Source organism: Streptomyces sp. ISL-12, assembly GCF_018614415.1.
In the GTDB taxonomy this organism is placed as follows: domain Bacteria; phylum Actinomycetota; class Actinomycetes; order Streptomycetales; family Streptomycetaceae; genus Streptomyces.
The window spans coordinates 56,870-114,540 of sequence record NZ_JAGGOO010000110.1 but is presented as its reverse complement, the minus strand read 5'-3'; the positions used below and the strand labels follow the sequence as shown (position 1 = coordinate 114,540).

Sequence of the window (57,671 nt, the reverse complement as noted above, 5' to 3'; positions counted from 1 at the left end):
GCTGTACGGGCCTTCGGTCGACGTCCTGCGCTTCCAGGACGACCTGACGTTCGGGCAGGCCAGCTCGAGCGTCAACATCCTGTCGAACGGTCCCGTCGAGGACTTCAACCTCGCGGTCTACAGCGGTGCCAGCGTCCCGGGGCTGCGCGTGTGCCTCGACGCGAACCCGCGGCTGTACGACACGCCGGTGCTCGAAGCCCACCGCGACCGCCTGGCGGTGCTGCTGACGGAACTCTCCGAGGCCGACCCCGACACACCGGTCGGCGCACTGGACTTCCTGCTGCCGGACGAGCGTACGAACCTGCTCGGCGGCTGGTACGGGCCCGAGCGGGCGGTCCCGGAAGCCGACATCTCGGAACTCGTCGAGGCACAGGCCGACCGCGCTCCGCGGGCCGTCGCGGTGCTCCACGACGGCGAGTCACTCGGCTACGCCGACCTCGACGCCCGCGCGAACCGGCTGGCCCGGAGGCTCGTCGAGGCGGGGGCGGGCCCCGAGCGGTTCGTGGCCCTGGCCCTGCCGCGCAGCCCCGACATGCTCGTCACCCTGCTCGCAGTCCTCAAGAGCGGCGCGGCGTACGTACCGCTGGACGTGACCTATCCGGCCGAGCGGATCGCGTACATGCTCGAACTGTCGGACCCCGTGCTGACCATCGCCACCCGCGACACCGAGTCCGTGCTGGGGGCGGCGCCGAAGACCACTCGGCTGCTCCTGGACGATCCCGAGGTGGCGCGGGACCTCGCGGCCCGCCCCGCCGGACGCCTCACCGACGCCGACCGGACCACGCCCCTGCGTCCGGACAACCCGGCCTACGCCATCTTCACCTCGGGCTCCACCGGACGCCCCAAGGGCGTCGTCGTCTCGCGGCGCAGCATGGTGAACTTCATCGGCTGGGCCGTCGAGGCCCTCGGCGCCGACACCCTGGCACACACGCTCGCGGCGACCTCGCTCAGCTTCGACCCATCGACGCTGGAGATCTTCGCGCCGCTGCTGGCCGGCGGCTGCGTCGAACTGCTGTCGGGACCGCTGGCCCTCGGCGGGCGGGTGCTGTCCGGCGGATACGCCGGCTCGGTGCCGTCCGTGATGTCGACCCTGCTGAGCGGGCCCGGTGTCGGCCTCGACGCCAAGACGATCGGCTTCACGGGTGAGGCGCTGACCGAGTCCCTGGTGGCCCGGGTCCGGCAGGCCGTGCCGGGCTGCCGGATCGCGAACCTCTACGGCCCGACCGAGGTCACCGTCTACGCGACCGCGTGGTTCTCCGACGGCGGCGCCGACGGCGGGGAGCCGGGCGCGCCGCCGGTCGGCAGACCCCTGCCGAACACCAGGGTCCACCTTCTCGACGACCGGCTGCGGCCGGTGCCGGTCGGCGCGGTCGGCGAGATCTATGTCGAGGGCGTCGGCCTGGCCCGCGGCTACCTGGGACGCCCGGACCTGACCGCCGACCGCTTCGTCGCCAGCCCTTTCGGCGGCCCCGGCGCCAGGATGTACCGCACCGGCGACCTGGGCCGGTGGACCCGCGACGGTGCGGTGGAACACCTCGGGCGGGCCGACGACCAGGTCAAGGTCAGGGGTCTGAGAGTGGAGCCCGGCGAGGTGCAGACCGTGCTCGGCCGGCTGCCCGGCGTCCGCCACGCGGTCGTCCTGGCCCGCGGCGAATCCGCCGACGTCAAGCAGCTGGTCGCCTACGTGGTCCCCGACGAGGGGGCCACCCCGCAGTGGCCCGAACTCGCGGCCCGCCTCGGCGCCGAACTCCCGCCCTACATGGTCCCCTCGGCGGGCGTCGTCCTCGACCGGCTGCCGCTCAACCCCAACGGCAAGCTAGACCGCCGCGCCCTGCCGGACCCCGGTCCCGCCCCCGAGGCGGCCGGCCGCGGCCCGCGGACCGAGGCCGAGGCGACCTTCTGCGCCATCGCCGCCGACCTGCTGGGCTTGCCGGAGGTCGGCATCGACGACGACTTCTTCGCCCTCGGCGCCAACTCGCTGACCGCGGTCAAGCTGATCAGCCGCGTGCGTTCCGCGCTCGGCATCGACCTCGACCTGCGCGCGCTGTTCGACGCCCAGACGATCGCACGGCTGTTTGACGAGCATGTGGCCGCCGGGCTCGCGGCGGCCGCCGCCGAACCGCCCCGCCCCGCCCTGGTGCCCCGCGCCCGACGAGTCTCCTAGGAGCACAGCATGATCCCGCTCTCGTTCGCGCAGCGCCGGCTGTGGTTCCTGGAACAGATGGGGGAGGGCGGCGTCGCCTACCACCTCCCGCTCCAGGTGCGGCTGAGCGGTGAGCTGGACCGCGCCGCGCTGCGGGCGGCCCTGACCGACCTGGTCGAGCGGCACGAGGCGCTGCGCACGGTCTTCCACGACCACGACGGCGAGCCGGAGCAGGTGATCCTGGAACCGGCGCAGGACATCGGGCTGCCGGTCGTGCCGGCCGGCGCCGGGGAACTGGAACGGCTCCTCGACGAGGCCGCGGCGCGGCCGTTCGACCTCGCGCGGGAGATCCCCCTGCGAGCCACCCTGTTCGCACTCGGCCCCGCCGAGCACGTGCTGCTGCTGGTCGTCCATCACATCGCGGGCGACGGCTGGTCGATGGCCCCCCTGGCCCGCGACATCGCCACCGCCTACACCGCCCGCAGGAACGGATCGGCGCCTGACTGGGAGCCGCTGCCGGTGCAGTACGCCGACTACGCGCTCTGGCAACGGGATCTCCTCAGCGACGAGGACGTCCCGTCGAGCCGCCTGTCCCGGCAGCTCACCCACTGGCGGACCGCGCTGGCCGGCCTGCCGGACCAACTGGCGCTGCCGTTCGACCGTCCGCGCGGTACCCGGTCGGCGCGCGAGGGCGGCTTCGTGCCGTTCGACGTCGACGCGGACACCCACCGCGGTCTCGCCGCGCTGGCCCGCGAGCGCGGGGCCAGCATGTTCATGGTGCTCCACGCGGGCCTCAGCGCTCTGCTGACCCGGCTCGGCGCCGGAGACGACATCCCGATCGGTGTCCCGGTCGCCGGACGCACCGAGGAAGCGCTGGAAGACCTGGTCGGGTTCTTCGTGAACACCCTGGTGGTGCGCGCCGACACCTCCGGCGACCCGGCCTTCGCCGACCTCGTCGGCCGGGTCCGCCGGTTCGCCCTGGGGGCCCTGAGCCACCAGGACGTGCCGTTCGAGCGGCTGGTGGAGGCGATCAACCCGCGGCGTTCGACGTCCCGTCACCCGCTGTTCCAGGTGCTGCTGGCCGTGCAGAACAACACGGCGGTGACGCCGAAGCTGCCGGGCCTGGCGGTCACGGCCGAGCAGCGGCAGCTCCCGGTGGCACGCTTCGATCTGGCGGTGCACATCCATGAGCGGTTCACCGACGCGGGCGAGCCCGCCGGACTGCGCTGCCGTCTGGACTTCCGGTCGGACCTGTTCGACCGTGCCACGGCCGAGGCGATCGCGACCCGGTTCACCCGGCTGCTCACCACGTTCGCGCTCCGCCCGGACCTGGCCCTCTCCAGGGCCGAGCTGACCGACGCCGCCGAACGCGACCTGGTGCTGCGCCAGTGGAACGGCGCCCCGCGCGACGTCCCCTTCGAAGGCGTCGTCGACCGCTTCCGCGCCCAGGCGGCGGCCACCCCCGACGCCGCGGCGGTGATCTGCGGCCCCGAGACGCTGACATACGCCCGACTGGACGCCCGGACCGACCGGCTCGCCGCGCTCCTGGCGGAGCGGGGTGCCGGACCGGAGCGGCTCGTGGCGGTGATGCTGCCCAGGACGGCCGACCTGGTCGCGGCACCGCTGGCAGCCCTGAAGTCCGGCGCGGCCTATGTCCCGGTCGACGCCGACTACCCCACCGAGCGCATCGCCTACCTGCTCGACGACTCCCGCCCGGCCGTCGTGGTCACCGTCGCCTCCCTCGCCGGCCGGCTGCCGCGGTCCTGCCCGCCGGTGCTGCTGCTCGACGACCCCGGCACCGCCCGCCGGCTCGCCGCCGACGAGCCGACGCCACCGCCCGCGTCGCCGCGACCGCAGCAGCTGGCCTACGTCATCTACACCTCGGGGTCGACCGGACGCCCCAAGGGCGTCGGCGTCCCGCACGCGGCGCTGGCCGCCTACGCCTCCTGGGCCGGCGCTGCCTACCCGGCCGCGGGCAGACCCAGCGCGACCGGCAGCACCCTGCTGCACGCGTCGATCTCCTTCGACGCCACCGTCACATCGATCTACCCGCCGCTGGTGGGCGGCGGCAGCGTCCGCGTCGGGGTGCTCGACCTCGCCGGGACCCAGCCCCAGGTAGTTCCCTCCCCACCGCGCTTCCTGAAGGCGACCCCCAGCCATCTGCCGATCCTCGACGAACTCCCGGCCGGCTTCTCGCCCTCGGACACCCTCATGCTCGGCGGCGAGGCGCTGTACGGCGAGGCCGTCAGCGCGTGGCGCTCGGCCCACCCCGAGGTGGAGCTGATCAACGCCTACGGTCCCACCGAGGTCACGGTCAACTGCGCGGAACACCGGATCCCCGCGGGCACCGAGCTCCCCGGCGGCCCCGTCCCGATCGGCCGGCCGTACTGGAACACCGGCATCTACGTCCTCGACGCATGGCTGCGCCCGGCACCCGTCGGCGTCCCCGGCGAGATGTACGTGTCGGGCCCCCTCCTCGCCCGCGGCTACCTGGGACGCGCCGGGCTGACCTCGGAGCGCTTCGTCGCCGACCCGTTCGGCCCGCCCGGAGAGCGGATGTACCGGACAGGAGACGTGGCGTACTGGCGGCCGGACGGGCAGCTCCAGTACGTCGGACGTGCCGACGCCCAGGTGAAGCTGCGCGGGTTCCGGATCGAACTCGGCGAGATCCAGGCGGTCCTGGCCGGCCAGCCCGGGGTACTGGCGGCCGTCGCGGTGCTGCGCGACGACCTGCCGGGCGGACCCGGCATCGTCGGGTACGTCGTGCCCGCGGCCGGCGCGGCACCGGACCCCGCCGGCATCCGGCGCGGGGCGGCCGAGGTGCTGCCCGAGTACATGGTCCCCACGGCCGTGGTGAGCCTGGACGCGATCCCGCTGACCTTCAGCGGGAAGCTGGACCGCGCGGCACTGCCGGCACCGGACCTGGCCGGCGGGCGCACCGGACGTGCCCCCCGCACGCCGCAGGAGGAGATCCTGTGCGCGGTCTTCGCGGAGCTGCTCGGCCTCGAACGGGTCGGCGCCGACGACGACTTCTTCCGCCTCGGCGGGCACTCCCTGCTGGCCACCCGCCTGGTCGGCCGGGTCCGCGTGGCCTTCGGCGTCGAGCTGCCGATCCGTGCCGTCTTCGAGACGGCCACGCCCGAGGGACTGGCCGCGCGGCTGGCCGGCGCCGGCCGCGCACGCACGGCCCTGCGCCGCGCCCAGGACCGTCCCGCGGCCGTCCCGCTGTCCTACGCGCAGCAGCGCATGTGGTTCCTGCAGGAGATGGACCCCGGAGCCTCCGCCTACAACGTCTCCCGGGTGATCCGGGTCCGCGGCGACCTCGACCGTGACGCGCTGACCACCGCGGTCCACGACCTCGTGTCGCGCCACGAGTCGCTGCGCACCCTGTTCGTCGAGGCCGACGGGATCCCGGCGCAGCGGATCGTCGAAGCGGCGGACGCCCGGCCGCTGGTCGAGTTCCTCCCCCTCGGCGAGGAGGCGTCGCGCACCGCTGCGGCCGAGATCGCCGGACGCGGCTTCGACCTGGCCGCCGACCTGCCGATCCGGGTCCACGTCTTCGAAGCCGCTCCGGCCGAGCACCTGCTGCTGCTGGTCATGCACCACATCGCGGGCGACGGCTGGTCGATGCTCCCCCTGTCACGTGACCTCGCGACGGCGTACGCGGCGCGCGTAGACGGACGGGCGCCCGACTGGCGTCCGCTGCCCGTGCAGTACAGCGACTACACACTGTGGCAGCGGGACCTGCTCGGGACGGAGGACGACCCCGACAGCCCCATAGCCCGGCAGACCGAGTTCTGGAAGCGGGCACTGGCCGGTGTGCCGCTGGACCTGGACCTGCCGGCCGACCGCACCCGGCCGGCCGTGCTGGGCTCCACCGCCGGCACGGTCGAGGTACGGGTCCCGGCTCAGCTGCACGGGCGCCTGCTCCACCTCGCCAGGGAACACGGGGTCAGCCTGTTCATGGTCCTCCAGGCCGCCGTCGCCTCCCTGATCACCCGGCTGGGCGGCGGCTGCGACATCCCGCTGGGCACACCGGTCGCCGGGCGCACCGACGCCGCTCTGGACGACCTCATCGGCTTCTTCGTCAACACCCTCGTGCTGCGGACGGACACCTCCGGCGACCCGACCGTCGCCGAACTGCTGGCCCGCGTCCGGGAGACGGACCTGGCCGCCTACGCTAACCAGGACGTGCCCTTCGAGCGGCTGGTGGAGGTGCTCAACCCGGTACGCTCGCTGGCCCGGCACCCGCTCTTCCAGGTCTTCCTGGCCCTGCAGAACAACGCGGCGGCCACGCTCGACTTCCCCGGCCTGGACGCCACGGTCGAGCCGGACGCCACGGTGTCCGCCAAGTTCGACCTCGCGTTCAACCTGCGCGAGCGGTTCGGGGAGGACGGCCGGCCGCTGGGCATCGGGGGAGCGGTCGAGTTCGCCGTCGACCTGTTCGAGACCGGGACCGTCGCGGAGATCGCGGACCGGCTCGTGGCCGTGCTGGAAGCGTTCGCCGCCGACCCGCAGGCCAGGATCGGCGCCCTCGACGTCCTGTCGGACTCCGAACGCGAGTGGCTGGCCGCCCGCGGCGCCTTCCCCGCTCCGCCGCGGCGCACCGTACTGGACCTCATCCGCGACCAGGTGCGGTCCCGGCCGCGGGCCGTCGCCGTCAAGGCGGGGCCGCGCGCCCTGACGTACCAGGAACTCGACGTGCGGTCCGACGCGGTCGCGGAGCGTCTCGCCGCTGCCGGGGCGGGGCCCGAGACCCCGGTCGGGGTGTTCCTGGAACGCTCGCCGGAACTCGTCGTCGCCGTCCTCGGCGTGCTCAAGGCGGGATGCGTCCACGTCCCGCTGCACGAGGCGTATCCGGCGGAGAGGCTCCGGTGGATCCTGGACGACGCGGGCGTCGGCCTGGTGCTGGCCGACGGTACCGGCGACGTCCACGACGTGGCCGGGGACCGGCAGGTCCTGCTCGTCACGCCGTCGGACCCGCCGGCCGGTCCGGCGGCCGTCCCGCCGCCCGGCGTCACGGACCCCGGGCAGCTGGCCTACGTGATGTACACCTCGGGATCGACGGGCACGCCGAAGGGCGTCGCGGTCCCGCACTCCGGGCTGCTCGCCCTCGTCGAGGACCCCGGCTGGCACAGCGGCCGGCACGAGCGGGTGCTGATGCACGCTCCCCACGCGTTCGACATCTCCGACTACGAACTGTGGGTCCCGCTCACCCAGGGCGGCTGTGTGGTCCTCGCACCCGGCGGCAGGCTCGGCACCGACGAACTGGCGCGGCTGATCGAAACCGAGCGGATCACCTCCGTCCACTTCACCGCCGGCCTGTTCCGGGTGGTCGCCGAGGAGGCGCCGGAATGCCTGGCCGGGGTGTCCGAGGTCCTGGCCGGCGGCGACGTGGTCCCGCCGTCCGCCGTCGAGAACCTGCTGCGCGCCTGCCCCGGCGTGGTCTTCCGGCAGCTCTACGGACCGACCGAGACCACCCTGTGCGCCGCGCAGTTCGAGGTCGGCGCGCCGTACACCGCCGGCAGCCGGCTGCCCCTCGGCCACGCACTCGCGGGTGCCCGGATCCATGTGCTCGACGAGCGGCTGAGCCCGGTCCCGCCGGGAGTGGTCGGCGAGATCTACATCGAGGGCACGGGCCTGGCGCGAGGCTACCTGTCCCGCCCCGGCCTGACCGCGGAACGGTTCGTCGCCTCGCCGTACGGCCCCGCCGGCACCCGGATGTACCGCACCGGCGACCTCGGCCGCTGGAACCACGCGCGGCAGCTGGAGTTCGCCGGCCGCGCCGACGACCAGGTCAAGGTGCGCGGCTTCCGGGTCGAACCGGGCGAGGTGGCCGCCGAACTGAGCCGTCACCCGGCGGTCGCCCAGGTCGAGGTGCTGGCCCGCGAGGACCACACCGGGCAGACCCGGCTCGTCGGATACGTGGTGCCGGACTGGGCCGCGCAGGAGGACCGGCTCGAGGAGGGCAAGCGCGCGCAGGTCGCCGAGTGGCGGCAGATCTACGACACGATGTACGGCGCCGCGCCGCAGGCCGCGTTCGGCAAGGACTTCTCCGGCTGGAACAGCAGCTACGACGGCGAGCCGATCCCCCTGGAGCAGATGACGGAGTGGCAGGCCGCCACGGTCGGGCGCATCAGGTCCCTGACGCCCCGGCGGGTGCTGGAGATCGGCGTCGGCAGCGGTCTGATCCTGTCGCAGCTCGCCGCCGGCCGCGAGGCGTACTGGGGCACCGACTTCTCCGCCGAGGCGATCGGGACACTGCGCCGCGAGGTCGCGGCCCGGCCGGAGCTGGCGGACGTGGTGCGGCTGCGGCAGCAGGGCGCCGACGACATGTCCGGCCTGCCCACGGGGTTCTTCGACACGGTGATCGTCAACTCCGTCGTCCAGTACTTCCCGAACGCCGAGTACCTGGAATCGGTGCTGCGCCAGGTGGTGGAACTGCTCGTTCCCGGCGGTGCGGTCTTCCTCGGCGACATCCGCCACCTGGGCCTGCTGAGGCCGTTCCACACCGCCGTGGAGGCCGCGGGCGCGACGGCCGGCGACGCCGCGGCACTGCGGCGTGCCGTCGACCGCCGGGTGGTGCGCGAGAAGGAACTCCTGGTCACTCCCGAGTACTTCCACACCCTCGGCGACGTCTTCCCGGACGTCGGCTGCGTGGACGTCCGCGTCAAGCGCGCGGAGTTCCACAACGAGCTGAGCCGGTACCGCTACGACGTCGTGCTGCACAAGAGGACCGTCACGCCGGTCGACGCCCGCCTGGTGCCATGGACCGAGGCGGGCGGTCTCGAAGGGACCGCCGCCCTGCTGGAGCGCGAACGGCCCACCGCGCTGCGCCTGGTCGGGGTGCCGAACCGCAGGGTCGCCCACGAGGCCGCCGCCGCACGTGTGCTGTGTGCCGGTGACAGCCTCGACGATGTCCGCGCGGCACTCGCGCGGCCGACGGGCGTCGACCCCGCCGAGGTCGAGAGGTTCGCCGCCGGACACGGCTACCGTACGGTCACCACCTGGTCCGCGACGGACGCCGACCACGGCGCGCTCGACCATCTCCTGCTGGACACCGGGACGTTCCCCGACGACATGCCGGTCCCGACCCGGCCGCCCCAGACCCCTTCGAGGACCCGGACCGGCCCGCTGATCAACAGCCCGGTGACGTTCCGCGAGTCCGGCGGACTCGGCCTGCTGCTCCGCGGCCACCTCTCCGGGCGGCTCCCCGACTACATGGTGCCGTCCATGTTCGTGGTCCTGGACGCCCTCCCGGTCACCGCGAACGGCAAGCTCGACCGGGCCGCGCTGCCCACGCCGGACTTCGCCGGCGAGGCCTCGGGCCGGGCTCCGGGCGACGCGTACGAGGAACAGCTGTGCACGCTGTTCGGGCAGGTCCTCGGGCTGCCGCGGGTCGGTGCCGACGACGACTTCTTCGCCCTCGGCGGCCACTCGCTGCTCGCCATCCGCCTGGTCAACTCGGTCCGTTCGGTCTTCGGCGCCGAACTCTCGGTACGGGCTGTCTTCGAGACGCCCCGCGTCAGTGACCTGGCCCGCGTGATCGCGTCCGCGGAGCGGGCCGGCCGGCCGCTGCTGACGGCGGCCGAACGCCCCGCGGTCGTCCCGCTGTCCCCGGCGCAGCGCCGTCTGTGGTTCCTGCACCGCCTCGAAGGACCGACCGGCGTCTACAACATCCCGATGGCGCTGCGCCTGACCGGATCGCTGGACCGGCCCGCTCTCGAGGCCGCGCTCCAGGACGTCGTCGCACGGCACGAGAGCCTGCGCACCGTCTTCCACGACAGCGACGGAGAACCGTGCCAGGTCGTCCTGGACGACGTGGCCGTCGAACTGCCGCCGGCGCGGGCCGCCGGAACCGATCTCGCCCGGGTGCTCGCCGAGGCCGCCGCCGAGGACTTCGACCTCGCACACCAGGTGCCGATCCGGGCCACCCTGTTCGAGACCGGTGCGGACGAGCACGTACTGCTCGTCGTGGTGCACCACATCGCGGCGGACGGCTGGTCGATGGCTCCGCTGGCCCGCGACCTGGTCACCGCGTACACGGCGCGGCTCGCCGGACGCGCCCCGGACTTCACCCCGCTGCCGGTGCAGTACGCCGACTACACCCTCTGGCAGCGGTCGCTGCTGGGCGCCGACGACGACCCGGCCGGCGAGCTCGCCCGGCAGACCGCCTACTGGGCCGAGACGCTGGCCGGGCTGCCCACCGAACTGGCGCTTCCGGCGGACCGCCCCCGGTCGGCGGCCGCCGGCCACGCCGGCGCGGTGACCACGTTCACCGTCCCCCGGGAACTGCACGCCGGACTCAGGGAACTCGCGGGCCGCCACAACGTCAGCCTCTACATGGTGGTCCAGGCCGCACTGGCCGCGGTGCTGACCCGGCTCGGTGCCGGAACCGACATCCCCCTCGGCGGCCCGATCGCCGGGCGCGGCGACGCGGCCCTGAACGACCTGGTCGGCTTCTTCGTCAACACCCTGGTCCACCGCGTCGACACCGGCGGGGACCCGGCCTTCGCCGACCTCCTGGAGCGGGTCCGTCGCAACAGCCTGGCCGCTTACGCGAACCAGGACGTGCCGTTCGAGCGGCTCGTGGAGGTGTTGAACCCGCCGCGGTCGATGGGGCGTCACCCGCTGTTCCAGGTGATGCTCACCCTGCAGAACAACGTCGAGCCGGACCTCGCGCTGCCCGGCCTGGTCGCCGAGGCCCTCGAGGTCCGCCCGGACCGGGCCAAGTTCGACCTCGACATCGAGCTGCGCGAACGGCTGACGCCGGACAGGGCGCCCGACGGGATGCGGGGCAGGGTGGTCTTCCGCACCCATCTGTTCGACCCGGAGAGCGTCGGGCGCCTGACCGGCCGGCTGGTGCGTTTCCTGGCGGCCGTGGCACGGGACCAGCAGGTCCGCATCGGGGCCGTCGACATCCTGGAACCGGGGGAGCGGGAGAGGCTCCTGCACCACGGGAACGCCCTGCCGGCCCCGTCGGCCGGCCCCGCCACCGCTCCCGGCGGGGACCCGGTCGCCCTGTTCGAGGCCCGCGTCGCCGAGCGGCCCGAGGCCGTGGCGGTGGTGTGCCAGGGAGCCGAGTGGAGTTACGCCCGGCTGGACGCCGAGGCGAACCGGCTGGCACGCAGGCTCGTGCGCCTCGGCGCGGGACCGGAGCGGTTCGTGGCGGTCGCCGTGCCTCGCTCCGCGGAGACGATCGCCGTGCTGCTCGCGGTGCTGAAGTCCGGAGCGGCCTACCTGCCCGTCGACCCGGGCTACCCGGCGGCGCGCAACGCGTACGTGCTCGCGGACGTGTCACCGGTCCTGCTCGTGACGACGTCCGACGTCGCCGCACTCCTGCCGGAGGCCCCCGGCGTGACCAGGCTCGTACTGGACGACCCCGAGGAACGCGGCACGGTCGACGCCCTCTCCCCGGACCGCCTCGGCGACGCCGGGCAGCACCCGGACCGAGCCGCCTACGTCATCCACACGTCGGGCTCCACGGGCCGGCCCAAGGGCGTCGTGGTCTCCCGGCGCAGCATGGCCGCCCTGGTCGCCTGGGCGGTGGCCGCCTTCGGGCGCGACGGCCTGGCCCGGGTGCTCGCCGCGACCTCGCTCAGCTTCGACGTCTCGGTCTTCGAGATCTTCGCCCCGCTCGCCGCGGGCGGCAGCGTCGAGGTGGCGCGGGACCTGCTGGCGGTCGCGGACCGGCCGTTCACCGGAAGCCTGGCGAGCGGTGTGCCGTCGGTCGTCTCGGTGCTGCTGCGGCAGGCCGCGGCGGAACCGGTGCCGGCCACGGACGAGCCGGTACTGGCGGTGGACCGAATGGTGCTGGCGGGCGAGGCGCTGACCGAGGAGGTCGTGGAGCAGATCCGGCGCTCCGTCCCGGGCTGCGCCGTGGCGAACATCTACGGCCCCACCGAGGCCACGGTCTACTCGACCGCCTGGTACGCGGACGGCGGCGCCGGCCGGCCGCTGATCGGCCGCCCGCTGACCCACACCCGGGTGTACGTCCTCGACGACCGTCTGCAGCCGGTGCCGGCCGGGGTCCCCGGAGAGCTCTACATCGCCGGCTCCGGCGTGGCCCGCGGCTACCTCGGCCGGCCCGCGCTGAGCGCCGAGCGCTTCGTCGCCGACCCGTTCGGCGAGCCGGGGAGCCGCATGTACCGCACCGCCGATCTGGTGCGGTGGACCACCGACGGGCAGATCGACTACCTGGGGCGCGTGGACGACCAGGTGAAGATCCGCGGGTTCCGCGTCGAACCGGGCGAGGTCGAGACCGCGCTGCGCCGCATGCCGGGCGTGGCCGAGGCGGCCGCCGCGGTGCGTGGCACGGCCGGCGGCGACCAGCGGCTGGTCGGTTACGTGGTCCCCGCCCCGGACGCCTCGGTGGACACCGCGCGGCTGCGCCGCGACCTGGCCTCGGTGCTGCCCGGCCACATGGTGCCGGGCGTGATCGTGACCATGGGGTCGCTGCCGCTTACGTCCAGCGGCAAACTCGACCGCAAGGCGCTGCCCGCACCGGACCCCGGGTCCGGCGAGCGCTCCCGTCGCGAGCCCCGCACCCCACTGGAGGAGCAACTGTGCGCGGTCTTCGCCGAGCTCGCCGGTGCCGGCGCGGTCGGCGTGGACGAGAGCTTCTTCGACATCGGCGGCCACTCGCTGATGGCGGTGAAGCTCACCAACCGGATCAGGGCCCGGTACGGCGTCGACCTGCCGCTGCGGACCGTCTTCGAAGCACCGACCGTCGAGGAACTGGCCGTCCGCATCGGCGAGTCGGACCACACGAGCGTGCCGCTGGCGCCGATGCCGCGCCCGCGGACCGTCCCGCTGTCGTTCGCTCAGCGCCGCCTGTGGTTCCTGAACCGTCTGGAGGGGCCGTCCGCCACCTACAACGTGCCGGTCGCCGTCCGGCTGTCGGGTGCCCTCGACCGTACGGCGCTCGCGGCCGCGGTCCGCGACGTGATCCGGCGGCACGAGAGCCTGCGGACCGTCTTCCCGGAGAGTGAGGGCGAGCCGCGGCAGGTCGTGGCCGAGACCTGGCCGGACCTGGACGTCGTGGACCACGGCGGTGCCGACGACGCCACGCTGGAGCGGGAGTTGACCACCCTCGCCGCCCGCGGCTTCGACCTGGCCCGGGAGATCCCGGTCCGCGTGACCCTGATCGTCCGGGAGCCCGACGAGCACGTGCTGCTGTTCGTGTTCCACCACGTCGCGACGGACGGCGGGTCCACCGAGGTGCTGCTGCGCGATCTGTCGACCGCCTACCGCGCCAGGACGAACGGCGGTGAACCCCCGTTCCCGCCGTTGCCGGTGCAGTACGCCGACTTCGCGATCTGGCAGCGCGACCGCCTCGGCACCGAGACCGACGAGAACAGCCCCCTGACGCGCCAACTGGCGTTCTGGCGCGACGAACTGGCCGGGCTGCCCGCCGAGCTCACGCTCCCGGTGGACCGCCCCCGGCCGGCGGTGCCCAGACACCGGGGCGGCGCGGTCCGCTTCGACGTGGACGCCACGACGCACCGGCGGCTCACGGAGCTGGCGGGCACCTTCGGTGCCAGCACGTTCATGGTGATGAACGCGGCGGTCGCGGCGTTGCTCGTCCGCCTCGGCGCGGGTGCCGACATCCCCCTGGGGACACCGGTCTCCGGGCGGACCGACGAGGCGCTGGACGACCTGGTGGGCTTCTTCGCCGGCACGCTGGTGCTGCGCCTCGACGCGCACGGCGATCCCGGCTTCGGCGAGCTGGTCGAGCGGGCGCGCAAGACGGCGCTGACCGCCTACGCCCACCAGGACGTGCCCTTCGAGACGCTGGTCGAGGCGCTCAACCCCGAGCGGGCCCCGGCCCGTCACCCGCTCTTCCAGGTGATGATCGCGCTGCGCAACGGCTCGGCGGCGCTCCCCGCACTGGCCGGTATCCGGGCCGAGGCCCACGAGGTCGAGGTGCCCGCCGCCAAGTTCGACCTCGAGTTCGATCTGGTCGAGGAGCGCGACGCCACCGGGGCCCGGGGGATGCGCGGTGTGCTCCGGTACAGCAGCGACCTGTTCGACCGCTCCACGGCCGAGGGCATGGCCGAGCGGTTCGTCGGACTGCTGCGGCACGTCGCAGTCCGGCCCGAGGCGCCGATCAGCTCGGCCGACATCCTGCTGCCGGGCGAGGACGCGCTGCTGGAGACCCTGCGGTCCGGGACGGCCGGTCCCCGGCCGGCGGTGTTCCCCGACCTGTTCGAGGCACAGGTGCGGCGCACTCCGCACCGTACCGCGCTGGTCTGCGGCGACGACGAGATCAGCTACACCGAGCTGAACCGGCGTGCGAACCGGCTGGCCCGGTACCTCGTCGCGGCCGGCGCCGGCCCCGAGGGCCTGGTGGCGCTGCGCCTGCCACGGTCCGTGGAGCAGGTCGTGGCGACACTGGCGGTGCTGAAGTCCGGTGCCGCCTTCCTCCCGGTCGATCCGGCATACCCCGCCGAGCGCGTCCGGCTCGTGCTCGACGACGCCCGGCCGGACCTGGTCGTGGACCCGGACCTGCTCGGTGACCCGGAGACGGCCGCCCGGATCGCCCGGGAGTCCGGCACCGACCTGGCCCCCGGCGACCGGCTCGCGGCCCTGGCACCCGGTCACCCGGCCTATGTCATCCACACCTCCGGCTCGACGGGCCGCCCCAACGGCGTCGTCGTGACGCACGCGGGCATCGCCGGGCTCGCCGGGAGCCAGATCGCCAGGTTCGTGGTGGACGAACGCAGCAGGGTCCTGCAGTTCGCGTCACCGAGCTTCGACGCCGCCTTCTCCGAACTGTGCATGGCCCTGCTCGCCGGCGCCGCGCTCGTGGTGGCCCCGCAGGAGGAACTGATGCCGGGCGCCCCGCTGGCACAACTGCTCGCAGCGCGTTCCGTCAGCCATCTGACCCTCCCCCCGGCCGCCCTGCCGCTGATGTCCGACGACAGCCTGGCGGCCCTGACCACCCTGGCCGTCGCGGGCGACGCGCTGCCCCGCGACGCCGTTCGCCGGCTGGCCGGCCGGGTCCGCCTGCTCAACGCGTACGGACCCACCGAGACCACGGTCTGCGCCACCATGAGCGAGCCGCTGGACCCGGACGGGCCTGCCACGATCGGCACGGGCGTCGACGGGGTGGGGCTGCGTGTCCTCGACCCCTCGCTGCGCCCGGTCCCGACCGGTGTTCCGGGGGAGCTGTACGTCAGCGGCCCGGCACTCGCCCGCGGTTACCTGGGCCGGCCGGCCCTGACCGCGTCGCGGTTCGTCGCCGACCCGTACGGCACGGCGGGGACGCGGATGTACCGCACCGGAGACCTCGTACGCCATGACGGCGACGGCCGGCTGCACTTCCTCGGGCGGTCCGACGACCAGGTCAAGGTGCGGGGGTTCCGGGTCGAGCCCGGCCACGTGGAGGCCGAACTGGCCGCGCTGCCCGGCGTCGCCCAGGCGGCCGCCGTCGTCCGGGACGACCGGCTGCTGGCCTACGTGGTGCCCGAGCCCGGCGCCGTTCCCGACCCGTCGGCGCTGAGGCGGCAGCTCGCCTCGACGCTGCCGGCCTATCTCGTGCCCACCGCGATCGTCGTCCTGGAGGCCCTTCCGCTGTCCCCGAACGGCAAACTCGACCGCACGGCCCTGCCGGCGCCCGACCTCGGCACGGCCGGCGGGCGCGAGCCGCGGGACGAGCGGGAGAAGGCGCTGTGCGGGGTGTTCGCCGAGGTGCTGGGGGTGCCGGAGGTCTCGGTCGAGGACGACTTCTTCGAACTCGGCGGCCATTCCCTGCTCGCGGCCAAGCTGCTCAGCCGGCTGCGTTCGGTCCTCGGCGTCGAGGTGGGCCTGCGGCAGCTGTTCGAGGCGCCCACGCCGGCCCGGCTCGCCGCGACGACCGACCAGGTGCGCGGTGCCGGTGGAGACTTCGAGGCGCTGCATCCCCTCCGGTCGGGCGGCGGCCTGCCGCCGCTGTTCTGCGTGCATCCGGCGGGCGGCCTGGCCTGGTCGTTCTCCGGACTCACGGCGCACATCCCGGCCGACCGTCCGGTCCTCGGTCTGCAATCGCGGGCCGTCGCCGACCCTCCGGCCCACGGTCCGGACAGCATCGGTGAGATGGCGGAGGACCACCTCGCCAGGATGCTGGAGGTGTGCCCCGACGGTCCGTACCACCTCGTCGGCTGGTCGGTCGGGGGCCTGATCGCCCATGAGATCGCCGTGCGGCTGGAGCGCCGGGGCAAGCGGGTCGGCCTGCTCGCCGTCCTGGACGCCTACCCGCTTCACGACGTCGGGGAACTGCCGTCGGGATCGCCCGGCCAGGCGGTGCGCAGGGAGATGGCGGGCTCCTCGGACGCCGAGTGGCCGGCCGGCCTCGCGGAGCGCCTGACACGGGCCTACGAACGCAACACCAGGGCGGCCGCGCACTTCACCCCCGGCGTCTTCCACGGAACGCTGCTGCTCTTCCGTGCCACCCGGAAGCCGGAAGGCCACGGCCTGACGGCGCGGCTGTGGCATCCGCACGTGGCGGGAAGCGTCGAGGAGCACCTCGTCCACTGCGGCCACGAGGACATGACCCGGCCCGAGTCCCTGGCCGCCATCGGTCCGGTCCTGGCCGCCCGCCTCGCCGAACTCGGATGAACATCGATGATGAGGAGCGGAAGATGAGCAACGTGAGCAACCCCTTCGAGGACGAGAACGCCCAGTACCTGGCCCTTGTCAACGACGAGAACCAGTACTCGCTGTGGCCGGTGTCGATCGACGTCCCGCAGGGCTGGAGCACGGCGCACGGCCCGGCCGGCCGCCAGGAATGCCTGGAGCACATCGAGAAGAACTGGACCGACATGCGCCCCGCCGGCCTGGTCGCGGCCATGAGGGAGGCGTAGCCGACGGGCCCCAGGGGCCGGTCCCGGAGCCGTCCGGGACCGGCCCCTGACCGTTCCCCCACCGTGGGGCGACCCGGAGACGCTGTAACGGGACGGTGCGGGCCCGTGCGGCACAGCGGTCAGGTCCGTGCCGCACGGGCGGTCAGGTGGCCCGGCCGCCGGGGGTGGCGGGGGCGGCGCCCGGTGAACCCGGTGTACCCGGTGCGCCGGGCGTGGTGATACGGGTGACGGCTTCCAGGGTCAGGGCCCGGTCGTGGGGGTGCTGGGCGAGCGCGCGGTGGAGGGTCAGGCCCTCGATGAGCGCGTCCAGTTGCCGGGCGGTGTCCGGGTCGAAGTGCTTCTCCAGGTGGACGCGGCTGCGGGCCATCCACGTGTGGGTGAGTTCCCGGTAGGCGAGGCGCCGGGCGGCGAGGGTGTACAGCTCCTGGGTGAGGACGAGGTCGCGTTGGCTGCCCTCCGACAGGACGTGGATCAGGTCGGTCACCGCCGCCCTGGCCTGGTCGCGGTCGGCCGGGGCGCCGAGATGGGCGTCGAAGAGTTCGACGATGTGGTCGGTGAAGCGGCGGAACGCCTCACTCAGCAGGCGGTCCATGCCGTCGAAGTGGTAGGTCATCGACCCCAGGGGCACGCCGGCGCGTGCGGCGATCTTCCGGTGGGAGACGCCGGCGACCCCCTCGTCGGCGATGAGGTCGAGGGTCGCGGCGAGGATGCGTTCGCGGCGCTGGGGGTCGGTGTGTCCGGTGGCCATGGCGACAGACTCACAGACTCCGTACCACGCGGGCGGGATTGCCGACGGCGACGACGTCCGCGGGGACGTCCTTGGTGACGACGGCGCCGGCGCCGATGACGGAGTTGTCCCCGATGGTCACGCCGGGCAGTACGATCGCGCCGCCGCCGAGCCACACGTTGTCGCCGATGGTGATCGGCCGGGCGGCCTCCAGCTTGTCGCGGCGGGGCCCCGGCTCCAGCGGGTGGGTCGGGGTGAGCAACTGGACGTTCGGCCCGATCTGGCAGTCCGCGCCGATGGTGACGGCGGCGACGTCCAGGGCGGTGAGGTGGTAGTTGACGAAGGTACGGGCACCGATCGTGATGTTGCTGCCGTAGTCGACGTACAGGGGCGGCCGTACGTGTGCCTCCTCGCCGAGCGCGCCGAGCAGTTCGGCGAGGAGCGGACGGGCCGCGTCGGCGTCCTCGGCGTAGGCGGCCTGGTAGCGGGCGGCCAGGTGTACGGCCCGCTGCTGGCGGCGGGCGATCTCCGGGTCGTCGGCGATGTAGAGGTCGCCCGCCCGCATGCGTTCCAGGTTGGTGCGCGGGTCCCCCGCGAAGTGGTCCGTCGTCGCCATGGGTGCGAGCGTACACCGCGAGAGCGTACGAACGTACCTTCCAGCACGGGCGTACCGGAGTGCGCTCAGCGCTCGCGTGACCGCAGCACCCCGGCGAACAGCACCACGAGGACCCCGGCCAGCGGTACCACCAGCAGGCCCAGCCGCAGGCCGGCGGCGTCGGCGACGAGGCCGACGACGGGAGGGGAGAGCAGGAAGCCCAGGCGCATGAGCCAGGAGACGATCGTCAGCCCCGAGCCGGGTCTGAGGCCGGGCAGCGCGTCGGCCTCGTGCATCGCGGCGGGTACGAGGGTGGCGACGCCGAACCCGGCGGCGGCGAAGCCGGCGATGGTGCCGGGGAGGGTGGGCACCGCCAGGGCCAGGCCCATGCCGGCCGCGGTGATCAGGCCGCCGGCCCGGGCCACGGCGCGCTGCCCGAAGCGGTCGACGAGCCGGTCGCCGATGACGCGGCCGACGAACTGGGCGCCCACCAGGGCGATGTAGCCGGTGGCCGCGAGCGCCGCCGACGAGTGCAGGGAGCCGGAGAGGTAGAGGGCGGCCCAGGAGTTCCCGGCGTCCTCGACGAGGGTGCCGGCGGTGGCGATCAGGACGAGGGCGGTCAGCACGTAGGCGGTACGGCGGGCGGTGCCCGGGTGCCGTGGCTGCCGGTTCTCGGGGCCGTCGGCCTCCGGTCCGGTGTCGGGTCCGGGCAGGCAGTGCCGCAGGGCGAGGCAGGCGACGGCGCCGAAGACGACCGCCGAGACCGTCAGATGCTGTCCGCGCGTCAGGTCCAGGGCGATGGCCCCGGCGGCCATGGCGCCTCCGGTGACCGCGCCGACGGACCAGCTCGCGTGGAAGGAGTTGATGACGGAACGTCCGTAGCGGCGCTGTACGCGCAGGCCGTGCGCGTTCTGCGCGACGTCGGTGACCGCGTCCATCGCCCCCGCCAGGAACAGGGCCGCCGCGAACACCGGCACCGAGCCGGCGGTACCCGCGGCGAGGGCGCCGAGGGCGGTCAGCAGGGTGCAGCCGACGGCGACCCGCGCCGATCCGAACCTGCGCACGAGCGCGCCGGCCGCCGGTCCCGCCACGATGGCGCCGGCCGGGAACGCGGCGACGGCCAGCCCGTAGACGGCGTTGCTCATCCCGAGACCGGCCTTGATCTCCGGGTAGCGCGGCAGCAGGTTGGCGAACACGGCGCCGTTGGTGAGGAACAGCAGGGCGACGGCGATACGGGCCCGCCGCTCCGCCGCGGAGGGCCGGACCGGTGTGTCGACTGTCATGGCCGCGACCCTACCCGTAGAGCGTACGAACGTACACTACGGTGCGCCGGGACCGGGCGGCGGCTGCGGGCGCAGCGCGTCGGAGACCGACTTGACGCCGCCGTGCGCGGTCAGCCCGCCGTCCACCGGGATCTCCGCGCCGGTGATGAACGACGACTCGTCCGACAGCAGGAACACCACCAGCGGCGCCACCTCGTCGACCGTGCCCGTGCGGCCCAGCGGGGTCTCGCGGACGTTGGCCGCGCGGAACGCCGGAGCGGCGGAGGCGGTCATCTCGGTCTCGATGTGACCGGGGTGGACCGTGTTCACCCGGATGCCGCGCGGGCCCAGCTCCAGCGCCGCCGCCTTCGACAGGCCCCGCAGACCCCACTTGCTCGCCGTGTAGGCGACCGGGTAGTGCGCGGTGAGCGCGGCGGAGGAGCCGACGTTGACGATCGAGGAGCCGGGCGGCATCAGCGGGCTCAGCCGCTGGATGCCGAGCAGCGGACCGGTGACGTTGACCGAGTGGACCCGCTCGAAGTCCTCGGCCCGTACGTCACCGACCCGGGCCCGCCAGGTGACGCCCGCGTTGTTCACCAGGCCGTGCACCTGCCCGTACGTCTCCGCCAACTCGGCTGCCAGCAGGGACCACTCACGGTCGCTGCTGACGTCGAGGCGGCGGCAGCCGCCCGCCGGTGACACGTCGGTCGCGATGACCCGGGCGCCCTCCCGGGCGAGGGCCGCCACCTCGGCGGCGCCCTGGCCACGGGCGGCACCCGTGACCACGACGACCTTGCCCTCCAGCCTCCTCACGGCCGCTCCCGGCCACGCCGCCGTCCGGCCGGCAGCGGGACGGGCTCCGGGCCGGGTACGACGGTGTTGGCCAGGGTGCCGAGGCCCTCGACGGTGAGCGTGACGGTGTCGCCTGGCCGCAGCGGCGGCGGGGTCCGCTCGCCCCGCCGTCCCCACAGTTCGGCGAGGCAGCCGCCGTTGCCGCAGGTGCCCGAGCCGAGGACGTCACCCGGGACGACCCGGGTGCCGCGCGAGGCGTAGGCGGTCATCTCCTCGAAGGTCCAGCTCATGTTGGACAGCAGGTCCTCACCGACCTTCTCCCCGTTGACCTCGGCGGTCAGGGCCAGCCGCAGGAAACCGTCGCCGTCCCGGTACGGCTCCAGCTCGTCGGCGGTGACGAGGTACGGGCCGAGGGTGGTGGCGGTGTCCTTGCCCTTGCAGGGGCCGAGGCCCACCTTCATCTCCGCGCCCTGGAGGTCGCGCGCGGACCAGTCGTTGAACACGGTGTAGCCGACGATGTGGTCGCGGGCCTGCTCCGGGGTGAGGTCGGCGCCCTCCCGGCCGATCACCGCGCCCACCTCCAGCTCGAAGTCGAGCACGGCCGAGCCCGGCGGCACCGGAACGGTGTCCTGGTGGCCGTAGACCGCGTGCGGGTTGGTGAAGTAGAACGTCGGCGCCGCGTACCACTGCTCGGGCACCCCGGCGACGCCGTCGACGGAGCGGCGTACGCCCTCGACGTGCTCCTCGAAGGTGACGAAGTCCCGTACGGACGCGGGCCGCAGGGGAGGGAGCAGCCGTACCCCGGAGACCCGGGGGCCGGGCGGCGCGCCGAGCGCGGCGGCACCGGCGGCGAGCAGCCCGGGCAGGCCGCCGGTCTCGGCGAGCAGGCCGGTGAGCGAGGTGACGCCGGGCAGCGGGAAGAGGGTGCCGTCCTCCTCCACGACGGCCACCCGGCGCTCGTGGTGGTGTTCGTAGGCGGCGAAACGCATGGCGCGCCTCTGCTTTCCGGTAGGCGGGGGAGGATCAGACCGGGGGCGCGACGAAGACGCCGCGGTCGGGGTCGTTGAAGGACTCCTTGGCGACCAGTTCGTTCATGGGGTTGGCCGTGCCCCACTGGTCGGTGACCTCGGGCTGGGAGAAGTCGTACACGTGCGGGTGCCAGGTGTCCTCGTCGAGGATCTCCAGCTCGGTGGTGTACTCGACGGTGTTGCCGTGCGGGTCGAGGAAGTACGTGAACGTGTTGTCCCCGGCCATGTGCCGGCCCGGACCCCAGATCTTCCGGAAGCCGGCGCGCATCACCCGTCCCGAGCCGCGCATGTACTCGTCCAGGCCGCGCATCTCGAAGGAGACGTGGTGCAGGGCGGTGTGCGGGCCCTGGGCGATGGCCATCGAGTGGTGCTGGTTGCTGATCCGCATGAAGTGCATGACCTCGCCCATGTGCGGGGAGGACAGCGTGTCCGACAGGGCGAAGCCGAGGTGGCGCTCGTACCACTCGCGGGTGCGGTTCAGGTCGGGGGAGTTGAGGACGACGTGGGAGAGCTTGACCGGGATCGCCTCCTTCTCCTCGATCTTGCGGTGCTGCCGGACCTCGACGTCGGCCAGGACCTCGATGGTGCGGCCGTCGACGTCGAAGAACCGGAAGCCGTAACCGCCGCCGGGGGTGTCCACCGTGCCCGGCCGGGTGATCAGCTGGACGCCGCCCGCGAGGAGCCGTTCGGCGAGCGTGTCCACGTCGGCGGCCGAAGCGGCCCCGTAGGAGACCAGGTCGAGGCGCTTCTCCTCGGCCTTGCGCAGCCGGACGACGTACTGCTCGGGGGAGCCCTCGGCCGCCAGGAAGGAGAGGCCGGAGTCCTCGGCGACCTTGGTCAGACCCCAGACGCCGGCGTAGAAGTCGAGCTGCTTGTCGTAGTCGGGCACCGCGAGGTCGACGTGGCGCAGGTGGGTGAGCAGACGCATGGTGTGTCATCCCTTCCGGAGGAGAGCGGTGGCGTTCCCGCCGCGTACGGCGTCGAAGTCGGCCTCGGACAGCCGCGCGGCGCGCAGTGCGCCGAGGGGGTCCTCGGTGCCCATGTCGAACGGGAAGTCCGAGCCGAGCAGCACCCGGTCGGCCCCGGCGGCCCGCACCAGCTCCCGCAGGACGTGCGGGTCGTGGACGAGGGAGTCGAAGTAGAGCCGTTTCAGGTAGCTGCTGGGCAGGCGGGCGCAGCCGGCGCCCGCGTCGGAGCGGGCCGACCAGGCGTGGTCGGAGCGGCCGATGTGGGTGGGCAGATAGCCGCCGCCGTGCGCGGCGATCAGCGTCAGGTCCGGGTGGCGGTCGAGGACCCCGGAGAAGATCAGGTGGGAGAGGGCGACGGCGTTCTCGACCGGCTGTCCGACGGTGTTGGACAGGTACCACTGGTCGAGGCGTTCGTCGAGGGTGCAGCCGAAGGGGTGCAGGAAGACCAGCGCGCCGGTCTCCTCGGCCCGGGACCAGAAGGGCTCGTAGGCGGGGTCGGACAGCTCCCGGCCGGGGGCGTGGCTGGAGATCTCCACCCCGGCGAGGCCCTGCTCCAGGGCGTGGTCGAGGGCCCGGACCGCGAGCGCCGGATGCTGGAGCGGGGCGAGTCCCAGCCCGCGCAGCCGGCCGGGCGCGGCCGAACAGTGCGCTGCCGTCGCCTCGTTGGCCAGCCGGAACACCTTGCCGGCGAGTTCCTCGTCGGCCCAGTAGTGGTAGTGCGAGGGGGAGGGGCTGACCAGTTGGACGTCGACGCCCTGGGCGTCCATCGCCGCGAGCCGCACGGTCACGTCGGTCAGCCTCGGGAGGCGGTCGCGGACCATCGGGCCGCTGACGGCGAGGGCGGCGGGCCCGTTGCGGCGGGCGTCCAGCGCGCGTGCCTCGGCGAGCCCCGGGGCGCCGTCGACCAGGGCCTCCACCTCGGGCAGCAGGACGTGCGCGTGCACGTCGACGGTGGGCGCCGGCCCGTACGTTTCCGCGGTGTTCACGGCAGCTCCCGGAGCACGGTCATGGTGCGGGCCATCAGGCCCGGGACGTCGGCGTCGCGCACCCCGTCGAGCTGCCACCGCCCGATCTGGACGGACGCCTCGACGACCGCCCGCACCCGGGTGATCCGCCGCTCGTAGTAGGCCTGGAACAGCGCGTCGTCCCAGGTGTCGGCGGCGGTGAGCAGCTGCGCCAGCACCCAGGCGTCCTCCAGGGACATCGCGGCGCCCTGCGCGAGGGTGGGCGGACAGCAGTGCGCGGCGTCACCGGCCAGCACGACCCGGCCGCGGTGCCAGGAGCCCTCCACCAGCATCCGGTCGAACCACGTGTAGTTGACCCCGGCCGGGTCGGTGATGTGCGCGGTGATCTCCGGCCAGTGGCCGCCGTAGTGGCCGGTGAGGCGCCGCATCTCGTCCGCGTACGTGTCCGGCGGGATGGCGGCGCGGTCGCGGTTGTCCTCGACGACGTACGCGTAGATCGTCGTCTCGCTGGTGGGGCAGTAGCCGGCGATGTAGGCCGGGCCGCCGTAGGCGACGTCGGTACGGGTCACGCCCGCCGGACGTGGCACGGCGACCCGCCAGATGGCCATGCCGGTCGGCTCCGGCTTGTCGGTGATGCCGATCGCGGCCCGGGTCGCGGAGCCCATGCCGTCGGCGGCGACCACCAGGTCGTAGCGGTGCTCGGAGCCGTCGCTCAGGCGGACGCGGACGCCGTCGGCGTCCTGGTGCAGGATCTCGGCGGTGGTGCCCAGGCGGACCGACGCGCCACTGGCGCGCACCGCCTCGATGAGGATCTGCTGGAGCCGGGGCCGTTGCATGCCGACGGTGGCGGGCAGGTCGTCGCCGCCGGTGCGCAGGTCGTCCTGGACGTGCAGGACGGTGCCGTCGGGGGTGGTGATGCCCAGCGAACCGAAACCGAAGCCGGACGCCTCCACCTGGTCCCAGACGCCCAGTTCGCGCAGGACGCGCAGGGCGTTGCCCTGGAGGGTGATGCCGGAGCCGCGGGTCGCGTTCCAGTCGTCCCTGGCCTCGACCAGGGACACGGTGACACCGGCGCGGCGCAGCAGGACCGTCACGGCGTTGCCGGCCGCACCGCCGCCGATCACCAGGACCGTGCGGGCTTCGCTCATGGGGGAACTCCTTCGTTGCACCGGCTACTTGACGGCGATCGGGTTGACGGGGGAGCCGACCGCGCCGGTGACGGGCAGGGGAGCGGCGGTGAGCCAGAAGGCGTACTCGCCGTCGGCCGCGCAGTCCTCGGCGAGCGCGTCCGGGTCCCACATCTCCCCGATCAGCAGGCCCATGTTGGGGATGGCGACCTGGTGCAGCGGCTGGAAGGCGTGCTCGAACTCGTTGGGGCGGACCTCGAAACCCCAGGTGTCGGTGGCGATCGCGGCGATCTCGGTGCGGTGCAGCCAGCCGGCCGTGGTGAACGACAGTCCGGGTGCCGGACCGCCCGCGTACTCGCCCCAGCCCGCACGGCGGGCCCGGGTGAGCCGGCCGGTGCGGACGACGACGATGTCCCCGCGGCCGACCCTCACCCCGTGCGCCTCGGCGGTCGCCGTCAGGTGCTCCTCGGTGATCGCGAAGCCGTCGGGCAGCTCCCCGTCCGCCCCGACCACCCGGCCGACGTCCAGCAGCACACCGCGCCCGGCGACGTGCGGGGCCATGTGCTCGATGCCGGTGACGAGGTCGCCGTCCGAGGTGACCGTGCGCGCCGCGTCCCGCCCGTTCCACGCCTTGCCGTGATCGAAGATGTGCCCGAGCCCGTCCCACTGCGTGGAGCACTGCAGCGGCATCGCGATCACGTCGTCGGCGCCGCCGAGGCCGTGCGGGAACCCCTGGTTGCCGAGGGCCGCGTCGGTGCCGGTGTCCAGCATGGTGTGCACCGGGTTGGTGCGCCGCCGCCAGCCCTGCTGCGGGCCGTCCATGTCGAAGCGCTGCGACAGGGAGAAGCTCACGCCCCGCCGGACCAGTGCGGCGCCCTCGCGGCGCTTGGCCTCGTCGAGGAAGTTCAAGGTGCCGAGCACGTCGTCCGCGCCCCAGCGGCCCCAGTTGGAGTACGCCTTCGCCGCCCGGGCGATCGAGCCCTCCGGGTCGGTGCGGTCCGGGGTCACGACGCCTCCTCGGCGACGCACCGGGTGCGCTGGGCGCCGAGCCCGGTGATGGAGGCGTCCATCACGTCGCCGTCGCGCAGCAGCCGGCCCCAGTGCATGCCGTTGCCGGCCGGGGAGCCGGTGAGCACCAGGTCGCCGGGGAGGAGCCGGGCGGTCTGCGAGGCGTAGGAGACCATGCGCGCCAGGCTGAAGAGCATGTCCGCGGTGGACTCGTCCTGCATGGTCTCGCCGTTCAGCTTGAGTACGAGGCGCAGGTCGCCGGGGTCGGTGACCGACTCGGCGGGCACGATCCACGGGCCGAGCGGGGTGAACCCGGGGGCGTTCTTGCTGCGCAGCCAGTCGGTGCCGATCTGCGGCATGTCCCGGCGGAAGACGGTGGCGCGGTCGGTCAGGTCGTTGGCGATCGTGTACCCGGCGACGTGGTCCAGCGCCTCCGCGACGGACACCCGGTGGGCCGGCCGGCCGATGACCGCCGCCAACTCCAGTTCCCAGTCGGGCTGTTCGGCCCAGGCGGGCAGGACGACGTCGTCGTACGGGCCGGTGATCGCGCTCGGCAGGCCGATGAACACGTACGGCAGGTCGCGCGCCGCCCGCCGGTCCATGATCTCGGCGGCCTCCGCACGCCGCTCCGCCTCGGGCCGGTCGTCACCCGGGGCACGGTGCGCGACGTGCAGGTCGATGACGTGCTGCCGGTAGTTCGCCCCGGACTGGAACACCTGGCGCGGCTCGATGGGCGCGTGCACCCGGAACTCGGCCAGCGGCCGCCGGACCTGACCGGCGTCACCGGCCAGCGCCCGCAGCCGCGGCAGCGCGGACTCCCAACTCTCCAGCAGTTCCCGGGTGGTCAGCCGGTCGTCGCCGAGGGCGGCCCGCAGATCGAGCGCCTGGCGATCGGGGGTGACGAGGGCGGGGAAGGCCGGCCCGTCCGGGGCCGACAGCGTGCCGAGGGCGAAGGGACCCGCGAAGAGCGCGGGCGACGGTGCCGAGGGCGACGAGGGTTCAGGTTTCACGGACATGTCCTCCTGATTGCGGTGGCACTAATCTGGACCCGCCGCCCGTGATCAGGGAAATAGATTGTGTGGATAGCGGCCATCCATGTGATCTATTCTCACTGGTCGGAGCCGTGGAGGCAGGGACAGCAAGCGCAAGCGACGGAAACAGCGGAAGCAACGGATGCAAGGGAGCGCCCGGTGAACCTCGCCCGCCTCGACCTCAACCTCGTCGTCGCCCTGCGCGCCCTGCTGGAGGAACGCAACGTCACCCGCGCCGGGCAGCGCGTCGGACTCAGCCAGCCCGCCATGAGCGCGGCCCTGGCCCGGCTGCGCCGCCACTTCTCCGACGACCTGCTCGCCCGCGTCGGCGGCCACTACGAACTCACCGCCCTCGGCCAGGTCCTCCTGGACCGCACCGCCACCGCCTACGACGTGCTGGAACGCCTCTTCGCCAGCCAGGCCGACTTCGACCCGGCCGCGGAGAGGCGCGAGTTCCGGCTGTTCGCCTCCGACTACGCCGTCGCCGTCTTCGGCACCGCGCTGGCCCGCGTCGTGCACGAGGAGGCCCCCGGCATCCGGCTGCGCTTCACCCAGACCCCGTCCGGCGTGACCGACGACACCGCGACCCTGCTCAGCGCCACCGACGGCCTGCTCATGCCGCACGGCGTCATCAGCGGCTTCCCCGCCACCGACCTCTACGACGACCGCTGGGTCTTCCTCGTCTGCGCGGACCACCCGGACGTCGGCGACCGGCTCACCGAGGACGACCTCTCCCGGCTGCCCTGGGTCACCTACCTGCGCACCTACGACGCCCCGGCCGTACGCCAGCTCGGCATGCTCGGCATCGAGCCGCACGCCGAAGTCTCCGTCGACAGCTTCCAGTTGCTGCCCCTGCTGGTGGCCGGCACCCGCCGTATCGCCCTGGTCCAGGCCCGCCTGGCCCGGCTGCTGGCCCCGCTGGCCGCCGTACGGACCGTGGAGCCGCCGTACGAGGCGGTGCCGCTGCGGGAGGCGCTGTGGTGGCACCCGGTGCACACCCACGACGCGGCCCACATCTGGCTGCGCGAGACGGCCGCCCGGGTCGGACGGCTGCTGGCCGACGTGCCCGAGGGGTGATCACGCACCCTCGCCCCGGGCCGATCTTGCTGCGAGGATCGGGCAGATGACGACCCGACAGCCCTGGCCCCTCGACGTCCCCGGCATCGCCTACGGCGGTGACTACAACCCCGAGCAATGGCCCCTGGACATCCAGCTGGAGGACATCGAGCTGATGCGTGAGGCCGGCGTCGGCCTGCTCAGCGTCGGCATCTTCTCCTGGGCCCTGCTCGAACCGCGCGAGGGCGTCCACGACTTCGCCTGGCTCGACCAGGTCCTGGACCGGCTGCACGCGGCCGGTATCCGCGTCGCCCTCGCCACCGCCACGGCCTCACCCCCGCCCTGGCTGACCCGCGCGCACCCGGAGATCCTGCCCCGCACCGCCGAGGGCACCGTGCTGCACCAGGGCGCCCGCCAGTCGTACGCCATCGCCTCGCCCGTCTTCCGCGCGTACGCGCTCCGCATGACCCGCACCATGGCCGAGCGCTACGGCGACCACCCCGCCCTCGCGCTGTGGCACGTGGACAACGAACTGGGCTGCCACGTCCCGCACGACTACTCCGACGCCTCGGCCACCGCGTTCCGCGCCTGGCTGGAGAAGCGTTACGGCACCGTCGACGCCCTCAACGCGGCCTGGGGAACAGCCTTCTGGTCCCAGCGTTACGACACGTTCGACGAGGTCCTGCCGCCGCTGGCCGCGCCGACCTTCGTCAACCCCACCCAGCGGCTCGACTTCGCGCGCTTCTCCTCCGACGAGCACCTGGCCCACTACCGGGCACTGCGCGACGTACTGCGCCAGGTCACCCCGCACGTGCCCACGACCACCAACTTCATGATGAACACCCGCAACAAGTGGGTGGACTACTTCTCCTGGTCGGCCGAGATGGACGTGGTGGCCAACGACCACTACCTGGTCGCCGCGGACCCCGAGGCGCACATCGAACTCGCCCTCTCCGCCGACCTCAGCCGCGGCGTCGCGGGCGGCGCCCCCTGGATCCTCATGGAACACTCCACGTCCGCGGTCAACTGGCAGCCCCGCAACCGGCCGAAGGGCCCCGGCGAGATGTTCCGCAACTCCCTCGCCCATGTGGCGCGCGGCGCCGACGCGGTGATGTTCTTCCAGTGGCGGCAGTCCCTGGCCGGCGCGGAGAAGTACCACTCGGCGATGGTCCCGCACGCCGGCCGGGACACCGACGTGTTCCGCGACACCGTCGAACTCGGCCGGCGCCTGAAGGCCCTGGCCGAGGTGCGCGGCAGCCGGGTGCGCGCCGACGTCGCCCTGGTCTTCGACTATCCGTCCTGGTGGGCCGCCGAACAGGACGGCCGGCCCACCGAGGCCCTCGACTACCAGAGCGAGCTGCTGCGCTGGTACCGGGCGCTGTGGGAGCTGGGCGTGACGGCCGACGTCGTCTCCGCCGACACCGCACTCGACGGCTACCGCGCCGTGATCGCGCCGACCCTCTACAGCGTCACGGACCGCACGGCCGCCCGGATCGCCGACGCGGCCACCGCCGGCGCCTCGGTGCTGCTCACCTTCCTCAGCGGCATCGTCGACGAGCACGACCACGTACGGCCGGGCGGCTACCCGGGCGCGTTCCGGGAGCTGCTGGGCGTGCGCACCGAGGAGTTCTGGCCGCTCCAGGAGGGCGAGACCCACACCCTCGACGACGGCTCCACCGCCGACCTGTGGAGCGAGAAGACCCACCTGACGGGCGCCACCGCCGTGCGCACCTGGGCGGACGGACCGCTCACCGGCCGCCCTGCGGTGACCCGCAGGGCGGTGGGACGGGGCGCCGCGTGGTACGTCGCAGCCCGGCCTGACGAGGACGGCGTGCGCCGGCTGGTCCGCTCCCTGCTGGACGAGGCGGGCGTGGCTCCCGAGCTGCCGGGGCTGCCCGCCGGCGTCGAGGCGGTACGCCGCCACCGGCCGGACGGCACCCGCTTCCTCTTCCTCATCAACCACACCGGACAGGACGTCGAGATACCGGTACGCGGCCGGGACCTGATCCGGGACCGGGAGCTGGCCGGCCACCTCGCCCTGCCGGGAGGTGAGGTCGCCGTCGTGCGGGAGGACTGAGCGTCGCCGTCGTGCGGGAGGACCGAGGGTCACCGTCGGGGCGGCTGCGGCGCGCCTGGGCAGCCGGGCGACATATCCGATATATCACTGTCAGGTGTCCTGTCCTCGCGCCGTCGCCGTTCCCGTCCCCGCGGGCGGGCCCGTATGACCGCGCTGGTCCTGTGCCACTTCGCGCTCGCCCTGTGCGCCGCGCCGCTCGTGCGGTGGTGCGGGGCCCGTGCCTTCCTGGTCCTGGCCCTGCCGCCCGCCGCCGCCACCGTCTGGGCGGCCCTCCGGTGGAGCACGGTGACCGCGGGCGGCGCCGACACCACCGCAGCGACCTGGCTGCCCGACTACCGCGTGGACTGGGCACTGCGCCTGGACGCCCTCGCCGAACTCATGGTGCTGCTCGCCGCCGGCGTCGGCACCCTGGTCCTCGTCTACTGCGCCTCCTACTTCGAGGACCGCGCGCCCCAGCTCGGCCGCTTCGCGGGCAGCCTGCTCGCCTTCGCCGGGGCGATGCTCGGACTGGTCCTCGCCGACGACCTGATCCTGCTCTACGTCTTCTGGGAACTGACGACCGTCTTCTCGTACCTGCTGATCGGCCAGACCAGCGACCACAAGCGCAACCGGCGCAGCGCCCTGCAGGCCCTCACGGTCACCACGCTCGGCGGACTGACCATGCTGGTCGGGTTCCTGCTGCTGGGTCAGCAGGCGGGCACCTTCCGGATCTCCGTGATCCTCGCCGACCCGCCGCCCGCCTCCGGCGCGCTGTCCACGGCCGTCGTGCTGATCCTCGTCGGCGCCCTCGCCAAGTCGGCGGTCTGGCCGTTCAGCCTGTGGCTGCCCAACGCGATGGCCGCGCCCACCCCGGTCAGCGCCTATCTGCACGCCGCCGCGATGGTCAAGGCCGGCGTCTACCTCGTCGCCCGGCTCGCCCCCGCCTTCGCCGAGGTCACGCCCTGGCGCCCGCTGCTGCTGGTCCTCGGCAGCGCCACGATGCTGCTCGGCGGCTGGCGGGCGCTGCGCCTGCACGACCTCAAACTGGTCCTCGCCCACGGCACCGTCAGCCAGCTCGGCTTCCTCACCGTCCTCACCGGCGCGGGCCGCCACGACACCGGCCTCGCCGCCACCGCCATGATCCTCGGCCACGCCCTGTTCAAGGCGCCGCTGTTCCTGGTCACCGGCATCGTCGACCACGCCACCGGCACCCGTGACCTGCGGCGCCTGTCCGGGCTCGGGCGGCGGCTGCCCGGGGTGTGCGCGGTCGCCGTCCTCGCCGGACTGTCCATGGCCGCCGTACCGCCGCTGCTCGGCTTCGCCGCGAAGGAGGCCGCCTTCCAGACCCTGCTGGACGGGGACACCGCCGACCGGTGGGCGCTCGCCGCGATGGTCGCCGGCTCGGCGCTGACCACCGCCTACACCCTGCGCTACCTGTGGGGCGCCTTCGCCCGCAAGCCCGGCCTCCCCGACACCGGCGCCCACGCCGTCGCACCGGCCTTCCTCGCGCCGCCCGCCGTGCTCGCCCTCGCCGGACTGCTCCTCGGCGCCGAAGCGGGGTGGCTGCAAGGGCTGTCCGGTGCGTACGCCGGGCAGTTCCCCGCGCCCGCGCACCCGTACCACCTCGCGCTCTGGCACGGCGCGGGGCTCGCCTTCCTGCTCTCCTGCGCCGCCTGGGCCGGCGGGGTCCTGCTGTTCCTCGCCGCCGCTCCCGTCGTGCGCGTCGGGGAGAAACTCGCCTGGCGCTCCGCCGACCGGAACTTCGGCAGGCTGCTGCTCGCCCTGGAACGGACCGCCCTGCAGTGCACCGGCTTCGTCCAGCGCGGCTCGCTGTCGGTGTACCTGGTGACGACCATGAGCGTGGTGCTGGCCGGGCAGATCGCCGTCCTCGTCGTCGACGCGCCCTGGGACGCGACCCCCGCCCCGCGCCCGTGGGACACCCCGGCGCAGGCCGCGGCCGGGCTCATGACCTGCGCCGTAGCCCTGCTCTGCCTGGGCGTGCGGCGCAGGATGAAGGCGGTCGTGCTCGCCGGGCTGACCGGTTACGGCACCGCGCTGCTCTTCGTCCTCCAGGGCGCCCCCGACCTCGCCCTCACCCAGTTCTGCGTCGAGACCGTCTCCATGATCGTCTTCGTGCTGGTGCTGCGCCGGATGCCCGTGCTGTTCGAGGAGAACTTCGTCCCGCTGCGGCGCCTGCTGCGGATGCCGGTGGCGCTGGCGGGCGGCGCCGCCGTCGCCTTCGTCGTCTGGATCATGGCCGGGCACCGCCGGGGCGGCGACTCCGCCGGGCAGGCCATGGTCGAGGAGGTCGCCCACCACGGCCTCAAGGACGTCGTCGCCACCATCCTGGTGGACCTGCGGGCCTGGGACACCATGGGCGAGTCCGCCGTGCTGGCCGTCGCCGCCGTCGGCGTGACCAGCCTGATCTACCTGCACCGCCGCACCGACGGCGCCGACCAGCCCGTCCTGCCACTGCCCGGCGACCACCCGGAGGCCGCCCTGCGCACCGACGGCAGCGTGGCCTCGGGCGCCCTCGTGGGCCTGCCCAGCGGCGACGAGAGCGCGCCGGAGCGGACCTGGCTCGCGGCCGGCGACACCCTCGCCCCCGAGCGCCGCTCCATCGTCCTCGAAGTGGTCGCCCGCCTCATCTACCACCCCATCCTCGTCCTCTCCGTCTACCTGCTGATGTGCGCGGAGAACCTGCCGGGCGGCGGCTTCGTCGCCGGTCTGGTCGCCGGGGTCGCCTTCATCACCCGCTACCTCGCGGGCGGACGGCACGAACTCGCCGACGCCGCGCCCTTCGCGCCGGGCCTGTTCACCGGCCTCGGCCTGTTCCTGTCCACGGGCGTGGCGCTCGGCGGCCTCGCCGAGGGCACCGTGCTGCACGGCTGGACCTGGCACGGCCGGCTGCCGGTGTGGGGCGACGCCCACCTGTCCACCGCCGTCCTCTTCGACTGCGGCGTCTACCTGCTGGTCCTCGGCGTCGTCCTGGACATCGTGCGCGCCCTCGGCGCCCGCATCGACCGGCACATCGAACGGGCCGCCGCCCAGCGCGCCGCACGGCGAGGGGCGGACCCGGCATGACCGTCAGCCTCTCCCTGCTGGTGACCGCCGCGGTCCTCAGCGCCGTCGGCGGCGTCCTGCTGCTGACCCGGTCGCTGACCCGCATCCTGCTCGGCGCCGTCGTCCTCGGCAACGGCGTCAACCTGCTGGTGCTCGCCTCGACCGGCAGCGCCGGCGAGGCCCCGCTGCTCTACCCGAACGTCATCCGCAACCGCGTCACCGACCCGCTGCCCCAGGCCATCGCCCTCACCGCCATCGTCATCACCCTCGCCACCACCGCGTTCCTGCTCTCCATGGCCTACCGCAGCCACCAGGTCACCGGCTCCGACGAGATCAGCGACGACACCGAGGACCGGCTGGTCGCGCTGCGCGCCGAGTTCCTGGACCGGCGCGGCGAACTGCGGGCGAGCTACCGCCGGGCCCGTGCCGAGCGCGGCACCACCCGTGAGCAGCGCGAACGCTACCGGGCCGCGCGCAGGCGGCTGCGGGAGCGGATGCGGGAGGAGCGCGCCTACCAGGCCCGTGCCAACGACGTCTCCGGGAACCTGTGGAACGACATCCTCGGCGCCGACCCGGAGGACTACCGCGCGGGCGCGGAACAGGGCTCCACCGACGCGGCCGGCCGCCCCGGCCCCGCCCCCGCCCGGGACGCCGGGCCCTCCAACGACCCCGGTGAGACCGGCCACGAGCCCGACGAGGAGTCCGAGGAGTCCGGGGACCCGGCGAAGGGTCCCGACCAGCCCGACGACCCCCAGGGCGCGGGCGAGGAAGGATCGCCGTGAACGCCCTAGTCCCCCTCCCCGTGCTGCTGCCCCTGTTCGTCACCGGCCTGAAGCTGGCCATCGGACCGCGGCTCCAGCGCTTCCAGCGCCTGGTCAGCCTCGCCGTGCTCGGCGTGGTCTTCGTGCTCTCCGTGGCCCTGATGATCGCCGCCGACCGGCAGGGCCCGCTCCACGTCGACCTCGGCGACTTCCCCCCGCCGATCGGCATCACCCTCGTAGCCGACCGGCTGGCCGGCCTGATGCTCACCGTCTCCAGCGCCGTCACCCTGCTCGTCCACCTGTACTCGCTGGGCCAGGGAATGGCCGACCGCGACGACCAGACCCCGTTCGGCGTCTTCCATCCCGCCTACCTGATCCTGGTCGCAGGCGTCTCCTGCACCTTCCTCGCGGGCGACCTCGTCAACCTCTACGTCGGCTTCGAGATCATGCTCGTGGCCAGCTTCGTGCTGCTCACCATCGGCGGCACCGCCACCCGCGTCCGGGCCGGCTCCACGTACGTGATCATCTCTCTCTTCTCCTCACTGCTGTTCCTCGTCGGCATCGCCATGACCTACGCGGTCGCCGGCACCGTCAACTTCGCGCAGCTCGCCGGACGCCTCCAAGAGGTCCCGATCGGGGTCCGCACCTTGCTGGAGGCCATGCTGCTGACCGTCTTCGCCATCAAGGCGGCCGTCTTCCCGCTCGCCGCCTGGCTGCCCGACTCCTACCCGACCGCGCCCGCCCCGGTCACCGCCGTCTTCGCCGGCCTGCTCACCAAGGTCGGCGTCTACTCGATGCTGCGCACCCAGACCCTGCTCTTCCCCGGGCACCGCCTCGGCGACCTGCTGATGCTGGCCGCGCTCGCCTCGATGGCCATCGGCGTCCTCGGCGCGGTAGCCCAGACCGACCTCAAACGCGTCCTGTCCTTCACCCTCATCAGCCACATCGGCTACATGGTCTTCGGCATCGGCCTCGCCGGGCGCGATTCGCTCAGCGGCGCGATCGTCTACGTCGCCCACCACATCACCGTGCAGACCACCCTGTTCCTCGTCGCCGGGCTCGTCGAGCGGCGGGCCGGCAGCACCGAACTCACCCGCCTCGGCGGCCTCGCCAAGTCGGCACCGCTGCTGGCCGTGCTGTTCTTCGTGCCGGCCATGAACCTCGCGGGCATCCCGCCGCTGTCCGGGTTCATCGGCAAGGTCGGCCTGATGCGGGCCGGTGTCGCGGACGGCGGCGGCTGGGCCTGGCTGCTGGTCGCCGGGTCCGCCGCCACCAGCCTGCTCACCCTCTACGTGATGGCCAAGGTGTGGAACCTGGCCTTCTGGCGGGACGCCCCGCCCGGCTTCGCGGAGGAGGGCGTCGTCCTGGAGTCTGCGGAGGACGACGAGGACACGGACGACGACGAGGCGGAGAGGTCCAGGCGGAGACGGGGAAGGGCCAGGGCCAGGGCGGTGGCCGGGGCCGGAACCGGCTCCGGGGCCCGGCGGCACGTCCCCGCCGGGGCCGTGGTGCCCGCGAGCTTCCTGGGGCAGTCCATCACCACCACCAAGCACCTGCCGTGGCCCATGGTCGCCGCCACCTGCGCCGCCGTCACCCTCGGTCTGCTCTACACCGTGCTCGGCGGCCCCCTGACCACCTTCACCGACCACGCCGCCGCCGAACTCCTCGCCCGCACCCCCTACATCGAGGCGGTGCTCGGCCGATGAGCGACCTCTTCCGCCACCGCTCCCCGTACAGCTGGTCCCTGCGCGTCGGCACCGGCCGGCGCGTGCTCGACCTGCCGCTCATCGCCTGGCTCACCGTCATCTGGACGCTGCTGTGGGGCACCCTGTCCTGGGCCAACCTCGTCAACGGCGTCCTCGTCGCGGTCGCCGTCTGCCTCGCCTTCCCGCTGCCCGCCGTCGACCTCGGGCTGCGCCTGCGCCCGCTGGGCATCCTCCGGCTCGGCGCCTTCCTGCTCCACGACATGTTCTCCTCCAGCCTCCGGGTCACCCGCCAGATCTTCGGCGAGGACCCGTACCACGCGGCGGTCGTCGCCGTACCGCTGCGCGGCCGCAGCGACCTGATGCTCACCGCCACCGCCGTCGCCGTCTCCAACGTCCCCGGCGGCTCGATCATCGAGGTGCGGCGCGCGACCGCCACCCTGTTCGTCCACGTCCTGGACGCCGACGACCCCGGCGCGATCGAGAGCGCCAGGCGGCAGGTGTGGCGCGTGGAGGAACTCGTCGCCCGCGCCTTCGGCACCGCCGGGGACATCGCCCTCGTCACCCAACCCGTACCAGCACCGGAAGGGGGCCAGTCGCCGTGAACACCCTGCACGCCGTCGAGGAGGGCATGCTCATCGCCTCGGTCGTGATGATCCTGGTCGCGGGCGCCCTGCTGCTGTTCCGCATCTGGCGGGGACCCTCGATGCTGGACCGGGCGGTCGCCCTGGACGTCGCCGCCGCGCTGATCATCGCCGGCATCGGCGCCAAGGCCGCCCACGACGGCGACGCGTTCTACTTCCCCGTCATGCTGGTCCTGGCCTTCCTCGGCTTCACCGGCTCGGTGGGCATCGCCCGGTTCATCGCCGTACGCGACCGGCCCACCGTCCGGCCGGACGGCACGGAGGACCACCGGTGAACGCCGTACACGCCGCGAACGCCGTGCATCCCTGGGCCGAGGCCGCCGACCTCGTCGGCGCGTTCCTGCTGCTGCTCGGCTGCTTCCAGAGCCTGCTCGGCGTGATCGGCATGCTCCGCTTCCCCGACGTGCTCTCCCGCAGCCACGCCGCGACCAAGCCGCAGACCCTCGGCCTGCTGCTGGTCCTGGCCGGTGTGGCGCTGCGGCTGCGCAACGGCATCGACCTGGGCACCCTGGCGCTGATCGCGTTCTTCCAGTTCCTGACCGGCCCGGTCGCCTCGCACCTGGTGGCCCGCTCCGCCTACCGCACCGGGCAGACCGGCAGCCGGGGCCTGCTCCGCGACGACCTGGACCCCCAGCTCAGTCACGAGGACGGCGACTGACTCACGACCGGCGGCGGTTGCCCTCCATGACCTCCACCAGCCGCCGCAGCGCCCCCAGGACCCACTCCCGGTCCGCCCCGAGCCCCGCCAGCAGCTCCCCCTCGGCGGCCAGTTGCCGGGGAAAGAGGTCGTCCACCGTCCGGGCGCCCTCCTCGGTGATGGTCACCAGCACCGAACGCCGGTCGGCCGGGTTCGGCGTACGCGCGATCAGTCCGCGCTTCTCCAGTTTGGCCAGCGTCTTGCTGACCCCCGCCGGCGACAGGCCCAGGCGTTCGGCGAGCCGGCGGGCGATGACCGGCCGGGTGGCGTGCCGCAGCGGCACCAGGGTGCCGATCTCGGCCGGGGTGAGACCGGCGCCCTCGTAGAGCGGGTCGAGGGTCTGGTCGAGCAGCCCGACCGCGTGCTTGAGCGCGGCCACGACCTCCATCGGCGAGGTGTCGACTCCCGGGAGCCGGGCCGCCCACTGGGCCCGGGTCTCAGCGGGGGAGGGGAACATGGGACCGCCTCTCACTGGGCAGGACGCATTATGTTAACCGGTGAACTATTGGTTACCGTTATGTCCATGGTATCGCCGTCCCCCTCACGAACCACCGCGTCCGCCGTTCCGGATGCCGCCCCCGTCGTGCGCCCCGTCCTGCTGGTCACCGTCCTGGCCGCGCTGACCGCCGTGGCCCCGCTCGCCACCGACATGTACGTGCCGGGCTTCCCCGCCATGGGGGAGGCGCTCGGCACGAGCAGCTCGGCCGTACAGCTGACCATGACGGCGTTCCTCGCCGGCCTGGTCGTCGGGCAGTTGCTGATCGGACCGGTCAGCGACAGCGTCGGCCGCCGCCGGCTGCTCGTCGCGGGCACCGCCGGCTTCGTCGTCTTCTCCGTGCTCTGCGCCGTCGCCCCCGACGTCACCCTGCTGACCGTCGCCCGCTTCCTCCAGGGCGTGGCCGCGGCGGCGGGCATGGTGCTGGCCCGGGCCGTCCTCACCGACCGCTTCCAGGGCGCCGACCTGCCCCGCTACTTCGCGGTCCTCTCCCAGATCATGGGCGTCGCCCCGGTCGCCGCGCCGGTGCTCGGCGGAGCCGTCCTGTCGGTCTCCACCTGGCGCGCGGTCTTCGCCGTCCTCACCGTCATGGGCGTCCTGCTGCTGCTCGCGGTGGTGCGGACCGTCCCCGAGACCCTGCCGCCCGAGCGGCGGCACGGCGGCGGCGTCTCCAGCACCTTCCGCGCCATGGGAGCCCTCCTCGGCGACCGGCCCTTCATGGGGTACGTGCTCGTCCTCGCCTGCGTCTCGGCCGCGCTGTTCTCCTACATCAGCGGTTCGAGCTTCGTCTTCGAGGAGATACACGGCGTCTCCTCGACGCTGTACTCCCTCGTCTTCGCCACCAACGCCATCGGTCTCCTGCTCGCGGGCTTCGTCTTCTCCCGGCTGGCCGGACGGCTGCGGCTGAACACCCTGATCTCCGCGGGCGTCGGCGTCGTGGTGCTCGGTGCGCTGGCGCAGCTGCTGCTGGTCGTCACCGCGGGGGAGACCCTCGCCGGTACCTGGGCGACGCTGTTCGTGACCTGCTTCGGCATGGGCATGGTCTTCCCCGGCACCATGAGCGTCGGCCAGGCGCTGGCCCGGCACGCCCCGGGAGCTGCCTCCGCGCTGCTCGGCGGGTTCCAGTTCCTCTTCGGCGCCGTCGCCTCGCCGCTGGTCGGGCTCTTCGGGGAGGACAGCTCGCGGCCGATGGCGACGATCATGCTGATCAGCGCCGCCGCGGCGGCCCTCGCCCTCGTGGGACTCGCCCGCCCCTGGCAGGGGCACGGCGAACCGGAGGGCGGTCGCCGGGCCGCCCACTGAGCGTCAGGCCACGCAGCCCACATGCGCCAGCGCCTGCTTCAGCAGGACGCCGTGACCGCCGGGCATCTCGCTCTGCACCGCCGGTGACAGCGCCTCCTGGGGGCTGAACCAGACCAGGTCGAGCGCGTCCTGCCGGGGCCGGCAGTCGCCGGTCACCGGCACGACGTAGGCGAGGGACACCGCGTGCTGCCGCGGGTCGTGGTACGGGGTGACGCCCTGGGTCGGGAAGTACTCGGCCACCGTGAACGGCTGGAGCGAGGCCGGGACCCGGGGCAGCGCCACCGGGCCGAGGTCCTTCTCCAGGTGGCGCAGCAGGGCGTCGCGGACCCGCTCGTGGTGCAGTACCCGGCCCGAGACCAGGGTCCGGCTGACCGTTCCGTCGGGCCCGATGCGCAGCAGCAGGCCGACGCTGGTGACTTCGCCGCTGTCGTCGACCCGCACGGGCACGGCCTCGACGTACAGGATGGGCATGCGGGCGCGCGCCGATTCGAGCTCGTCGGTCGTCAGCCAGCCCGGCGTGGTTTCGGTCATGTCAGACATCGCTTGATCATACTTTCAGCGCCCGCCGCCGGGGAGTACGTCACGCCGAGACCTTGCCCGGCGCACATCACCCGGCCCGCTGCCGGACGTCCTCCGCCACCTTCTCGTCCACCGACGCCCGGACCAGCGCGGCGGCGAGCACCGCCGGGTCCGTCGTCCCGGCGGCGGCCAGCAGGCGGCCGGGGGCCGTGGGCAGCCCCAGGCGTTCCGCGCCCTGCGACGCCTTGCGGTCCAGATACGGCGCGGCCTCCGGCCAGACCCGCTGGACCTCGCGCAGGAAGATGTCGGCGCCGGTCGGCCCGGCCCCGGTGAACTCCTGGAGCAGCCGGCGCAGCGCGGACACGTCGCCGTCCGCCTCTTTCCGGAGCCGGCGCAGGTCCCCGCCCCAGCGGTCGTTGAGCAGCTCCGCCTCCTCGCCGAGCTGGGTGGCGGTGCGTTCGTCGTAGCGCCGGTAGCCGCCCCGGCCCAGCGCGTCCACCCGTTCCTGCCAGGTGGCCTCCGCCATCCGGCGGGGGTCCCGCAGCCCCGCCTCGCGCAGGGCGCGGGCGGTGGCCACGGCGACCGAGCCGCGGATCCGGGCGCTGAGCAGATGGGCCAGGACCAGCAGGTGGTAGAGCGGCTGCGGGGTGTCCTTCAGCCGGATGCCCGCCTCCTCGGCGTACGTCCGCCCGTGCGCGCCGACGAGTTCGCGCACGACGCGCGCGTCGCGGTCCACGGCTACCCCTTGAGCGGGTCGTGGCCCAGGGTCATCAGCCGGTGCCGGCGCTCGGTGTCCTCGGCCGCGGGCTCGTTCTCCACGTCCGTCTGCTCGGTGACCGTGTCCATCACCGCCCGCATCACGCCCAGATCGTCCTCGGTGAGGTCGGTACGGCGTTTCTGGAGGATGGCGAGGACGTGCTGCCCGGTGGACGATCCCGCCCGGTCCGGCAGCGGCTCGGTCGTCTCGCCGGCGTCGCTGACCCGCAGCCAGGCGGACAGCTCGGCGGAGGTCATGTTCACCACGCGGTGGAAGTCCTCCCACAGCGCGTCGAGTTCCAGGGCGTCGGCCATGAGGTGCCCCTTTTCGTGGTGCGTGCGTGCGTGTGTGCGGTGAGGTGGGATGACGGCGGGCCGCGCCGGTCAGTCCTCCTTCGGCCAGTTCTCGGCGTCGAACATCCAGCGCTGCTTCTCCAGTTCGGCGGTGATGGAGATCAGCAGGTCCTGGGTGACCGGGTCGGGCTCGTCGGTGGCCTTGATCCGCTCCCGGAGCCGGACGATGGCCGCCTCCAGCGTCTCGGTCATCAGCGCGACGGCGTCCTCGTCCCGCACCCAGCCGTCCTTCGGGGACGGCAGCGTGAACGCGGACGCGATCGTCTCCGGACGGCCGTCGGCCGGCATCCCGAGGGCCGCCGAGCGCTCGGCGACGGTGTCCGCGAACTCCCGGGCCGTCGAGACGACCTCGTCGAGCTGGAGGTGGATCGAACGGAACCGGGGTCCCACGATGTTCCAGTGCACCTGCTTCCCGATCAGGGAGAGCCCGAGAAGATCCACGAGCGTGCTCTGCAACGCCTCCCAGGTGACCTGGCGGGCCGACTCCGGAATCGTGCTCTTCACGACAGTCATACGGTGCTGCTCCTCGCGGCGTCGATGGTGTGGTCGGGAGCGTGCCGGGCGCCGGACGGCGGCGGTCGCCGGGTCCGGGCGCGGCCCCGCCCAGGGGGACGTGGGGTGCGATGTCCTCCCCGGCGGGGCCTGCGGCCCGACCGCTCCATGGACACCCGTGTGCCCCGGCGGTACCTGCGCAAACAACCGGACGGGTCAGCGGGCGAGCACGCCGTCCAGGAAGGCGGTCAGGTCCGCGAACACCTCGGCGCGGTGCGTCTCCAGGAACACCTCGTGCCGGGCGCCCGGATAGATCCGCTCCGTCAGCTCCCCGCCGGACAGCCGCTCGACGCCGGGGCGGCTGCCGGACAGCGGTACCAGGCGGTCGTCGTCGCCGTGCAGCCACAGCAGCGGGAGCCGGCCGGCGGTGCCGCCGTCGGCGACGGTGGCCAGCGTCCGTACGAACGCCTCCACCGTCGGCCGCTTCATCGGGCCGTGCCACACCAGCGGGTCCGCGGCGTACACCGCCCCGACCGCCGGGTCCCGGGAGAGCGCGCCCGGGCTGATCGGCGTGTCGGGGATCTCGTCCAGGGCGAGCAGCCGGCGGGGCAGCTCCCAGTCGCCGATCACCGGGCCGGACAGCACCAGCGCGGTGAGGTCCTCGGGGTGGCGCTGGGCGTAGCGGGCGGCGATCAGGCCGCCCATGGAGTGTCCGACGAGCACGGCCGGCAGACCCGGGTGGGCGGTCCGGGCCAGCTCCGCCACGGCGCGCACATCGGTGACGACGTCCTCGAAGTCCTCGATCAGCACCCGCTCGCCGTCGGACTTCCCGTGCCCGAGGTGGTCGGGCCCGTACACGGCCGCGCCGTGCGCGCTCAGCACGCCGGCGACCTCCTCGTAGCGGCCGAGGTGCTCGCCGTACCCGTGCGCCAGCAGCGCCACGTACCGGGGGTGCGCGGCGGGCCACTCGTGGACGGCGATCCGTCCCCGGGTTCCGGTCAGGGTGTGCTCACGGGCCTGGGGCATCGGTCCTCCGGCTGCGTCGGTGAAGGGTCCGGGAGGGATCTTCCCAGGGAGCGGCCGGGCGGTCTATAGTCCAAAACTAGCAGTGCTAATTAACGGTCGCCGTGGACCGGACCCGACCTGACCCCGCTCGTACGGCCCGTTCCCGACCCTGCAGAGCCGCAAGGAAACGGAGCAACATCCCATGGCAACCCTCTCCGTCGCCGCGATCCTCGCCGAGAACGCCCGGCGCCGCCCGCACAAGGAGGCCCTGGTCGAAGGCGGCCTGCGGCTCACCTTCGCCGAGCTGTGGCAGCGCGCCCTCGCCCGCGCCGGGGCGCTGGCGGGGCTCGGTGTCCGCCCGGGGGACCGCGTCGCGCTGATGGCGCCCAACACCGCCGAGTTCCCGCAGGCGTACTACGCGGTCGCCGCGGCCGGCGGTGTGGTCGTCCCGGTCCACCTGCTGCTGTCGGCCGAGGAGGTCGAGCACGTCCTCAGCGACAGCGGCGCCACCCTGCTGCTGTGCCACCCGGCGCAGGCGGAGACGGGCACGGCGGCGGCCCGCGCGGCCGGGGTGCGGGTCGTCACCCTCGGCGCGGAGTTCACCGAGCTGGCCGCCGGCGCCGAGCCGCTCACCTCGTACGTCACCCGCGAGGCCGACGACCCCGCCGTCGTTTTCTACACCAGCGGCACCACCGGCGTCCCCAAGGGCGCCGTGCTCAGCCACTTCAACCTGGTGATGAACGCCACCGTCAACGCCTTCGACGCCAACGACATCCGGCCCGACGACATCGCGCTCGGCGCGCTGCCGCTCTTCCACGCCTTCGGGCAGACCGTATCCATGAACTCCGTCTGGCGGGCCGGGGCCACCCTCGTGCTGCTGCCGAGGTTCGACGCGGCGCGCGCGATCGAGCTGATGGTGCGGGAGAAGGTCGACACCTTCCACGGGGTGCCCACCATGTTCGTCGCCCTCGCCGCCGCGGCGGCCGAGGCCGAGGCGCTGCCCGCCCTGCGGGTGTGCGTCTCGGGCGGCGCCTCGCTGCCGGTCGCCGTGCTGGAGCGGTTCGAGGCGGCGTTCGGCGCCAGGATCTACGAGGGATACGGGCTGTCGGAGACCTCGCCGGCGGCGGCCGTCAACCAGCCGGTGTTCGGCGCCCGGCCCGGCACCATCGGCCACCCCCTGTGGGGCGTCGACGTGGAGATCGCCCGCGCCGAGGTGGAGGGCCGCATCGAACTGCTGCCGCCCGGCGAACTCGGCGAGGTCGTCATCCGCGGCCACAACGTCTTCTCCGGCTACCTCGGCCGCCCCGAGGCCACCGCCGAGGCACTCGTCGACGGCTGGTTCCGCACCGGCGACCTCGGCACCAAGGACGGTGAGGGCTTCCTGCGCATCGTCGACCGCAAGAAGGACGTCATCATCCGCGGCGGCTACAACGTCTACCCGCGCGAGGTCGAGGAGGTCCTCGTCCGCCACCCCGGCGTCGCGCAGGTCGCCGTCATCGGACTCCCGGACGACCTGCACGGCGAGGAGGTGTGCGCCGTCGTCGTGCCCGTGCCCGGCGCGAGCCCGGACGCCGCCGGCCTCACCGAGTGGTCCAAGGAGCACCTCGGCCGGCACAAGTACCCGCGCCGCGTGGAGTTCGCCGACGCGCTGCCGCTCGGCCCCAGCATGAAGGTGCTCAAGCGGGAACTGCGGGTGCGGTACGCCGCCGGCTAGCTGCGCGTGCCACCTTTCCCGGCGGCTGCGCATACCATCTGTCCTCGTAATGGACATGATGACGCACTGGCACCTCACCGGCTGGGAGTTCGCGGCGCTCGCCCTCGCGGCCCTGCTCGTCGGCTTCTCCAAGACGGCCGTCAGCGGCGCCAACACGGTCAGCCTCGCGATCTTCGCGGCGCTGCTGCCCGCCCGCGCCTCCACCGGCGTCCTGCTGCCGGTGCTGATCGCCGGGGACGTGCTGGCCGTGCTCACCTACCGGCGGCACGCGCACTGGCCCACGCTGTGGCGACTGTTCCCGGCGGTCGGGGCCGGGGTGGTCGCCGGCACCCTCTTCCTGATGTGGGCCGGCGACGGCGCGGTGCGGACGTCGATCGGCGTCATCCTGCTCGTGATGGCCGCGGTGACGGTGTGGCGGCGGCGGACGGCCGGGGAGCGGGAGCGGCCGGAGGAGGGCACCGCCACCCGGACCGGCCGGCTCAAGGCCCGCTCGTACGGTGTGCTGGGCGGCTTCACCACCATGGTCGCCAACGCGGGCGGCCCGGTGATGTCGATGTACCTGCTCTCCGCGGGCTTCCGGAAGCTGGGCTTCCTCGGCACCTCCGCCTTCTTCTTCCTGATCGTCAACGTCTCCAAGCTGCCGTTCAGCGTGGGGCTCGGCCTGATCGACGGGTACTCGCTGCTGCTCGACGCCGCGCTCGTCGTGTTCGTGGTGCCCGGCGCGCTGCTCGGCAAGTGGGCGGTGAACCGGATCAACCAGAGACTCTTCGAGCGGCTCGTCATCGCGGCGACGGTCCTCGGCGGCCTGCAACTGCTGCTGCGGTAGACCCGGAGGTCAACGGCCCGCCGTCGCGCCGGCCGGCCGTCGTACCCGCTGCGGCAGCCCGCTGCTCAGGTCCTCCACCAGCAGCCGCTTGGCGATCGCGTCGACCGCCGCCCGGATCTCCGCGTCACCGGGACGGCCGATGTCCCCCGCCACCCGGTCCTCCAGCCACGTCGTCCAGGCCCGCGCGATCACCGCGGCCTCACGGGCGCCCGCCCCGGTGTGCGAGAGCAGCGAACCGTCCCGGGTCAGATAGCCCTCCTCCACCATCCGGTCGAACACCGGCAGCAGCACCTCCGGGGGCACCCGGTGACGCGTGGCGATCAGACCGAGACTGGCGTGTCCGACCAGCCGCGTGAACAGCTCGACCTGCATCACCGCCCACGCCCCCGCGACGTCCAGCCGGGTGTCGCTGTCCGCGATGATCCGGCGCGCGGTCTCCAGCCGCGTACCGCCGATGATCTTCCCCACGGACGCTTCGAGCACCCGCCGGGAGTCGGTGTCGTTCGGTGAGGCGAAGCCCTCGCCCATGTCGGTGGACCCGGCCCGCGCGCTGTCGCGCAACCGCACCTGTCTGAGGAACAGGGCGACGACGAAGCCGAGGCCCGCGACCGGCACCGTCCACAGGAAGACGGTCTGGATGGTGTCCGCGTAGGCACCGATGATCGGCGAGGCCGCCTCGGACGGCAGCCCGTGCACGCCCTCCGGGCTGGTCGCCGCCCGGCTGATGGCGGCCGGATCGGCGGTACCGGTCGCCGCGGCGGAGGCGATCCCGTCCCGCAGGTTGGGGGTGAGGGAGTTGGCGTAGATGGTGCCGAAGACGGCGGTGCCGAAGGAGGAGCCGAGCGTACGGAAGAAGGTCACGCCCGAGGTGGCGGTGCCCAGTTCGGCGTACTCGACGGTGTTCTGCACGGCGATGATCAGCACCTGCATGCACAGCCCGATGCCGGCGCCGAGCACGAACATGTACAGCGACTCCAGCGCCGCGCCGGTGTCCGGACCCATCAGGGACATCAGGTACAGGCCGAGCGCCATCACCAGGGCACCGGCGATCGGGAACAGCCGGTACCGTCCCGTCCGGCTGACCACGGTGCCGCTGAGGATGGAGAAGGCGAGCAGCCCGATCACCATCGGCAGCGTCCGCACCCCCGAGACCGTGGCCGAGTCGCCGTCGACGTACTGGAGGTAGCTCGGCAGGTACGTCATCGCCCCGAGCATGGCGAAGCCGACGATGAAGCTGAGGATCGAGCAGACCGTGAACACCGGGTTGGCGAACAGCCGCATCGGCAGCATCGGCTCGGCCGCCCGGCTCTCCGCCCAGCAGAACAGCGCCAGCGCGGCCACCCCGCCGGCGAACAGCCCGATGATCACCGGTGAGCCCCAGGCGTACTGGTTGCCGCCCCAGCTGGTCGCCAGGATCAGCGCGCTGGCGCCGATCGCGACCAGCGCGATGCCCAGATAGTCGATGACCGGCCGGAGCACCGACTTCACCACTGGAATGGTGCGGGCGGCGGCGAGCACGACCACGACCGCGATGGGGACGTTGACGTAGAACGCCCACCGCCAGGACAGATGGTCGGTGAACAGCCCGCCGAGCAGCGGCCCGATGACCGTGGCCACGCCGAACACGGCCCCGATGGCGCCCTGGTACTTGCCGCGCTCGCGCAGCGGGATCACGTCGGCGATCAGCGCCATCGCGGTCACCATCAGCCCGCCCGCGCCCACCCCCTGCATCGCCCGCCAGACGATCAGCAGGGTCATGTTCGTGGCCAGCCCGCACAGGAACGAACCCACGATGAACACGATCGCCGAGACCTGGAAGACGATCTTGCGTCCGAACAGGTCGCCGAACTTGCCCACCAGCACCGTCGCGACGGTCTCGGCGAGCAAATAGGAGGTGACCACCCAGGACATGTGCTCGGCCCCGCCGAGGTCCGAGACGATCGTCGGCAGGGCGGTGCCGACGATCGTCTGGTCCAGGGCCGCGAGCAGCATGCCCAGCACGATCGTGACGAAGACGACGTTGCGCCGCCGCGGGTCCAGTACCGGCGGCTGGGCGGCGGCGGTGCGTGGGCTCTCCTCGGCGACGGTCACACGGACACGATCACATCGCCGGCCCGGCCACGCATGCGGGCCCGGTCCGGCCGGGTGCCCCTACCTGCTGCCCGGGGCGCGGCGCAGCAGATACGTGTCCATGATCCAGCCCTTGCGCTCCCGGGCCTCGGCGCGCAGCCGCTCGATCCGCGGCGCCGCCTCGGCGACCGGACCGGAGTCGAGGATCTCGTCGGGCGTGCCGAGGTAGGCACCCCAGTAGATGTGGACGTCCTGGTCGGCACAGGCCCGGAAGGCCTGCCGGGCGTCCAGCATCACCACCACGTCGTCCACCCCGTCGGGGAAGCCCTCCTCGGCCAGCCGCCGCCCGGTGGTGATCTGCACCGGCCGGGCGACCCGGTTCAGCCCGGTGCGGTGCCGGGCGGCCAGCGCCGAGACACTGCTGATCCCCGGGACGACCTCGTAGCCGAACTCCACCGACCCCCGCTCCAGCACCTCCTCCAGGATGCCCAGCGTGCTGTCGTACAGCGCCGGGTCGCCCCACACCAGGAAGGCGCCGGTCTCGTCCTCGCCCAGTTCCTCGGCGATCAGCCGCTCGTAGACGTCGGCGCGGGCGGTGCGCCAGTCCTCGACGGCGGGGGAGTAGGCGCTGCCGCCCGCCGACCGGTCCCGCTCCGGATCACGCGCCTCGACGACGCGGTACGTCCCCTGCGGCACATGTGCCTGGAGCATGTCGTGGCGCAGCCGCGTGAGGTCGGCCTTCACCTCGCCCTTGTCCAGGACGAAGAACACGTCGGTGCCCCGCATGGCCCGCACCGCCTGGAGGGTGAGCTGCTCGGGGTCGCCCGCGCCGATACCGATGACATGGATCTTCCGCACGCCCCGAGTCTGCCGTACGCCCGTTCAGCCGCGCAGCCGGGGTGCGCGTGCCGCCGCGTCCACGGGTGTGCCGCCGCGCTCCACGCCCCCGGCCAGCTCCCGCGCCCACCCGGCGACCGAGGCGAGGTCGATCCCGTACGGCCGCCACCGCGCGGCCCCGGCCGCCCACGCCTCGACGGCGCCGGCGCCGCGCCGCAGCAGCCGGGGCCCGCCCGTGACGTTGCCGCGGGCCGCGTGCGTCAGCCCCACCGCGAGCTGCGCCAGGCCCCGCCACAGCTCCCGGTCCTCCTCCGGTCCCGACTTCCAGGCGTCCTCGAACACCTCGTGCGCGTGGAACGGCTTCCCCTCGTCCAGCAGCCGCTGCGCCTCCACGACCGTCTCCTCGGGTGCCCGCACCACGCCCTCGGGCTGCCGGGGCACGCCGTCCGCGCCGTACGGCAGGGGCCTGCCGAGCCCGTCCCTCGGCCGGGCGTTGCGCGCCCGGCCCTCGTCGTCGCGGTCGCGGTCCCCGTCGGCAGATGCGCTGTCCATGCGCCGATTGTGCCGCGCCGGTGCCGTTTCCGGGGCACCCCGGGGCGTGCGGTAAGGTATTGACCGCGTGATCGCACGGAACGCCGTGCACGACCGCATCGGGACGTGGCGCAGCTTGGTAGCGCACTTGACTGGGGGTCAAGGGGTCGCAGGTTCAAATCCTGTCGTCCCGACTGGAGACAGTCGCAGGTCAGGGCCGGTTTCGGAGAGATCCGAAACCGGCCCTCGACCGTTCTTGGGGACCGGTCGGGGAATCAGCCCGAGGGCCGGCCGTCCTTGACCGCGGACCGTTCGGACGAGATGTCCTTCGAGGCGGTGCTCAGAGGTCGAGTTCCCGGCGCACGGTGGCGGCGATGCGGGGCAGCGCGGTCCCGAGGTGGCGGCGCTGGGCGGCGGTGAGCGGATCGAAGACGAGCCGCTTGACCTGTGCGACGTGTTCGGGCGCCGCCTCGACGAGCTTCTGCCGGCCTGTGTCGGTGAGGGTGGCGAGGGTGTACCGGCCGTCTTCGGGATCGGGCCGTCGGCCGACCCAGTCGCGGGCCTCGAAGCGGTCCATCACCTTGGACAAGCGGGGCTGGGTGCTGTCGCAGTCCCGGGCGAGGTCGCTGAGGCGCATCGTGTGCTCGTCGGCCATGGAGAGCCGGGCCAGCACTCCGTACTCGAAGTTGGAGATGCCCGACTGGCGCTGCAGCTGACGGTCGAGGGCCGCGGGGAGGGCGATGACGACGGTGAGGAGCGCCTGCCACAGGGCCTGCTCGTCATCGTCGAGCCAGGGTGACTCGGTGTTCATGAACCCCATCATACTTGCCCAGGCAAGCGGGATCACTTGCCTGGGCAAGCTTTCGCGAGGTAGCTTTTCACTTGCCTGGGCAAGTCAAGACACTTGCTCGGGCAAGTGAAGGAGTCGATTTTCATGACCTCCATGAGTAGCCTGACCTCCCTCGTTCCCTCATCCGCTCCGGCCGCGGCGTACGACGAGCTGCTGGCCCGGGTGCTGCCGCAGGCGCGCCGGCAGCGGCTGTGGGAGCCGTCGGACGGTCCTCTGCCCGGCCTGTTCGTCAGTCACGGGGCCCCGTTCACCCTCGATGACCCGCGGTGGCTCGGTGACCTCTTCGAGTGGGCGCAGTCGATGCCCAAGCCCCGGGCGATCGTCGTCGTCTCGGCCCACTGGGAACAGGCCCCGGCCGCGATGTCCGGTACCGCCGCCGGTACCCCGCTGTTCTACGACTTCAGCGGTTTCCATCCCCGCTACAGGACCCTGCCCTACGCGACCCCGGACGCCACCGACCTGGGGCGACGGCTGTCGGGTCTGCTGGGCCGGACGCCGGTGCACGAGTTCGCCGGCCGTGGTCTCGACCACGGTGCCTTCATCCCGCTGATGGCCATGTACCCCGCGGCGGACGTACCGGTCGTGCAGCTGTCGATGCCCAGTCTGGATCCCGACGCCCTGCTGAAGCTCGGTGCGCGCCTGCGGGCTCTGCGGGACGAAGGCGTCCTCGTCCTCGGCTCGGGCTTCATGACGCACAGCTTCGCCGTCTTCCGGCGGCCGGATCTCGCCGCGGCCACCACGGCCTTCGACGCGTGGGCCGTCGACGCCCTGGCCCGCGGCGACGCCGACGCCCTGGCCGACTACCGGTCCAAGGCACCCGGCGCCGCCGTCGCCCATCCGACGGCCGAGCACTTCGTCCCGTTGCTGGTCGCCGTCGGTGCCGCCGACGAGCCCGCCAGTGCCGTCAGCGCCATCGACCGCGTGGTGATGGGCAATTCCATCCGGTCGGTGCAGCTGACCTGAGCACCTCGGAGTGCTCCTCGTTTCCGTCCGATCGCCTCGATCCCCTGGCGACGGCACCCGTCACATCCTGGAGGAAAGTGCCATGAAGGCCATGCGTTTCCACGAGTTCGGCAGCACCGAGGTCCTGCGCTACGAGGACGTCGACCGTCCGGTTCCCGGCACCGGGCAGGTGCTGGTGCGGGTGGCGGCGACGTCGTTCAACCCGGTCGACGACCGAACTGGCCGACGCCGCGGCACTGCCGCTGACCGGCCTGGCGGCCTGGCAGACGGTCTTCGAGCTCGGCGAGGTGCGGTCCGGCCAGTCCGTTCTGGTCAACGGGGCCGGGGGCGGCGTGGGGAGCCTGGTGGTGCAGCTCGCCGTCGACGCGGGGGCGCGGGTGACCGCGGTGGCCGCGCCGCACCACGCCGACCGCCTGCGGGGCTACGGCGCGCACCGGGTCGTCGGCCCGCTCGACCTCGCCGCGGGTCCGGCGGCCGTGGGCGGTCCGTTCCAGGTCGTGGTGAACCACGTGCGTGTCTCCCCGGAGGAACTCGCCCGGCTGACGGCCTACGTCGCCGACGGCGGAGTCGCCGCGAGCACGGCCGGCCCGGTTCCCGAGGACCCCGCCCGGGGGGTGCGCGGCGCGAACCTGTTCGTCCGCGGCGACGGGGCGCAACTGGCCGAGCTGGTCGGCAAGGTGGACGCCGGCAAGCTCCGACTCCACGTCGTCGCCCACCGCTCGGTGACCGAGCTGGCCGCCGTGCACGAGGACGCCGGCGCCGGGCGGCTGACCGGAAAGACGGTCGTGCTCGCTCCCTGACCGGCCCGGCCCGGCCCGGTCGCCGGCCGTGCCCGGCGACCGGCTGGGGGGCTTCCCCCTGATGCGGGTGCGGGGCTCTCGGCGTGGTGAGCGATCCCGTCGCAGGTCCGAGGGGGAACGGTATGAGCGATACCGGTCGCGGGCTGCCGCGACGGACCTGGAATGCCAGGGAGGACAAGGGAGTTGAGCGCAGCATCTCTAGGACCAGCGCCTCGCCCCCTGTCCGGCGAAGCCCTCCGGTCTGCTCGCCGAGCAGCGGTTCGGGACCCTCGCCACGGTCAAGCAGAGCGGCCACCCGCACCTGACCACCATGCTCTACAGATGGGACCCCGAGGCCCGCGTCGTGCGGCTGTCCACCACGGCTGACCGGGTCAAGGTCAAGCACCTGCGGCGCAACCCGCGCGCGGCGCTGCACGTGCAGGGCGGTGACGTCTGGTCGTTCGCCGTCGCCGAGGGTCCGGCGGAGGCATCCGGGATCACGACGGTCCCCGGCGACGCGGTCGGGCGGGAACTGCTCGCGATGGTCCCGACGGCCGCGAAGCCGGAGGACGAGGAAGCGTTCCTCGAGCAGTTGGCCGCCGAGCGCAGGATCGTCATCCGGCCGAGGGCGGAGCGGCTGTACGGGACGGCCTTGGACGTCGACGGCCGGGTGTGAGGAAACGGCTGGTCGTCAGGACAGGGGCCCAGGGCCCGGCCGGGAAGCCGTGTCAGGCGGCGTACTCACCGGTCAGCATCGCGGAGGCGAGTTCGACCCGCGAACGGAACCCGGTGCGTTTGAACAGTCTGCCCAGCCGGCTCTCCACGCTCTTCTCGCTGCACCCGAGCGCGACCGCCAGTTCCCGGTTGGTCAGCCCCTCGGTGACCAGGGTGGCCAGCAGCCGCTCGTTCTCGGCGATGGTGAAGCTCCGGCCCGGCACGGCGACCTTGTGGGCGCGCATCAGGTTCCGCAGCTGTGCCCTGCGCAGCAGCGCGTCGAGGTCGCCGTACAGCGCGTACGCCTCGTGCAGCAACGACGGATCGGCCAGCCCGTACCGGACCACCGCGGCGAGCGTGTCGGCCTGCTCCAGCGGCTGTGCGCGCTTGCGTGCGAGCCGTACCGCGGCGGTCGCGGACTCGCGGTCGTGGTGCACCACGGCGGCGGTGAGCAGGTGGGACAGCCGGGCCCGGCCGGTGCCGAGCAGCTCGGCGACCTTGTGTGCCTCGTCCGCGCACCGCTCCGCCGCCGCCAGGTCGCCCGCCGCCATGTCCGACTCGGCCCGCAGCAGCCACAGGTCGTCCGTGCCGGCGACCAGACCGCGTTCGACGGCCACGGCGAGCGCGTCCGTGACGACCTGGTCGGCCCGGTCGGCCGCGCCCAGGGCGCGTTCCAGGTACGACTCCGGCGCGGCCAGCAGATGGAGCATCACGGGCTGCACGGTCCGCGCCCGCTCGATCACCTCGCGCGCCCCGGCCAGCCGGCCGCGCGCACCGAGGATGACGCTCGTCTCCCGGCACATCAGGGTGTGGGTGGGCAGATCGCCGATCGACAGCCCGACGGCCAGACTCTCCAGGGCCAGACCGAGCGCCCGGTCCCAGTGCCCGCTCTGGCTGTCCGCGACCACCCGGTCGGGAACGGGCCGGTAGGCGGACGGCAGCCGGTGCACCGCCAGCACCTCCTCCGCCCGGTCCGGATCACCGAGCAGCATCAGTACCCGGGCCAGCTGCGACAGCCGCTCGAAGCGGTGCCGCACCCCTTGCGTCCACAAGGGCCACCGGGTCGGCGCGGCGACGGCCCGCTCGAACAGCTCGGTCCTGCCGAGGATCGCCTGGACGCACTCGCTGAACAGCAGCCCCAACGCGGTCACGACATCGTTGTCACGGCTCCAGGTGTGCCGCTGGGCCTCCAGATGCTCGTCCGCCTCCCGCCAGCGGTCGAGATGGCACAGCGCGATGCAGCGGGTGAGGGCCCGGTGCCCCTCTCTGCCCGGCAGCGAGCGCCAGCCGCCGTCACAGATCTCGGCGAGTGCCGCCATGTCCGAGGTCCCGCCGAGCGAGGCCACGTAGACCAGTTCCATCTCGAGCAGGGTCTCGGGGGAGACCAGGTCGGCGTACTCGGACATGACCGTCGACGCGCTCTCCAGCGCCTCGCCGTACCGCAGATGGATCAGACAGGTCGAGGCGTGCATGACCAGCGCGTGGGCGCGCCGCTCCGGCTCGGCGATCAGGTCGAGGGCGGCGCGCAGCCAGCGCTCCGCGTGGTATCCGTCGTCCAGCATGGCGGCGGTGCCCTTGGCGAGCAGTTCGACGGAGGCCCGCCCGGAGTCCACGAACCGGCCGGCGGCGACCAGTTGCTCCGCGAGGTACCGGTCGTCCGCGACGGCGGTGCCCGCCCAGATCGCGGTGACCGCCAGCTGGGCGAGCCTGCGCCGCTCGTACGGCCCGAGACAGGTGATCAGCGCGGACGCGAGCAGCGGCACCCGGAACCTCCAGTGGTCCGGCCCGGGCCCGTGCCGCAGCGCCCCCTCGGCGTACAGCTCGGCCAGGGCCGCGCGGACCTCGTCCTCCGTCGCGCCCACCGCCTCGCCGGCCAGCCCGATCGCGGCGGAGCCCAGCGGATGCAGTACGGCCATCGCCTTGGCCACCGGCCAGACCTGCCCGCCCAGTTGCTTCAGGTACTCCACCGGCGGCAGGTCGGACGGCAGCGAGGGCGGCTGGTCCGACGCCGTGAGGTAGGCGTGCCGGTCGAAGACCCGCAGCGAGCCGCTCCTGCGGTGCCCCGCCAGGGCGGTGAGCACGGCGGCGGGCCTGCCGCGGCACTCCCGGCCCAGGTACCCGAGCAGCGACGCCGACGGCTTGGCCTGGAGGTGCTGGGTGGCCAGGGCGCGGACCTCGGACTCGCGCAGCGGACGCAGCGGCACCACCTCGGCCAGACCTGCGGCGCACAACTGGTCCAGCGCGGCCCGCTCGCCCGCCGGGTCGGCCGGTGAGGGGCGGAGCGCGCAGACGAACGTGACCGGTCCCCCCGCCAGCGCGCGGACCAGCGGCAGCAGTACGGCACGGGAGTCCGGGTCGGTCCACTGGGCGTCGTCGACGAGGACGGTGAGCTTGTCGCAGGCGGTGACGGCCGCCCGCAGCTCGGCGGCCAGCCGGCGCCCGGCGTCCCGGCCCGGCCCCGGGGCGGCGCCCTTCGCCGTGCGTCTGACGTCGCCGTCCGGGTTCGCCGCGGCGAGTTCGGCGGCCAGCCGGGACGCCAGGGAGAACGGGCGGTCGCGCTCGGCGCGCGCCACCCGCAGGGTCAGGGTGGTGACGTCCCGGGCGGTCAGCTCGTCCCGGACGGCGGCCAGCACCGCGCCGCGCCCGATCCCGGTCGGGCCCGTGACCAGAACCAGTGAGGCGGCGTCGGGTGAGGTCGCGATGGAGACGATGTGCGCGATGGAGGTGCCACGGCCGAACAGCGGCTGCGCCGGCTGGTCCGAACAGGCCGCGCCACGCCAGTAGTTGATCACCGAAACAGTATGCCCAGCGCGCCCGACCGGTAGCACTCCCGAACGTTACAATCGCGTCCTCGACGGGCAGTTGAATGCGGGGCGAGCCGTCTCGGACGCCTCCCGGACACCTGGGCCCCGAAGGGTGGTGGCCCGGGGAGCCGCGCCGCACCCGGCGGCACACGGCGTCACAGGTGTCACGAGAGGAGGCCCGCAGTGGCCCGAGCACGTGCCATGATCCGGGGCAGGGACCAGGAACTGGCGGAGTTACGCGCGGTGTCGGCGGCCGGCGGTGGCGGCCTGGTCGTCATCGAGGGACCGGCCGGCATCGGCAGGACCGCGCTGCTGGACGAGGCGGAGCGGTTGCTGCGCGCGGCCGGGGTGCGCGTCCTGCCGGTGCGCCCGGGCGCCGACCCGGACAGCGGCGGCGATGACGCGTTCGCCCTCGCGCCGCTGGTGCGCGCCGTGCGCGACCGGTTCGAGCGGTTCCCGGAGGCCGGGCACGGCGACGCGCTCGGCACGGTGGCCCGGCTGAGCGACGTGGCGGGACAGGGCACGGGCGGATGGACCCCGGCCGTCGTCACCGCGCTGGGCAACCTCTTCGACCGGATCGGCGGCCGGGGCCGTACCGCGCTGCTCGTCGACGACGCGCACGCGGTCGCCGAGCCGGCCCCCGTGCTCACCGCGGCCCGCCGGGCCGGCTTCCTGGTGCTGGCCACCTGTGACGAGAGCGCCCGACACGCCCCGGGGACCGCCGAACTGCTGGCCGCCGCCGACCAGGTGATGACGCTCGGAGCGCTGGCCGACGACGTCGCGGAGTCCCTGGCCCGCCGCGCCCAAGGGGCACGCCTCGACGAGTCCGTGCCGGACCTCCTGCGCACGGCACTGGGACCGCTGTTCGGCAACCCCGGCACGCTGCTGGGCACCCTCGCCGATCTGCGCCGGCGCGGCCGGCTGACCCTCTTCCGCGGCCGGCTGTGCCTGAGCAGGCCGGCCGAACCGGTCCATCTGCCCGCCGACCACCACCTGGTGCGCCGGGTCGCGGCCCTGGGCGACCCGGCGGCGCGGCTGCTGTACGCGGTCGCCGTGTGGGACGGCATGCACGTCGACGATCTGCCGCTGCTCGCCGAAGTGACCGGCGCCCGGCTCGACGACTGCGGTCGCCTGCTCGACCGGCTCATCGACGCGCAGGTCCTGGTCGCCGACCCGGCGGGCCGGCTGAGCTGCCGGTGTCCCGCCCTGGCGGCCTGGGCCGTCGGCCCCGCGGGCGGTGACGGTGGCGCCGCCCTGCACGCGGCGGTCGCCGAGCGGCTGCTGTCCCGGCACCGCCGGGGCGACGAGGTCGACCCCGTGGTGCTCGCCGACCACATCGCCCGCGGCGGAACGGCCGTCGTGCTCGAACCGCGGATGGTCGGCTGGCTGCTCGACCGGGCCGCGGACGCCGAGCAGGAGCAGCCTGAGCACGCCGCCCGGTGGTGCGTGGCCGCGCTGCGCCGCATGTCCCCGGACGAACCGGAGCACTCCCGCACGCTGAACAGGCTGATGCGACTGGTCGCCCGGACGGGCCGGTACGAGCTGCTGGGCGACGTGCTCACCCAGTACGCGGAACAGGGCTGCGCCCCGGGCACCCTGGCCCGGATCCACCTCGCCGCGGTCCTGATCTCCCTGCACTCCGGCCGCCCGCCCGCCGAGGGCGCGGTGCGGTCGCTGCTGGACTCCGGGGTCACCGGCCGGGAACGGGCCGGATTCGGGCTGTGGTGGTTCGGCCGTCCGACGGCACCCGGCCGGGAGCCCGTGCCCTGCGGAACGGCCGAAACGGCGGCGGACCCCCACGACCCGGCCGAACGCATGGCCCTGCTGAGCACCGCGATGAGCGGTGATCCCGGCGCCTACGAGCGGACCTGGCGCCGCTCCGGCCGGGCGGGGTCCGCCCCGGGGCCGGGCCGCCCGCACCCCATGGGGCCGACGATCGATGTCGGCACCGTGACACATCTCGTCCTCAGTGCCCACCACCGCGCCCCCCTGACCGGTGTGCTCGCCGTGTACCAGCGGGTGGTGCACGGTTACGCGAGTGCGGACTGGACACGGGCCATGTCCGCCGTCCGGGAACTCGAACTGTCGGACACGGAGGACACGTTGGTGCACCACGCGGCCCGGCTGCTGGCCGCCGAGATGTACGCCGCCCGCGGCGAGTCGCGGCAGGCGGCCCAGTGGCTGGCCGACGTGGCGCCGGTCCCGGGCATCGCCGTACTGCGTGCCTGGGTGCGGCTCGGTGTGCTCAGCCGCGCCGGTGACGACCGGCGGGCGGCCCGGCTGGCCCTGCGGGTGAGCCGGCGGCTGCGCCTGGCCGGACTGCCCGAGGGCCTGCACCTCCTGCTGACCCGGGCGGTCCGGATCGCCGCGTTCGCCGGTGACCGGGACGGGGCGGCGGACCTGCTCCAGGAGATGGAGCTGCTGCCCGACGAGGCCGGCACGGTGGCGCGGGAAGCCCTCCTGCTGGCGCGCGGCCTGGTGCACCGCGACGAGCACCGGCTCCGGCTGGCCACCGACCTGACCCGGGAGCGGGACGACCTGCCGTCGCTGCTGGCGTCGTGCGTGGTCGTCGCGCGGTTCGCCGAGGATCCGCGGCCCTGGCTGCGCGAGGCCCACACGCTGGCCACCCGGTGCGGCGCGTCCACGGTGCTGGAACGCGTCCGCGCGGTGACCCGCGAACGAGGGGTTCCCGCACCGCGCGCCCCCGGCCGGCGGGAGGCACTGGCGGTCACCGAACGGCGCGTCATCGAGCTGATCGGCGAGGGCCTGACCAACCGGCAGATCGCGCTGCGCCTGGAGATCAGCGAGAAGACCGTGGAGAACCACCTGACCCGTCTGTTCGCCCGCACCGGCTGCCGGTCCCGCGTCGAACTGGCCGCGGCCAGCCTGGCGGGGAGACTGACACAGACGGCGCCCTGAGCGCGGGGGCCGGGTGCCGGGGCCGGGTTCCGGTCCCGGTCTCCTTTCGGCCTCGGTTCCGGCCCCCTCCGGCCCCTGCTTCCGGCCCCTCCGGCCCCGGTCAGGTCAGGTCCGGACCGGGTTCCGGGTCAAAGATGCCATCCCTGGGGACCACTCGGGCCGAGGCCGGCCGCCGGTGACGACAGCCCTGGTACGGCCTGCCTAACGTCGTGTTCATGACCGACATCGATGTGCCTCAGGTCGCTGATCCCGAGGTGGCGCACATCGTGCGGGCCGAGGTCGAGAACCGGTGGCCGCACGACGTTTCGGGACTCGACGAACTGGTGCGGTACGGGCTGATGCCCTTCGGCAAGATGATGGGCCCCTGGCTGGCCATCCGGTCCAGTCTCGCGGTGGGAGGTGACATCGCCACCGTCCTCCCCGCGGCGGTGGGTGTGGAGTGCGTGCAGGTCGGCGCGATGATGCACGACGACATCATCGACAGCGACGGGGAACGGCGCAGCAAGCCGGCCGCGCACACGGTGTTCGGGCCGTCGGCGGCGATCGTCGGCGGGGACGGACTGTTCTTCCACGGCTTCGCCGCCCTCGCCGAGTGCCAGGAGGCCGGTGCCTCCCCGGCGCGGGTCGCCCGGGCGCTGACCGTGCTGGCCAGGGCCGGACTGCGGATCGGGGACGCGGCCCTGCGGGAGATCCGGATGAGCCGGGGCATCTGCTCCGTCGACACCTACCTCGACATGATCGCGGACAAGAGCGGCGCCCTGCTGTGGATGGCCTGCGGCGTCGGCGCCACCCTCGGCGGAGCCGACGACACGGCCCTGAAGGCGTTCAGCGAGTACAGCGACCAGCTGGGCATCGCGTACCAGATACGCGACGACCTGATGGCCTACGACGGAACGCGCGCGGGCAAGCCGAACATCTCCGACGTCCGCAACGGCCGTCCCACCCTGCCGGTGCTGCTCGCCCACGAACGGGCCACCGCCGAACAGCAGCGGCGGATCGAGCGGCTGCTCGCCGATGTCTCCGTACCCGTCGACGAGCGCTACGAAGCCATGGCGGAACTGGTCCACGCCTACGACGGCACGGCGGCGGCCCGCGAGGTGTCGCACCGTCATGTGCGGGTGGCCGCGGCGGCGCTCCAGGCCCTGCCGCCCGGCGTGCACCGGGACGCGCTGATGGACCTCACCGTGCCCGGCCGCCTGGTGTAGCGCGGAATCACCCCGAGGAGTTGGCCCGATGTCCTCCCCGACCTACGCGTCGTACCTGCGTCTCGA

At 73.6% G+C, this 57,671-nt stretch carries 40 protein-coding genes, 1 tRNA gene and 1 pseudogene (2 of these 42 running past the window's edge); 21 read left to right on the top strand and 21 right to left on the bottom strand.

Annotated elements, in window-relative coordinates; genetic code table 11:
• The 3 genes in view from J7I94_RS28160 to J7I94_RS28150 are tightly spaced (at most 32 nt apart) and all read left to right on the top strand, a layout consistent with a single transcriptional unit that may run on beyond the window.
• Positions 1-2,164 carry the 3' portion of a non-ribosomal peptide synthetase gene (locus J7I94_RS28160; protein ID WP_215171378.1) on the top strand. 1,022 nt of this gene lie to the left of the window's left edge, so 2,164 of the gene's 3,186 nt are visible here — the last part of the coding sequence; the start codon falls outside the window, past its left edge; the stop codon is at positions 2,162-2,164.
• Between the two features lie 9 nt (positions 2,165-2,173).
• On the top strand, positions 2,174-16,741 hold the full coding sequence (locus J7I94_RS28155; protein WP_215171376.1) for a non-ribosomal peptide synthetase: 14,568 nt from the start codon (positions 2,174-2,176) through the stop codon (positions 16,739-16,741).
• A gap of 32 nt (positions 16,742-16,773) precedes the next feature.
• Complete coding sequence (locus J7I94_RS28150) at positions 16,774-16,986, top strand: MbtH family protein (protein WP_308114730.1); 213 nt, start codon at positions 16,774-16,776, stop codon at positions 16,984-16,986.
• Between the two features lie 142 nt (positions 16,987-17,128).
• Here the strand turns inward: J7I94_RS28150 and J7I94_RS28145 are convergent, their stop codons facing one another.
• The 10 genes from J7I94_RS28145 to J7I94_RS28100 all read right to left on the bottom strand — a co-directional run bounded on the left by J7I94_RS28145 (position 17,129) and on the right by J7I94_RS28100 (position 26,474).
• Positions 17,129-17,734: a TetR/AcrR family transcriptional regulator gene (locus J7I94_RS28145; RefSeq protein ID WP_215171372.1), complete on the bottom strand. Its 606-nt coding sequence runs from the start codon at positions 17,732-17,734 to the stop codon at positions 17,129-17,131.
• Positions 17,735-17,744: 10 nt separating this feature from the next.
• Positions 17,745-18,329: a sugar O-acetyltransferase gene (locus tag J7I94_RS28140; protein WP_215171370.1), complete on the bottom strand. Its 585-nt coding sequence runs from the start codon at positions 18,327-18,329 to the stop codon at positions 17,745-17,747.
• 65 nt (positions 18,330-18,394) lie between these two features.
• Entirely contained in the window at positions 18,395-19,591 is a 1,197-nt protein-coding gene (locus tag J7I94_RS28135; protein ID WP_215171368.1) for an MFS transporter, read from the bottom strand.
• Positions 19,592-19,627: 36 nt separating this feature from the next.
• Complete coding sequence (locus J7I94_RS28130) at positions 19,628-20,383, bottom strand: SDR family NAD(P)-dependent oxidoreductase (RefSeq protein WP_215171366.1); 756 nt, start codon at positions 20,381-20,383, stop codon at positions 19,628-19,630.
• Entirely contained in the window at positions 20,380-21,351 is a 972-nt protein-coding gene (locus J7I94_RS28125) for a fumarylacetoacetate hydrolase family protein (RefSeq protein WP_215171364.1), read from the bottom strand. The genes J7I94_RS28130 and J7I94_RS28125 overlap by 4 nt, the downstream gene beginning before the upstream one ends.
• 34 nt (positions 21,352-21,385) lie before the next feature.
• The gene (locus J7I94_RS28120; protein WP_215171362.1) at positions 21,386-22,318 is read right to left on the bottom strand and encodes a VOC family protein; all 933 of its coding nucleotides are present in this window, start codon (positions 22,316-22,318) and stop codon (positions 21,386-21,388) included.
• Positions 22,319-22,324: 6 nt separating this feature from the next.
• Complete coding sequence (locus tag J7I94_RS28115) at positions 22,325-23,344, bottom strand: amidohydrolase family protein (protein ID WP_215171360.1); 1,020 nt, start codon at positions 23,342-23,344, stop codon at positions 22,325-22,327.
• Positions 23,341-24,471, bottom strand: a complete 1,131-nt coding sequence (locus J7I94_RS28110) for an FAD-dependent oxidoreductase (protein WP_215171358.1) — start codon at positions 24,469-24,471, stop codon at positions 23,341-23,343. The genes J7I94_RS28115 and J7I94_RS28110 overlap by 4 nt, the downstream gene beginning before the upstream one ends.
• Positions 24,472-24,495: 24 nt before the next feature.
• Entirely contained in the window at positions 24,496-25,458 is a 963-nt protein-coding gene (locus J7I94_RS28105; protein ID WP_215171357.1) for a cyclase family protein, read from the bottom strand.
• Positions 25,455-26,474: a fumarylacetoacetate hydrolase family protein gene (locus tag J7I94_RS28100; RefSeq protein ID WP_215171354.1), complete on the bottom strand. Its 1,020-nt coding sequence runs from the start codon at positions 26,472-26,474 to the stop codon at positions 25,455-25,457. The genes J7I94_RS28105 and J7I94_RS28100 overlap by 4 nt, the downstream gene beginning before the upstream one ends.
• 174 nt (positions 26,475-26,648) lie before the next feature.
• Between J7I94_RS28100 and J7I94_RS28095 the strand changes: the two genes are divergently transcribed.
• The 8 genes from J7I94_RS28095 to mnhG all read left to right on the top strand — a co-directional run bounded on the left by J7I94_RS28095 (position 26,649) and on the right by mnhG (position 36,430).
• Positions 26,649-27,566 carry a LysR family transcriptional regulator gene (locus J7I94_RS28095; protein ID WP_215171352.1) on the top strand — a complete coding sequence of 306 codons (918 nt, stop codon included), beginning with the start codon at positions 26,649-26,651 and terminating at the stop codon, positions 27,564-27,566.
• A 46-nt stretch (positions 27,567-27,612) separates the two neighbouring features.
• The gene (locus tag J7I94_RS28090) at positions 27,613-29,622 is read left to right on the top strand and encodes a beta-galactosidase (RefSeq protein ID WP_215171350.1); all 2,010 of its coding nucleotides are present in this window, start codon (positions 27,613-27,615) and stop codon (positions 29,620-29,622) included.
• A 144-nt stretch (positions 29,623-29,766) separates the two neighbouring features.
• A complete protein-coding gene (locus J7I94_RS28085) occupies positions 29,767-32,685 on the top strand; it encodes a Na+/H+ antiporter subunit A (protein WP_215171348.1) in 2,919 nt (972 codons plus the stop codon).
• Positions 32,682-33,446 carry a Na(+)/H(+) antiporter subunit C gene (locus J7I94_RS28080; RefSeq protein ID WP_215171346.1) on the top strand — a complete coding sequence of 255 codons (765 nt, stop codon included), beginning with the start codon at positions 32,682-32,684 and terminating at the stop codon, positions 33,444-33,446. The genes J7I94_RS28085 and J7I94_RS28080 overlap by 4 nt, the downstream gene beginning before the upstream one ends.
• Positions 33,443-35,131, top strand: a complete 1,689-nt coding sequence (locus J7I94_RS28075; RefSeq protein WP_215171344.1) for a Na+/H+ antiporter subunit D — start codon at positions 33,443-33,445, stop codon at positions 35,129-35,131. Before J7I94_RS28080 ends, J7I94_RS28075 begins: the two co-directional genes overlap by 4 nt.
• Complete coding sequence (locus J7I94_RS28070) at positions 35,128-35,733, top strand: Na+/H+ antiporter subunit E (RefSeq protein ID WP_215171343.1); 606 nt, start codon at positions 35,128-35,130, stop codon at positions 35,731-35,733. The genes J7I94_RS28075 and J7I94_RS28070 overlap by 4 nt, the downstream gene beginning before the upstream one ends.
• Before the next feature lie 26 nt (positions 35,734-35,759).
• Positions 35,760-36,047: a monovalent cation/H+ antiporter complex subunit F gene (locus J7I94_RS28065; RefSeq protein ID WP_251075869.1), complete on the top strand. Its 288-nt coding sequence runs from the start codon at positions 35,760-35,762 to the stop codon at positions 36,045-36,047.
• Positions 36,048-36,070: 23 nt separating this feature from the next.
• Positions 36,071-36,430 carry a monovalent cation/H(+) antiporter subunit G gene (mnhG, locus tag J7I94_RS28060; protein ID WP_215171456.1) on the top strand — a complete coding sequence of 120 codons (360 nt, stop codon included), beginning with the start codon at positions 36,071-36,073 and terminating at the stop codon, positions 36,428-36,430.
• A gap of 1 nt (position 36,431) precedes the next feature.
• On the opposite strand, the gene J7I94_RS28055 is transcribed toward mnhG, so the two are convergent.
• Positions 36,432-36,926, bottom strand: a complete 495-nt coding sequence (locus J7I94_RS28055) for a MarR family winged helix-turn-helix transcriptional regulator (protein ID WP_215171339.1) — start codon at positions 36,924-36,926, stop codon at positions 36,432-36,434.
• A 66-nt stretch (positions 36,927-36,992) separates the two neighbouring features.
• On the opposite strand from J7I94_RS28055, the gene J7I94_RS28050 reads away from it, so the two are divergent.
• Positions 36,993-38,267: a multidrug effflux MFS transporter gene (locus J7I94_RS28050; RefSeq protein WP_215171337.1), complete on the top strand. Its 1,275-nt coding sequence runs from the start codon at positions 36,993-36,995 to the stop codon at positions 38,265-38,267.
• A gap of 3 nt (positions 38,268-38,270) precedes the next feature.
• Here J7I94_RS28050 and J7I94_RS28045 read toward each other — a convergent pair whose 3' ends face one another.
• The 5 genes from J7I94_RS28045 to J7I94_RS28025 all read right to left on the bottom strand — a co-directional run bounded on the left by J7I94_RS28045 (position 38,271) and on the right by J7I94_RS28025 (position 41,414).
• Positions 38,271-38,798: an NUDIX hydrolase family protein gene (locus J7I94_RS28045; RefSeq protein WP_215171454.1), complete on the bottom strand. Its 528-nt coding sequence runs from the start codon at positions 38,796-38,798 to the stop codon at positions 38,271-38,273.
• A gap of 76 nt (positions 38,799-38,874) precedes the next feature.
• Entirely contained in the window at positions 38,875-39,522 is a 648-nt protein-coding gene (locus tag J7I94_RS28040) for an endonuclease (RefSeq protein WP_215171335.1), read from the bottom strand.
• 2 nt (positions 39,523-39,524) lie between these two features.
• Entirely contained in the window at positions 39,525-39,857 is a 333-nt protein-coding gene (locus J7I94_RS28035; RefSeq protein WP_215171333.1) for a DUF3140 domain-containing protein, read from the bottom strand.
• 69 nt (positions 39,858-39,926) lie between these two features.
• Positions 39,927-40,409, bottom strand: a complete 483-nt coding sequence (locus J7I94_RS28030) for a Dps family protein (protein ID WP_215171331.1) — start codon at positions 40,407-40,409, stop codon at positions 39,927-39,929.
• A 195-nt stretch (positions 40,410-40,604) separates the two neighbouring features.
• A complete protein-coding gene (locus J7I94_RS28025) occupies positions 40,605-41,414 on the bottom strand; it encodes an alpha/beta hydrolase (RefSeq protein ID WP_215171329.1) in 810 nt (269 codons plus the stop codon).
• 181 nt (positions 41,415-41,595) lie between these two features.
• Between J7I94_RS28025 and J7I94_RS28020 the strand changes: the two genes are divergently transcribed.
• Positions 41,596-43,107 (top strand): long-chain fatty acid--CoA ligase, encoded by a 1,512-nt coding sequence (locus tag J7I94_RS28020; RefSeq protein WP_215171327.1) that lies wholly within the window; start codon positions 41,596-41,598, stop codon positions 43,105-43,107.
• A 49-nt stretch (positions 43,108-43,156) separates the two neighbouring features.
• Positions 43,157-43,933, top strand: a complete 777-nt coding sequence (locus tag J7I94_RS28015) for a sulfite exporter TauE/SafE family protein (protein WP_215171325.1) — start codon at positions 43,157-43,159, stop codon at positions 43,931-43,933.
• 9 nt (positions 43,934-43,942) lie between these two features.
• Here J7I94_RS28015 and J7I94_RS28010 read toward each other — a convergent pair whose 3' ends face one another.
• From J7I94_RS28010 to J7I94_RS28000, 3 genes are read right to left on the bottom strand one after another with little or no spacing between them, the layout of a single operon-like run.
• Positions 43,943-46,024 carry an MDR family MFS transporter gene (locus J7I94_RS28010; protein WP_215171323.1) on the bottom strand — a complete coding sequence of 694 codons (2,082 nt, stop codon included), beginning with the start codon at positions 46,022-46,024 and terminating at the stop codon, positions 43,943-43,945.
• A 60-nt stretch (positions 46,025-46,084) separates the two neighbouring features.
• Positions 46,085-46,861, bottom strand: coding sequence for a precorrin-6A synthase (deacetylating) (cobF, locus tag J7I94_RS28005; RefSeq protein ID WP_215171321.1), 777 nt, complete (start codon positions 46,859-46,861; stop codon positions 46,085-46,087).
• A gap of 24 nt (positions 46,862-46,885) precedes the next feature.
• Positions 46,886-47,392: a DUF309 domain-containing protein gene (locus J7I94_RS28000; RefSeq protein WP_215171319.1), complete on the bottom strand. Its 507-nt coding sequence runs from the start codon at positions 47,390-47,392 to the stop codon at positions 46,886-46,888.
• A 99-nt stretch (positions 47,393-47,491) separates the two neighbouring features.
• Here J7I94_RS28000 and J7I94_RS27995 point away from each other — a divergent pair.
• Positions 47,492-47,565 (top strand) — tRNA-Pro (locus J7I94_RS27995).
• A 146-nt stretch (positions 47,566-47,711) separates the two neighbouring features.
• Here J7I94_RS27995 and J7I94_RS27990 read toward each other — a convergent pair.
• A complete protein-coding gene (locus J7I94_RS27990; RefSeq protein ID WP_215171317.1) occupies positions 47,712-48,182 on the bottom strand; it encodes a MarR family winged helix-turn-helix transcriptional regulator in 471 nt (156 codons plus the stop codon).
• A gap of 252 nt (positions 48,183-48,434) precedes the next feature.
• Here J7I94_RS27990 and J7I94_RS27985 point away from each other — a divergent pair, with 252 nt between their 5' ends.
• From J7I94_RS27985 to J7I94_RS27975, 3 genes and pseudogenes are all read left to right on the top strand, one after another.
• On the top strand, positions 48,435-49,184 hold the full coding sequence (locus J7I94_RS27985; RefSeq protein ID WP_374198430.1) for a dioxygenase: 750 nt from the start codon (positions 48,435-48,437) through the stop codon (positions 49,182-49,184).
• 287 nt (positions 49,185-49,471) lie between these two features.
• The gene (locus tag J7I94_RS27980; protein ID WP_374198428.1) at positions 49,472-49,984 is read left to right on the top strand and encodes a zinc-binding dehydrogenase; all 513 of its coding nucleotides are present in this window, start codon (positions 49,472-49,474) and stop codon (positions 49,982-49,984) included.
• Between the two features lie 162 nt (positions 49,985-50,146).
• A pseudogene (locus J7I94_RS27975) lies at positions 50,147-50,639 on the top strand (pyridoxamine 5'-phosphate oxidase family protein).
• A gap of 52 nt (positions 50,640-50,691) precedes the next feature.
• Here the strand turns inward: J7I94_RS27975 and J7I94_RS27970 are convergent.
• Positions 50,692-53,469 (bottom strand): LuxR family transcriptional regulator, encoded by a 2,778-nt coding sequence (locus J7I94_RS27970; RefSeq protein WP_215171316.1) that lies wholly within the window; start codon positions 53,467-53,469, stop codon positions 50,692-50,694.
• Between the two features lie 195 nt (positions 53,470-53,664).
• On the opposite strand from J7I94_RS27970, the gene J7I94_RS39280 reads away from it, so the two are divergent.
• The 3 genes from J7I94_RS39280 to J7I94_RS27955 all read left to right on the top strand — a co-directional run.
• A complete protein-coding gene (locus J7I94_RS39280) occupies positions 53,665-56,400 on the top strand; it encodes a LuxR family transcriptional regulator (protein WP_215171314.1) in 2,736 nt (911 codons plus the stop codon).
• A gap of 215 nt (positions 56,401-56,615) precedes the next feature.
• Positions 56,616-57,605, top strand: a complete 990-nt coding sequence (locus J7I94_RS27960) for a polyprenyl synthetase family protein (RefSeq protein WP_215171312.1) — start codon at positions 56,616-56,618, stop codon at positions 57,603-57,605.
• Between the two features lie 28 nt (positions 57,606-57,633).
• Positions 57,634-57,671, top strand: partial view of a tryptophan 2,3-dioxygenase family protein gene (locus J7I94_RS27955; RefSeq protein WP_215171310.1) — the 5' end (the start) only. It continues 1,972 nt past the right edge of the window; the window shows 38 of its 2,010 coding nt (coding positions 1-38); it begins with the start codon at positions 57,634-57,636; its stop codon lies beyond the right edge, outside the window.

Coding starts and splice junctions, on each gene's coding strand:
- J7I94_RS28120 (WP_215171362.1), bottom strand. CDS start 22,318: ATGCGTCTGCTCACCCACCTGCGCCACGTCGACCTCGCGGTGCCCGAC.
- J7I94_RS28020 (WP_215171327.1), top strand. CDS start 41,596: ATGGCAACCCTCTCCGTCGCCGCGATCCTCGCCGAGAACGCCCGGCGC.
- J7I94_RS28135 (WP_215171368.1), bottom strand. CDS start 19,591: ATGACAGTCGACACACCGGTCCGGCCCTCCGCGGCGGAGCGGCGGGCC.
- J7I94_RS28125 (WP_215171364.1), bottom strand. CDS start 21,351: ATGCGTTTCGCCGCCTACGAACACCACCACGAGCGCCGGGTGGCCGTC.
- J7I94_RS28025 (WP_215171329.1), bottom strand. CDS start 41,414: ATGCCCCAGGCCCGTGAGCACACCCTGACCGGAACCCGGGGACGGATC.
- J7I94_RS28145 (WP_215171372.1), bottom strand. CDS start 17,734: ATGGCCACCGGACACACCGACCCCCAGCGCCGCGAACGCATCCTCGCC.
- J7I94_RS28000 (WP_215171319.1), bottom strand. CDS start 47,392: ATGGACAGCGCATCTGCCGACGGGGACCGCGACCGCGACGACGAGGGC.
- J7I94_RS28080 (WP_215171346.1), top strand. CDS start 32,682: ATGACCGTCAGCCTCTCCCTGCTGGTGACCGCCGCGGTCCTCAGCGCC.
- J7I94_RS28070 (WP_215171343.1), top strand. CDS start 35,128: ATGAGCGACCTCTTCCGCCACCGCTCCCCGTACAGCTGGTCCCTGCGC.
- J7I94_RS28065 (WP_251075869.1), top strand. CDS start 35,760: ATGCTCATCGCCTCGGTCGTGATGATCCTGGTCGCGGGCGCCCTGCTG.
- J7I94_RS28055 (WP_215171339.1), bottom strand. CDS start 36,926: ATGTTCCCCTCCCCCGCTGAGACCCGGGCCCAGTGGGCGGCCCGGCTC.
- J7I94_RS28100 (WP_215171354.1), bottom strand. CDS start 26,474: ATGTCCGTGAAACCTGAACCCTCGTCGCCCTCGGCACCGTCGCCCGCG.
- J7I94_RS27990 (WP_215171317.1), bottom strand. CDS start 48,182: ATGAACACCGAGTCACCCTGGCTCGACGATGACGAGCAGGCCCTGTGG.
- J7I94_RS28110 (WP_215171358.1), bottom strand. CDS start 24,471: ATGAGCGAAGCCCGCACGGTCCTGGTGATCGGCGGCGGTGCGGCCGGC.
- J7I94_RS28015 (WP_215171325.1), top strand. CDS start 43,157: ATGGACATGATGACGCACTGGCACCTCACCGGCTGGGAGTTCGCGGCG.
- J7I94_RS28090 (WP_215171350.1), top strand. CDS start 27,613: ATGACGACCCGACAGCCCTGGCCCCTCGACGTCCCCGGCATCGCCTAC.
- J7I94_RS28030 (WP_215171331.1), bottom strand. CDS start 40,409: ATGACTGTCGTGAAGAGCACGATTCCGGAGTCGGCCCGCCAGGTCACC.
- J7I94_RS28140 (WP_215171370.1), bottom strand. CDS start 18,329: ATGGCGACGACGGACCACTTCGCGGGGGACCCGCGCACCAACCTGGAA.
- J7I94_RS28045 (WP_215171454.1), bottom strand. CDS start 38,798: ATGACCGAAACCACGCCGGGCTGGCTGACGACCGACGAGCTCGAATCG.
- J7I94_RS28155 (WP_215171376.1), top strand. CDS start 2,174: ATGATCCCGCTCTCGTTCGCGCAGCGCCGGCTGTGGTTCCTGGAACAG.
- J7I94_RS27960 (WP_215171312.1), top strand. CDS start 56,616: ATGACCGACATCGATGTGCCTCAGGTCGCTGATCCCGAGGTGGCGCAC.
- J7I94_RS28050 (WP_215171337.1), top strand. CDS start 36,993: ATGGTATCGCCGTCCCCCTCACGAACCACCGCGTCCGCCGTTCCGGAT.
- J7I94_RS28035 (WP_215171333.1), bottom strand. CDS start 39,857: ATGGCCGACGCCCTGGAACTCGACGCGCTGTGGGAGGACTTCCACCGC.
- J7I94_RS28085 (WP_215171348.1), top strand. CDS start 29,767: ATGACCGCGCTGGTCCTGTGCCACTTCGCGCTCGCCCTGTGCGCCGCG.